The following is a 57671-nucleotide window of genomic DNA, read 5'->3' as shown; positions in this document are numbered from 1 at the left end:
TACTTGCAATACTGAAAGAGAATAACGATATTGTTCCTAATGCTGCAAATAAGGTGATAATGCTTGACGGAATAAATGGAACAAGCCGAAATGATAGAACGAGTAAAAATGCCTCTTTACCTTGTACATAAAGAAGGCGTTCTACTTTTGGATAATTGTTTAATTTGTTATGAGTCAATTTTTGAAAACCTAGTCGATAGAAATAAAATGAGACAATTGCTCCCAATGCTTCGCCTGCGATTGAAATAATTGTTCCATCTGTTAAACCGAAAAGTTGTATGTTGATGGCTGTTAAAAATATGCTTGGAATAAATCCTGCCAAGCTGATGATGATATTGAATAGAATACTGAGTGGAATTGCAATCGTGTGATGCTCTGTGAGTAAATTGTGAATCATTTCTTGCATATAGTTATAGTCCTTTGTCTTTTTTAGCATTACACCATATTTGGTCAATATAGGCAAGTGTGGATTTAAATTAAAAAATATAAATTTTCACAGTTAAAAACTTGCAACATTATACCCCTTACGGGTATAATGTATATAAAAGAGGGGGTATACAGATGAACCATTGTTCAAATCAAGAAAAGATGGTTCCGCGAACGGACGAAGAGATCGAGAAGGTTGTAAAACGCTTAAAAAGGATTGAAGGTCAAGTGCGCGGTATACAAAAAATGATTAAAGAAAATCGTTATTGTGTAGATGTATTGATTCAAATTTCTGCGGTGCAAGCAGCGTTAAATAAAGTCGGTTTTTCATTGTTAGAGCGACATACAAATCATTGTGTCGCTAAAGCGATTCAAGAAGGTAATGGAGATGAGTCTATTCAAGAGTTAATGAAAGTCATCAAACAGTTCTCAAAATAGAAAGGAGACGAACTGTATGGGTCAGACAAAACAGATCACGGTTGGTATTGATGGGATGACATGTTCAGCTTGTTCAGCCAGAATTGAGAAGGTGTTAAATAAGTTAGAAGGTGTAGAAGCAAATGTAAATTTAGCTATGGAACAAGCAACGGTTCAATACGATGTGGACGCGCAATCTGCAGAGTCAATCACAAATCGTATTGAGAAACTTGGTTATGAAGTTCGGACGAAAAAGGTAAGTCTAGATATTGATGGAATGACGTGTGCCGCATGTTCAAATCGGATTGAAAAAGTAATTGGGAAAATGGAGGGAATCGAGAGTATTACTGTTAATCTGGCGATGAACACTGCAACAATCGTATATAAAGATGGCCCTATTACTATAGAATCTATTTTAGAAAAAATAACGAAACTCGGTTACAAAGGAAAGCTCCAAGAAGAGACTGAACCAAATAAAAAAGCAGACAAATTAAAAGGGAAACGAAAACAGCTATTTCTTTCTATTCTGTTATCATTACCGCTTCTCTATACAATGGTAGCGCATATGCCATTTGAAACGGGGCTATGGATGCCGCATTTTTTAATGAATCCGTGGGTGCAATTATTGTTTGCAACACCAGTACAATTTTATATCGGTTCACAATTTTATATTGGCGCATACCGTTCTTTACGAAATAAAAGTGCGAATATGGATGTGCTTGTTGTACTTGGTACATCAGCCGCGTATTTTTATAGCTTATATGAAGGTTTGAAAACATTACAAAATCCATCGTATTCACCGCAGCTGTATTTTGAAACGAGTGCAGTGCTCATCACATTAATTCTTGTTGGAAAATATTTCGAATCTGTTGCGAAAGGAAGAACAACAGAAGCGATTTCAAAATTAGTAAGTCTACAAGCAAAAGAGGCATTGGTCATTCGTGATGGACGTGACATGTTAATTCCAATCGAAAGTGTTGTTATTGGTGATACCATTGTTGTAAAACCAGGTGAAAAGATACCTGTAGATGGTATTGTTTTATCAGGTATTTCGTCAGTTGATGAGGCAATGATTACCGGTGAATCAATCCCCATGGATAAACAGGTCGGTGATGCTTTAATAGGTGCAACAATTAATAAAAACGGTACGTTAACAATGCGTGCTGAAAAAATTGGAAAAGATACAGCCCTTGCAAATATTATTAAAATTGTGGAAGAAGCGCAAGGGTCTAAAGCACCAATTCAGCGCATGGCAGATACAATTTCTGGTATATTTGTTCCAATCGTTGTTGTTGTTGCAGCAGTTGCCTTTTTAATTTGGTACTTTGCCATTACTCCGCAAAATTTACCGCAATCTCTTGAAGTAGCTATAGCAGTATTAGTAATTGCCTGCCCTTGTGCACTGGGACTGGCAACACCAACTTCTATTATGGTTGGAACAGGGAAAGGTGCAGAGAAAGGAATTCTTTTTAAAGGTGGAGAGTATTTAGAAGCAACGCATAAAATTAATGCTGTTTTATTAGATAAAACGGGTACGGTTACAAAAGGGAAACCAGAAGTAACAGACGTAATGATCCTGCAAGATGACATGCTTTTATTTGCGGCTTCCGCAGAAAACGTTTCTGAACATCCGCTAGCCTCTGCAATTGTAGAATATGGAAAACAAAATCAAGTTTCTTTACTACCTGTAGAAACGTTTCGTGCAGTACCTGGGCATGGAATTGAATCGATTATAGAAGAGAAATCAGTTATCATTGGGACTCGAAAATTAATGAGTGAACACAGCGTCAATATAGCGGAATATGAGAATGTAATGAGTGAGCATGAAGCAAACGGAAAAACGGTTATGCTTGTAGCAATTGCGGGTCAGTTTGCAGGAATGATTTCTGTTGCCGACACGATAAAAGAAAGTTCAAAAGAAGCTATTCATACGATGCAATCTGCGGGAATTGATGTTTATATGGTAACAGGAGACAATAAACGAACTGCTGAAGCAATTGCAAAACAGGTTGGTATCAATCATGTATATGCAGAAATATTGCCAGAGCAAAAGGCAAATATTGTAGAACAATTACAGCAAAAAGGAAAGCAAGTAGCAATGGTTGGTGATGGTATTAATGATGCTCCAGCACTAGCGAAAGCGGATATAGGGATGGCGATTGGAACAGGTGCAGATGTAGCAATTGAAGCAGCTGATGTTACATTGGTTGGAGGAGATTTAGGGCATATTCCACAAGCAATTGATTTAAGCCAAAAAACGATGAAAAATATTCGTCAAAATTTATTTTGGGCATTATTTTATAATGCGATTGGTATCCCCATTGCGGCAAGTGGCTTGTTAGAACCTTGGGTAGCTGGAGCAGCGATGGCATTTAGTTCTGTTTCGGTTGTAACGAACGCTTTGCGTTTGAAGCGTGTTAAAATATAAAGTGAAGCCAATGTTTTTACGAGCAATACACCTTATTATAGGTTATGCTGCTCATAAATAATAAATAAAAGATTTATAATTAAGGAGGAATTGGAAATGACTGTAACATTGAATGTACAAGGAATGACATGTAATCATTGTAAAATGGCTGTGACAAATGCATTGCAAGAACTAAACGGAGTAAATGGCGTAGCAGTTGAATTGCAAGCGGGCACAGTAGCTGTTGAATATGATGAAGCAAAAGTGAATATAGAGCAGTTAAAAGATGCTATTGAAGAGCAAGGATACGATATTGTATAAAGTGGAACTGTTATCAATCAGGCAAATGTTCATGTAGAAAAAATAAGACAAAGCGTGTAGGGTTTTAGAATTCTACACGCTTTTTTTATATGTGAAATTGACTTTTTGTGAAGTTACGATAATAATCATGAAAGAGGTGATATGATGAAACGATTATGGGGTACTTTCTTGAGTAGCTTGTTTGCAATGGTTCTTATATTAAGCGGTTGTGCGGGACAAGAGCAAAACAAAGCGAACCCGAAAGAAAATAATTCAACATCAGTAGAAAAAATTAAAGATACGATTTTAGATGAAATGGAAGGGCCGCCGAAAAATGGCCATACGATAGAACGACATGTTGGGAAAACAGAAGATGAGCTAAAGAAGCGGTTGCAGACAGATAAAGTATCAGCTGCAAGTACATATTATGATAAAGAGATAGCAACAAAAGCTGTAAAAGATAGCTTAAAGCAACATGAGCAGGAAATTGAGAAATGGTTAAAGAACTCCAAAGAAAATCGTCTTGTATTAAATACGAAGCATTCATTTCCTGTTGGAAAAACGGTATTAAAGCGAGATATGAGTGTAAAAGATAAGCTTATGAATACAGTTACCGTTTTGGCGAGAGATAAATCAGGGGCATTAGGATTTAAAATCATTACTTCCTATCCATCAGATAAGTAAGAAAGGGGGGGAAGCATGTATCCGACACTTCAATATTTCTTAAGAGCATATTGCACGTTAAGTGTGTATGAGGATGAAATAATAAATGTAATGACTGAGTTTCTAGAACAAGAGGATCAGGAAACAATTGAAAAATTAAAAAGCGAGTTATTACATATAAAGCAGACAGAGGCATGGGAAGAAGGTTGTTTAATAGTAGCTAAACAAGGAAGCCGTATATGGTCTTTAGAAGAGACGAGGGAACATATGGGGACATTTGTACGTTTATTGCAAAATAAAAAGGCGTGAATCATCACGCCTTTTTGTATACGCTTTTTGAAATTTGGCCATTTGAGATGACTTGACCGTTTTGTGTTACTTTTTTATATGTGACAGCCGTAATTTTATTTTCAGTCTCGCCAATTACTTTTGATGAAACTTCTACGTTCTTGCCAGTAGGTGTACCGAAAATACGTGTAGTTATGCTGCTACCATTGGAAAACGCTTGAATGTAAATATATTTGCCAGTATTATTTTTGAATTTTAAATCTGGGCCATAATCTGCTACAGCAGCATCTTGACCAAGTGGCAAGTAATGAACAGGCATAGAGTGGTTACTACGAGCAACAACTCCTAAATCAGCACGTAATGCTGCCCCATATAGGGTACTACTCACTTGGCAAACCCCACCACCGGCGCTCTGGACAACTTTTCCTTGTAGGAATACAGCAGCAGATTTATAGCCATGCGCAGCATCTGTAATACCAACGCGTTCATTGAAACTAAATGTTTCATCAGGTGCTACAATTGCTCCGCTTAAAGTATTAGCAGATTTGTTTACATTAAAGGATTGGCTCCCGTTTCGACCAGCCATAGGAGTAGAATATTCAGCAATCACTTGTGTAATCCCCATATTTTGCATATCTTCTGTAGAGCGTTCGGGCTTTATGGAGGCAATTGGGAGCTGAATATCTTGTGTACCAGCAGTAATTGCTTTTGCTGTTAATTCTTTTAATTTATCTTTATCAACTTTTTCGCCATTTTGACTTTGACTAATATTTACTGTTGTTCCGGAAACACTTAATTCAGCATTTACAGGTTCCTCTAAGGTTTCATTATATTTTTCTTTTATAAAGGCTTCATAAGTAGTTGTATTTAACTGTGGCGTTAGTTTATATTCACGTTTTAACTCGCCATTTTCAGCTTGTTTTCGCATTTTATAGCGATTTATCACATTTCCTTTTTGCTCTTTAAAGATTTTTTCGACAATTTCCGTTTCTTTATATTCAACACCTAAGTCTTTCCACGTATAAGCTTGTGTATTGCCTTGGAATGTATAGTTAAGAGATTTTTTGTTTGATTCATCAATTTTTTGTTGAATAATTTCTTGAACATCTTTTTTACTTTTACCATCAAGAGAAGTGCCTTCAAATGTAGTATGTGGTAATACATTTATATCAAGCTGTTTATTCAATTTAGACACGTATTGATAACCACCAATCCCACCTGCACATAGTAATATTCCACCAGTGACAGCAGAACCAATCAGTAAGTTACGTAGCTTCATTTACTTCCCCCCAAAAAATTAATATATAAGGTCATATGTATTCATTTTTAATGTATGAATGATAAAAATAGTATTATGTATGTACTAGTATACTATTATTTTAATTGCGGGTGTAATATTTTTATAAAAAACGTTACAATTTTGTAACATTTGTCTCTTTTTGTCATTATTTGCGAAAGAAAATGAAAGTATTTTGTTGAAAATTATAATAAAAAGGCTGCTGGGAAAGTCCTAGCAGCCTTTTTATTATAATTTTTTATGTTCAGTTTTATTCGTAACATCGAGATGTTGTTTCAATGTTTTAGATATGTCCTGTACACTCTTTTCGTCAGGAATGTAGTAGTAGATGCCACCTATATATTTATCTTCACCTTTTACTTGGAGTTTATCCATCTTTAGATTTGAGCCCATTGTGCTCTTTGTAATTGTCATCATGTCATCAAATGTTAAGTTTGTTTTTAAATCATGATCAACAGCATCTAATAAGCTGCTAATTTTATTAATGGAATTTATGGATAGCGCTTTTTGAGCAATGGCTTCCAAAACAAGTTGCTGACGCTGACCACGCATATAATCGCTGTCGATATGACGAGTTCTAGCTAAAGCAAGTGCTTCTTCACCATTTAAATGCTGACGCCCTTTTTTTAGATGGATTGCACCTGGTTCGTCCTTACTATTTTGTTCTGTAAATTCAACAGGAACATCAACATCGATGCCACCAAGGGAATCTACAATTTTTATAAAGGATTTAAAGTTAAATTTAACATAATAGTCAACAGGAACATTTAAAAAGTTCTCGACTGTATCAATTGTACTATCTACGCCTCCAAATACGTGAGCATGCGTAATCTTATCTTGTTTATCGCGTGATTTAATATATACACGAGAGTCACGTGGTATACTAACAAGTTTTACTGATTTATCATTTTTATTAATTGTTGCAAGTAATAATGCATCGGTACGCGTTGCTTTGCCGTAAGATTTTTCACGGAGGTCACTTTCATCAACACCCATAATAAGGACAGAAACATTGTCCGTCATCGGCTTAACAGCTTTTTCTCGTTTATCCGATTTATCTCCTCTATCTAATTTAGAATATGCATTATTTACAATTGATTTTGCTTTACTGTATATATGGAAGGAATAGCTTCCGCCACCAATTGTTACAATAAGTAATGGAATGAGAATAAACCATAGTAGGCGTCTTTTTTTAAATCGCCTCTTTGAGGTTCTATTCGTGTTTTCTACATCAGATTTCATTATTTAGTTCTCCTTTAAATCATTCAATTTGCATATTATCTTATAATGCATAGACGAGACACATAAAAGACATTGTACGCTAAATAGATGTTGTTGTACATGTATAAAAAAATAGATGTCTCGAGTATTTATGAGACATCTATTCGTATTGTATACAAAAAGTATGAATAAGAAAAGGATTAAATTTTACCTTCTTATAGCATAATGCTTACAATAATTGCAGATAAAATGCTGACGAGTGTCGCACCGTACAACAGTTTTAAACCGAAGCGAGCAACGACATTTCCTTGTTCTTCATTTAATCCTTTAACGGCACCAGAAATAATTCCTATAGAAGAGAAGTTTGCAAAGGATACAAGAAAAACTGAAATAATGCCTACTGTACGAGGAGTGAGGCTGTTTGCAAGCTTACTGAGATCCATCATGGCTACAAATTCATTCGTTACAAGCTTTGTAGCCATAATACTTCCTGCTGCGACAATTTCGTTACTTGGCACACCAATAAGAAAAGCGATAGGAGAGAAAACATAACCAAGTAATTGCTGAAATGTAATTCCAAAAATAATATGGAATAAATCATTGATACAGCTAATTAAGGCAACAAATCCAATCAGCATAGCACCGACAACAATAGCAACACGAAATCCATCTAGAATGTATTCTCCAAGCATCTCAAAAAAAGTTTGCTTTTCACCCTTAATTTCTAAAATATCTTCTTCTTCTTTAACATCATATGGATTAATAATAAGTACGATAATAAAGCCGCTAAATAAATTTAAGACAAGAGCAGTTACTACATATTTTGGTTCAATCATTGTCATATAAGCACCGACGATTGACATCGATACGGTCGACATGGCGGAGGCGCATAGTGTATAGAGACGATGTTTTGGAATTTGCGCAAGCTGTTTTTTTACGGTAATGAATACTTCTGATTGGCCTACAATGGCAGAAGCGACAGCATTATAAGATTCAAGCTTTCCGAGTCCATTTATTTTACTAAGGAAAAAACCGATCCAACGAATACAGAATGGTAATATTTTAAAATGTTGTAAAATACCAATTAAGACGGAGATGAAGACAATTGGTAAGAGTACATTTAAGAAGAAGGGCATTTCACCTTTATTCGTAATACCACCAAATACAAAGTTTACCCCAGATGCAGCATAGGCCAATAATTTCGTAAATACATTAGAAATCATGGTTACAAGTATGAGGCCGACTTCTGTATTTAATAGTAAAAAGGTTAAAATTAACTGTATAATAAGCATAATGAAAATCGGTTTGAATTTGATATGCTTTTTATTGTTACTTGCAATGAAGGCAAGAAAGAAAACAACGGCAAGACCGAGAAAAAAAGTAACAAATTTCATAATAAGCCTCCTTATGATATGTTCTGTTATATAGGTTTTTCATTTCAAGGGAGAATATGCATGTTAGGTAAAGAGAGGAATGAAGTAGAGTATGAATATATCTAGAGTGCATCATATTGCAATCATTTGTTCTGATTACGAAATATCTAAAAATTTTTATGTTAATATATTGGGATTTAATGTGTTGAATGAAGTTTACAGAGAAGAAAGGGATTCGTATAAATTAGATTTATGTGTAGGAGGACAGTATCAAATTGAGTTATTTTCATTTCCAAATCCTCCAAAGCGGCAAAGTTTTCCTGAAGCAGCTGGTCTTAGACATTTAGCATTTGCAGTTACAGATATACATGAAGCAGTGGGGCATCTAAAGCGATGTGGAATAGAGACAGAGCCAATACGTGTTGATGAAATAACAGGGAAACAGTTTGTGTTTTTTCAAGATCCTGATTGTTTACCATTGGAGTTATATGAGGACTAAAATTGGGGAAATTTATATAGGTTTGCTTTTTGACAAATGAAGAGAATAAGAACAAAGTGAAACTTCCATTCGTTTTTCATTCAATCAACTTCTTTGATTGGGAGAAAACTTCTTTTAAAAAGGAGGTGTAACTTTAGCTAAGAAAAGCTAAAGGTGTTCTTTGGAAATTGCTAAATTAATCATGGTTGTTATTCTTATTGCATTAACTGGTTTTTTTGTGGCAGTTGAATTTGCGATTATAAAAGTGCGTAGTAGTCGCATTGATCAGCTTGTAGGAGAAAAAAAACGTGGCGCACTAGCAGCTAAGAAAGTGATTTCAAATTTAGACGAATATTTATCCGCATGTCAGCTCGGAATTACAATTACAGCTCTAGGACTAGGTTGGTTAGGCGAACCAACGATAAAGCATGTATTAGAGCCGTTATTTTTTAAAATTGAATTTTCACCTGCAATTGCGAGTACTGTTTCTTTTATTATTGCATTTGTCGTTATTACATTTTTACATGTTGTGATTGGAGAGCTAGCACCAAAAACCTTTGCCATTCAAAAAGCGGAGCAAGTAAGTTTGTTGCTATCTCAGCCGCTCATTTATTTTTACCGGATTATGTATCCGTTTATTTGGGCTCTAAATGGCTCAGCTCGCCTCGTGACTGGCATATTTGGATTATCCCCTGCTTCTGAGCATGAAGTTGCACATTCAGAGGAGGAATTAAGACTTATTTTATCGGAGAGCTATAAAAGCGGAGAAATTAATCAGGCGGAATTTAAATATGTAAATAATATTTTTGAATTTGATAATCGGTTAGCAAAAGAAATTATGGTTCCACGCACTGAAATAGTTGGTTTATATGAAGATGAACCGTTTGAAACACATATTAAAGTGATTGGACAAGAAAAGTATACAAGGTATCCTGTATTTGGAGAGGATAAAGATGAGATTATTGGGATGGTTAATGTAAAAGACTTATTTATTCGCTATATGGATGGTGGACAAAACGAAGAATGTTCTATTATTCCGTATACGAGACCTGTTATTGAAGTTTTGGAAAATATCCCAATCCATGACTTGTTACTGCAAATGCAGAAAAGAAGAATTCCCCTTGCCGTTTTATATGATGAATATGGGGGGACGGCGGGAATTGTAACACTTGAAGATATTTTAGAGGAAATAGTTGGTGAAATTCGGGATGAATATGATGAAGATGAACATCCACCCATTGAACATATAAGCGAAACGTATAAAATTATCGATGGAAAAGTACTCATTAGTGAAGTGAATGATTTGCTCGGTTTACATTTGTTTGCTGACGATGTAGATACGATTGGTGGTTGGATTATGATGCAAAAACAGACAATTATTGAAGGTGATGTCATTGAAACGAATGGCTGGATTTTCAAAGTTCTTGAAAAAGATGTGCATCAAATTAAACGAGTAGAAATAAAAAAAGTTGAAGCGGAAGATACAGCAATTGCGTAATCTTTATAAATTAGAAGTATGAGTGCGTCATCGATTCTGCAGAAAAACAATATTGTTTGCGCTTTCAAAAAAGGTGCTATATATTGAAGGAAGATATAGAAATATATCTCTTACAAAAATCATATTTTTATAGAAATCGTTTTTAGGTCATCGATTAGAATGAAAAGTATAGGTGATGAAAAATGGTAGCAACGAAAGGGATACGTATTGAAAAAGATTTTTTAGGAGAAAAGGAAGTACCAAATGCAGCTTACTATGGTGTTCAAACATTACGAGCAGTAGAAAATTTTCCGATTACAGGATATCGTATTCATACGTCATTAATTAAAGCAATGGCAATGGTTAAAAAAGCTGCAGCACGTGCAAATATGGAAACAGGTTATTTGCACGCAAATATTGGGGAAGAAATTGCAAAATCGGCTCAGGAAATTATTGATGGGAAGTTTCATGAGCAGTTCATTGTAGACCCAATTCAGGGCGGGGCAGGGACTTCTATTAATATGAATACAAATGAGGTTATTGCAAACCGTGCACTTGAGAGAATGGGGCATGAAAAAGGAAACTATGCAATCATTAGCCCGAATACACATGTGAACATGGCGCAATCAACAAATGATGCGTTCCCAACAGGAATTCATATTGCGGCGCTTATGATGCTAGAAGAACTTCTTATTACAATGGATGCACTTCATCGTGCATTTACCGATAAAGCAAAAGAATTTGATCATGTGATAAAAATGGGGCGTACACATCTGCAAGATGCAGTTCCAATTCGTCTTGGGCAAGAATTTGAAGCATATAGCCGAGTGCTTGGGCGTGATATAAAACGCATTAAGCAGTCTCGTCAACATTTGTATGAAGTGAATATGGGCGCAACGGCTGTTGGGACCGGATTAAATGCAAATCCAATTTATATTGAGCAAGTTGTAAAGCATTTACGCAGTATTAGCGGATTTCCACTAGTTGGTGCAGAACATTTAGTGGATGCAACGCAAAACACAGATGCGTATACAGAAGTATCAGCAGCACTAAAAGTATGTATGATAAATATGTCTAAAATTGCAAATGACTTGCGCATTATGGCATCTGGCCCACGTGTCGGATTGGCTGAAATTCAATTACCAGCTCGTCAACCAGGATCATCTATTATGCCAGGAAAAGTAAATCCAGTTATGGCAGAAGTAATTAATCAAGTGGCCTTCCAGGTTATTGGAAATGACCATACAATATGTTTAGCATCAGAAGCAGGACAATTAGAACTAAATGTAATGGAGCCGGTGTTAGTATTTAATTTAATTCAATCCATTAGTATTATGAATAATGCATTCCGCGTATTTCGTGAGTATTGTATTAAAGGTATTACTGCAAATGAAGAATTGTTAAAACAATATGTTGAGAAAAGCGTTGGGATTATTACAGCGGTGAATCCTCATATTGGATATGAGACGGCATCTCGCATTGCTCGCGAAGCGATTGAAACAGGTAAATCTGTTCGTGAGCTTTGCTTAGAGCATGGTGTGTTAACAGAAGAGGAACTTGATATTATTTTGGATCCATATGAAATGACACATCCCGAAATTGCTGGTGCGTCGCTATTGAAGAATAAAAAATCCTGATACTATATGTATTAGGATTTTTTTTATACCAAAGTATAAGAATGAGTGAATGGTTAGAAAGAAAAAGATAAAAAAACGATCCCACGTGAGGGATCGTTTTCATCTTTTAAAAGATATTAAATATAGAGTTAAGTTGAAGTAAACTAATTATGACTAAGAAAATCAAACTATATTTCATTGCTGTTTTAAATAGGACAGATTCTTTACCAACTAGTCCAACTGCCGCACAAGCAACTGCTACAGATTGTGGTGATACCATTTTTGCCATTGTCCCACCGACTACGTTTAAAGCAACAAGTGTAGAAGGTACGATATCTAATTGTGCTGCAGTTACTGCTTGAAGTGGTGCAAATAATGAACCACTTGATACTACAGAACCAGTTAAGAATACGCCAATCCAACCTAAGATTGGAGATAAGATTGGGAAGGCCTTACCAGTAGATGATAAAGCTAGTCCAAGAGTAGAAGACATACCAGAGTAGTTTGTTACATATGCTAATGCAATTACACTACAAATTGTGTAAATTGGAGCTTTCAACTCTTTTAATGTTTCAATAGTTAGTTCTTTAACCAATTGGCCTTTTGCGCGATATACAAGTAAAGATACGATAATTGCTAGTACAATTGCAGTAGTTGTAGATGAAAATACATCTAGCTTGAAGATTGCTGCAAATGGTGTATCCGCATTTACAATTGGTGTTGTTTTAATAACGTGATTGTGTAAACCAGGAATCTGGATATTAAATACTAAGTTTGCTAACGCACCGTTTGGAGCGAATAAACTTTTGATTGCTTTTAAATTGAAAATTGTTACGAATGCAGTTAAGAATGCAAATGGTGACCAAGCGTATAAAATTTGTTTCATTGTGTAGCTATGTTTTTCTACTTGTTCTTCAGTTTGAGCTGAAGATTTTGGTTGCCATACACGCAGGAATAATGCAAGTGCAACCATGCTGACAACTGCAGCGAAAATATCAGTTAATTCTGCGCCAAGGTAGTATGTTACAACGAATTGAGTAATAGCGAAAGAACCACCACTTACAAGGATACCTTGCCAAGTTTCTTTAATTCCTTTAAAGCCATCTACCATTGCAACAAGTAAGAATGGTAATACAAAGCTAATGAAAGGTAATAATGTTACAGTTTGACGACCGACAGTTAAGGCATCTATTTGTGTTAATTGAGCAGGTACTGTAACTGGAATACCCATTGCTCCCATTGCGCCACCAGCAATATTTGCAACTAAACAAATACCTGCTGCTTTTAATGGGTTAAATCCCATACCTACAAGTAATGCTGCTGTAATTGCAACTGGTACACCAAATCCAGCTGCACCTTCTAAGAAAGCACCGAAAGAATAAGCGATTAATAACACTTGAAGGCGACGGTCATTTGTAATACTTGAAATACTGTCGCGAATGACATTAAATTGTTCAGTTTTTACTGTTAATTTGTAAAGGAAAATAGCTGCAATAACAATTGTACAAATTGGATAAAATCCAGCTGCTACACCAAATGCAGCTGATGATACAGCCATAGTTGCAGGCATTTTGTAAACGAATATGGAAAGAATGATTGCTAAAATTACGCTATAAAGTCCTGATAAATATCCTTTGATCTTAAATACTGTTAAACAAAGAACAAAGAATAAGATTGGAAGAGCAGCGACAAGTGCTGATAACCAAATGTTGTTCAACGGGTCATAAATTTGTGTCCAAGTATTCATAATAATGACAACTCCTATCTATAATATGTGAAGATATTCACATTATTTGTGAAACAATTCACAATCAACTTACATTGCCTAGTATATTCCTCTTCAACACTATTGTCAACGTAAAAAAGTATAATTATTCCATGATAGTGTTAACTGTAAAAATTCCGTTACATTTTGTTCATAAACTAGACAAAAAGAGGAATCGTGTATATTAAAGTACACGATTCCTAATTTATCCCGCATTAACGGGCAGTAAGATCCACACTTCAAGATTTAGAGGGAAATGAGGAATATAGGTGGTGGGGATGAAGAAAAACCCACTGATGGACTCTCCATATACTCAACCATATTTTCATATGTCATTGGTCCTACATGTTTAAAATGAATAATTCTTTTGTCATCAAGAATAAAGGAGGAAGTTTTGGATAATTGTATAGTCAAGTGCAATATTAATTAAGACTATTATTAACCGCTTTTTAATTGTGGATCCTCCTCTTTACCAAAATTTCACTCTTTTCATCGTAACAAAGCAATTTTTATAGGTCGAATAACTAAAAAGATTACATTCACATATCATTTAAGAACAATATTTTACAATATTATTACGGTAAATATTGTGAGTGAAAAAATATAACAAAAAGGTTGAGAAAACAGCATTTAGAAGCAAAGTATTCCGATCTGTATTTTTTGCTTTTTCACTAAGTCGTGTAGTATAATATTCAAAATCAGCAGGGGTTTCTGCCCTTAATTGTATGTTGATAAAAGGAGGAAATAATTTTTTTATTTTAGGTTGATAAAGTTGTGTCGTAACAGGAAATATAAAAACAAATATATAAAAATAAATAAAGAGAAAATAAAAATGAAAAAATGAGGGGAACTTTATGAATCAAAATCAATTTGATTGTCGTATTTCAGAAGAGGATGTACAAATGCTACGAGCGTTAGCTCACCCGCTCCGTCTTCGCCTTGTAATGGAGCTTATGGGGCGTGGAACTTGTAACGTAACACAATTGCAGGAAGTATTAGAAATTCCGCAATCTACTGTTTCACAGCATTTAACGAAATTAAAGCAGAATAAAGTTGTTCGTTTTGAAAGACGCGGCTTAGAAGTATATTATCAAGTGCATAATGAGAAAGTAAGTGAAGTTGTAAAGACATTATTTTCATAAAATTGAATATTATAGAAAAAAGACGTGCGGAAATGCACGTCTTTTTTCTATAAAAATAGGCGTGAAAACCCCACTTTAAGATCTGAAGGAGATAAGTGACAGGAGTTTTCACGGAATATATTTCAAAGAGAAATGAGAAGATAAATAAGAGTGTAATAAGTAAAAGGAGGAATGAAGGATGGATGTAAAGCGCGTAAAACAAATTTTATCATCTTCGAGTAGAATCGATGTAACTTATCATGGTGTACCGGTTTGGATTGAAAGTTGTGATGAGGGACGTGGGGTTGCAAATATACATGATGTGAAAGCACCAAATGAAACAGTACAAGTAGATGTTACAGCGCTAGAAGAGCAATAAAAAAAGCGGAGAATTTTCTCCGCTTTTTTTTATTCCATCATATGTGCAATTTTTTTAGAGAACATAAGAAGTACTAACCCAAGTACGATTACGATAATACCAATGCTTGCGAATACTTCTAGATATCCTAAAGATTGTGTGAAGGCAGCTAGTGCGCCAGCTAGATAGTTCGCCATACCAGAACCAGCTAACCATACTCCCATTAATAGGGATGCTAATTTTACAGGAGCAATTGCACTTACCATTGATAGACCGATTGGTGATAAGAATAGTTCACCAATTGTATGGAACAGGTATGTGAATACGATGAATAATAAGTTTGCTTTAGTAGCAATATGTGCTTCATCGCTTCCAGTTTTCAGAACAGCTAATGTTAAAACAAGGTAACCAATGCCTAGTAAAATCATACCAAGTGCCATTTTTGTTGGAACTTTTAAGTCACCATTTTTTGTTTTAGATAGTTTCATCCATAACATAGATACGAATGGTGCTAATAGTACGATAAATGCTGGGTTAACAGATTGGAACCAAGATGTTGGAACTTCCCATCCGAAAATTGTACGATCAACAAATGTGTTTGTATATAGTGTTAAAGAGCTACCAGCTTGTTCAAAACCTGCCCAGAAGAAAACTACGAAGCAAGTTAAAATAACGATTGCCCAAGTACGGTTCTTTTCTTGTTTTGTTAAAGGTTTTTTCTCAATTACTTTTGCGTTTTTGTCTTGTGACTTTTTACCTACAACTGTTGTTCCTGCATTACCAAGGTAACGAGGAGCTAATAGGTTAAAGAAAATCTGTCCAACAATCATACCGATACAAGCTGCAAGGAACCCGTATTTATAACCCATAACCATAACGCCATTAGCACTTGTTTTAAAGAAATCTTCTGCAAGGAATCCGCAAATTAGTGGTGCAAAGAAAGCCCCTACGTTGATACCCATGTAAAAGATTGTAAAAGCACTGTCACGGCGTGAATCATTTTCACCGTATAGTTCACCTAAAAGTGTAGAAATATTTGGTTTGAAGAATCCATTACCGATGACTAATAATCCTAGTCCTAAAAAGAGACCGGTTTTTGTATTCATTGAAAATAGTACAAAGTTACCAATTGCCATAATAATACCACCAAGGGTAATTGCATGACGTCTTGTAATAAAGTGGTCAGTTAACCACCCACCTGCAATTGGTGTGAAATATACTAATGCTGTAAAAATTCCGTATAATTGTACTGCAAAAGCCTTGTCGAATCCAAGACCGCCGCTTACAACAGTTGTTGTTAAATAAAGAACTAAAAGGCCACGCATTCCGTAGTAGCTAAATCTTTCCCACATTTCTGTTAAGAACAACAAATATAATCCAGGTGGATGTTTTTTTGGTGATTGTTGTTCTTCAGCTTTTTTTAATTTTAAAGCTGCATCCATTTTTGCTTCCCCCTAATCCTGTATAACGGATATTTATGTAATCATTTTAATTTACAAAATATTTAGAAGTCAATAGAATTATATGGAAATAGAAAGAAAATTTCTTAAACAATCTATTGAATCTCTATCCGTTATCGTATTTTTCCCTGAAAACGAGATAATAAGCGTTTTCAAATGTAGTATTTGAATTCTAAAAGAAAATAAAATAAAGATTAATCAGAAAATTTAGATTAAAACAATTCTTCTGATATAGAGAAAATATATTTTATTTGTTATTACAATATAACATATTGAGAATAAAAATACAAAATGAAATAATGTGACACTTTTATGAAATAAAAAACAGTTCCCAAAAAGGGGAACTGTTTTGAATAAAGAGTTTACTTTACAAATCGTTTTTCAATGTCATCTAGCATTAAGTTTGCAGCCATTACACCGCCAGCTGTATTCCAAATCACATCGTCAACTTTGTATACTTTACCGTTTTTGGAAGCATTTAAGTTTTTGAATAGAGGATCGTTGATATATTCTTTTTCTAATTCAGAACCTTTTTTCTCATTACCTTTATCATATGTGAAGTAGAAGATGATATCGCCATCCATTGCAGGAATGCGCTCTTTAGATACGTTACGTTCTGCAAAGTCATTTTTGTTTTGATCACCAGGACGTTTGAAGCCAAGCTCTTTTAAAATAACACCAGAGAATGTATCGCCATGATAAATACGAACATCACCAGGCATAAAGCGTACCATAGAAATTTCTTGATTTACTTTATCCCCAAGTTTGCCTTTTAAGTCTTTGATACGTTTGTCGTAATCAGCTAATACCTTTTGACCTTCTTTATCTTTATTTACTGCTTTTACATAAAGTTTAAAGTTATCTTTCCATTCACCGCGTAGTGTTTCTGAGAAAACAGTAGGAGCAATGCCTTTTAATTGCTCGTATATCTTTTCGTGACGCAGTTTGTTACCAATGATTAAGTCGGGTTTTAAAGAAGCAATTGCTTCTACATTGGGTTGAAGCTCGGTACCGACAGTTTTTACATTTTTTAGTTTATCCTTCGTATGTGGATACCATGGGTTACCGGTAGGTGATTCAGCCGCACCGACTGGTGTTACACCAAGGGTAAGTAAAGCTTCTGTTCCTTCATTTGTTAAAACAACGACACGCTTTGGGTTAGCAGGAACTTCTGTTTTACCCATTGCATGTTCTACAGTAATCATTTCTTTCTTTTCTTCTTTTTTAGGCTCAGCCTTGTTATCAGATTTCCCACATGCCCCTAAAAGAAGTGAAAATGATAGTACGAATGCAAATAACGCAAACGATTTTTGCTTGACGAAATTCATTATGTATCCCCCTACATATTGAGAATAGTTTTCATTATCAAAATCGATATTACGATTTTATAAATATATTGTCAATAGTAATAATTTACAATCATTATCACTACAACTGAAAATAATTATTACTATCATTGACAATGCGAATTAAGTTACAATACACTAACAACGTATCATTATACATTGAAGGAGAAACGCTGCATGTTATTAAAAACAAATCAAGCAAAATGGGTTGGATTATTTGTTGGAATCATTGCAGTTATTGCTTGTATTTGGGGGAGTATTATTTTTGGATATACAAATACAAGTGGGAAGTTAGCACTCGATGCTTTTTTCCATTTTAATGGTTCGAATGAACATATTATTATTCAAAACGTGCGTCTTCCAAGGGCGTTAATTGCTGCTAGTGTTGGTGCTAGTTTAGCTATCGCTGGTTGCTTAATGCAAACTTTAACTAAGAATCCACTTGCTGCTCCAGATTTTATTGGATTAAACTCAGGTGCTGCCTTTTTCATTGTTGTAGCAATTGTTGTTTTTTCGATAACATCTTTGTCAGCGTTTACGTGGATTGCCTTTTTAGGTACAGCGGTTGCTGCGGCACTCGTATTTGCATCTAGTTCTTTAGGAAAAGAAGGGACAACTCCACTTAAGTTAACATTAGCAGGGGTAGCGATAAGTGCCTTATTTTCTTCTTTAACGCAAGGATTACTTGTATTAAATGAGAAAGCGTTAGAAGAAGTATTATTTTGGCTTGCTGGTTCCGTACAAGGTAGAAAGTTAGAAATATTGCAATCTGTATTCCCTTATTTATTAATAGGGTGGATAGCATCTCTTATGATGGCAGGAAAAGTAAATACATTAATGATGGGAGAAGATGTTGCGAAAGGGTTGGGGCAACGAACTGTTTGGATGAAATCATTGGTACTACTCATTATTGTTTTACTGTCTGGCGGCTCAGTTGCTGTTGCAGGTCCAATTGGCTTTATTGGAATTATTACCCCTCATTTTGCAAGAGCTCTTGTCGGTGTAGATCATCGTTGGAGAGTTCCATATAGTGGGTTGTTAGGTGCCATTTTGTTATTACTTGCAGATATTGCTGCAAGATATGTCATTATGCCACAAGAAGTTCCAGTAGGGGTTATGACAGCATTTATTGGTGCACCATTCTTTATTTATATTGCACGTAAGAGAGGGCTTAGCAAATGAAGAAGTATATTCCGTTTCGTATAGGAAAAGACGGCCTCTCGTTTTTAATGTATAAACGAGCTTTTCTCGTCTTGTCAGGTTTATTAATTGTTTTAATCGCATTATTTTTTGCAAGCGCGGGTATGGGGGAGATGAAAATAGCCCCATATGATGTATGGCAAGCAATTACCGGAAACGGTGATGCAATGTCTAATATGGTCGTAAATAAGTTCCGTATGCCGCGTATTTTAATTGCAATTCTTGTAGGAATAGCTCTTGCTGTAGCTGGTTGTATTTTACAAGGGCTCGTTCGAAACCCACTTGCGTCCCCTGATATTATTGGGATTACGGGGGGGGCAAGTGTAGCAGTTGTACTATTTCTTGCTTTATTTAGTGATAAAAATAATGCATTAACAGTAAGCATTCATTATATGCCGCTAGCGGCCTTTATTGGTGCGACCATTGTTGCACTTTTTGTATATTTATTTGCATGGAGAAATGATGGATTATCGGCGATTAGTCTTGTTTTAATTGGTGTTGGATTTTGGGCACTAACGAAGGCTGCGACAACATTGTTTATGCTGTTAGCACCAATCTATCAAGCGAGCCAAGCAAATGTGTGGATTACTGGTACTGTTTACGGATCTTCTTGGCAAAATGTAGGAGTGTTAGCACCTTGGGTTCTTATTTTAACAGTGATTGCATTTGTAGCTGCAAGACATTTAAATGCACAAGAACTTGGTGATGATATCGCTACCGGACTTGGTATTCGCTTAACGAAATCACGATTTTTCTTATTGCTCCTTAGTACAGCGTTAATTGGAGGAGCGGTTGCTTTTGCTGGTGGAATTGGCTTTGTCGGTTTAATGGCACCGCATATTTCAAGAAGATTAGTTGGTTCTTTATATGGGGCGTTACTTCCAGTAGCTGCTATTGTTGGTGCGATTTTAGTACTTGCTGCCGATTTAATTGGCCGCACAGTCTTTGCCCCGCTTGAAGTTCCAGCAGGTGTATTTACATCAGCAATCGGTGCTCCGTATTTTATTTATTTACTTTATAAAAGTCGAAATTCATAAAGGTAAAAAGTACATAGGTGGTTTTTTCTATCTATTTAAAAACGGAGTAAAGGGAGATGAACATGCAAAAAGCATTAGAGACGAAATCGTTAACATTGTCTTATGGTGAAACAAGTATTATTAATGAATTAAATTTAGAGATTCCAAAAGGGGAAATTACGATTTTTATCGGTTCTAACGGCTGCGGAAAATCAACTTTATTACGCTCGCTTGCTCGTTTATTAAAACCGACATCGGGTGATATTTTACTAGAAGACAAAGCAATTCAAAATATGCAAACGAAACAAATTGCCCGGCAAATGGCAATTTTACCGCAGGGCCCTCAAGCTCCAGAAGGCCTAACTGTGCTTCAGCTTGTAAAACAAGGGCGTTATCCATATCAAACTTGGCTCAAGCAATGGTCAGAAAAAGATGAGGAAATGGTACAAAAAGCACTTGCAGCAACAGGTATGACTGAGTTTGCTGAGCGTGACGTTCACGCACTTTCAGGTGGACAACGTCAGCGTGCTTGGATTGCGATGACGCTTGCGCAAGATACGGATATTATTTTGTTAGATGAGCCAACAACATATTTAGATATGACACATCAAATTGAAGTACTTGATTTGTTATTTGAATTAAATGAAATAGAACAAAGAACAATCGTTATGGTACTACATGATTTAAACTTAGCTTGCCGCTATGCAGACAATATTGTAGCCATTCAAGATAAACAAATTTATGCACAAGGTAAGCCAGAAGAAATTATTGACTGTAAGCTAGTTCGTGATGTGTTTCGGATGGATTGTCAAATCACAACCGATCCTTTATTTGGAACGCCGCTTTGTATTCCGCAGGGAAGAGGAAGATGCTTACTTCCGCAAGCAAAGCAGGCAGTAAAATAAAAAAAGCGATGAAATTTCATCGCTTTTTTTATTTATCCCGCTATTTGCGGGCAGTAAGATCTCCATCTTAAAATTTAGCAAGAGCAAAGAGTTTAGGTAGGGAACGAGCTGCCTATAAAAGCCCGATTGGTGAGGGTTAATAATCAGTAAGGGATGAAGCTCCCTCACTGATTTAAGTTTCACTTTATTTTTTGCAAGAAAATAAAAGAAAGAGGGGAATACGCAATCGGCGTGTATATTCTTCTTCGCTTTGAAAATGTTTTCGTTTGGGTGTTGCTTCTCGTAAGCCTGTAATTGTAAATCCAGCTTGTTGTAAGAGGGTGAAGTATTGTTCGATGGTACGATGGTATTTGATTACCTCTTGGTTAATCCACGGTTCTGTACGTTTCCCGATTTTAAAATAATCATCAATAAGCCAGCTTGTTCGTATCCCACTCCTTTGTAAGCTCTCAAAGGAGGAAGTAATAACGGGATGTTGCACACTAAAGGTGAAAATCCCATCTGTTTTTAAAGTTTGATAGACGTTTTGAAAAATAATATTAAGATGTTCAATATAGTGTAGGGCGAGTCTAGATGTAACGAGATCAAAAGTAGAAGGAGGGTATGTATAGTCTTTGAGGTTCATGAAATGAACAGTTCCATTTACGTTTTCTAGTTGTTTTCCAGCTTCTGTATACATAAGATGAGAGCTTTCAATACCAGTGTAAGAAAGACATCCTTTTTGCAATAATTCCACACCAAATTTAGCATCACCGCATCCTAAGTCAAGAATGCTCCTCCCTTTCATATCCCCGATGAGCTGTAATAAAGCTGGCTTTTCAATTGCTTCATTTGGATTATCATTTCGATATCTACGCTTCATGTACTGTTCAAAAAAAGAATCGTTATTATATACTTCAGATTCTGTAAATACCATTTTCGCAGCTCCTAAAAACATTTTTTTCATTCTATCAAACAATTGAAGTAAATCATAGATTTCTTGTATTTAATCCTATATAATTAAAAGTTGTAAGCGTTTTCTTTAAGCTATTTTTCTATAATAAATTTCGAAAACGTGTTAAGCTAGTAGAGGGATTATTAGCATTATTAAGATAATAATCCGCTTACATGAACGATAGGGAGGCTTCACGATGTCTAGTAAAACACTCGCAAACTTTTTAGAAGAAAATTTAGAGGATTTAAAAGCAAAGGGGCTTTATAACGTAATTGATCCGCTAGAAAGTCCAAATGGACCAATCATTACAATTGGCGGGAAAGAATATATTAACTTATCTTCAAATAACTATCTTGGTTTAGCAACAGACAATCGTCTGCAAGAAGCAGCAATTGGTGCAATTCATAAATATGGTGTTGGTGCAGGGGCGGTACGTACAATTAATGGTACTCTTGATTTGCATATCAAATTAGAAGAAACAATTGCAAAGTTTAAACATACAGAAGCAGCGATTGCATATCAATCAGGATTTAACTGTAATATGGCAGCGATTTCAGCTGTTATGGATAAAAATGATGCGATTCTTTCTGATGAATTAAACCACGCGTCTATTATTGACGGTAGCCGCTTATCGAAAGCAAAAATTATCGTTTATAAACATTCTGATATGGAAGATTTACGCAAAAAAGCAATCGAAGCGAAAGAATCCGGTCTTTATAATAAATTAATGGTTATTACAGATGGCGTTTTCTCAATGGATGGTGATGTTGCGAAACTACCAGAAATCGTTGAGATTGCAGAAGAGTTAGATTTAATGACATATGTAGATGATGCACATGGTTCAGGCGTACTTGGACAAGGTGCAGGGACTGTAAAACATTTTGGCCTTTCTGATAAAGTAGATTTCCAAATTGGTACATTATCAAAAGCAATTGGGGTAATTGGAGGATATGTAGCAGGGAAGCAAAACTTAATTGATTGGTTAAAAGTTCGTTCACGTCCATTCTTGTTCTCAACAGCTTTAACACCAGCGGATGCGGCGGCTTGTATGAGGTCTATTGAAATTTTAATGGAAAGTACAGAACTACATGACCGTTTATGGGAAAATGGCCGTTATTTAAAACAAGGTTTAAAAGAGCTAGGCTTTAACATTGGAGAAAGTGAAACACCAATTACACCTTGTATTATTGGCGATGAAGTATTAACACAAGAGTTTAGTAAACGTTTAAATGAAGAAGGCGTATACGCAAAATCAATTGTGTTCCCAACTGTAGCAAAAGGAACAGGTCGTGTTCGTAACATGCCAACAGCGGCTCATACGAAAGAGATGCTTGATGAAGCAATTCGTAAGTATGAAAAAGTGGGAAAAGAAATGGGAATCATTTAACACAATTACATCTTTTGAAAGCTTGCAAATGAGGAGTGGGGAAAATGAAAAAAATTCTAGTAACCGGTTCTTTAGGGCAAATTGGTTCTGAACTTGTAATGAAACTTCGCGATGTATACGGTGCATCAAACGTTATTGCGACAGATATTCGTGAAACAGATAGTGATGTTGTAAAATCTGGTCCATTTGAAACATTAGATGTAACTGATGGTCAGAAACTACATGATATTGCGAAACGGAATGAAGTGGATACAATTATTCATTTAGCAGCTTTACTTTCAGCAACTGCAGAAAAAAATCCGTTATTTGCGTGGAATTTAAATATGGGTGGGCTCGTAAATGCATTAGAAGCAGCACGTGAGTTAAACTGTAAATTTTTCACGCCAAGTTCAATCGGTGCGTTTGGTCCAACAACGCCAAAAGATAATACACCGCAAGATACAATCCAGCGTCCTACTACAATGTATGGGGTAAACAAAGTAGCAGGAGAATTGTTATGTGATTACTATTATCAAAAATTTGGTGTTGATACGCGCGGCGTACGTTTCCCAGGTTTAATTTCTTATGTGGCTCCTCCAGGAGGCGGTACGACGGACTATGCAGTTGAAATTTATTATGAAGCAATTAAAAAAGGTGCTTACACCTCTTACATTGCGGAAGGCACATACATGGATATGATGTATATGCCAGATGCACTGCAAGCAATTGTTTCATTAATGGAAGCAGATCCAAGTAAGTTGATACATCGTAACGCTTTTAATATTACCGCAATGAGCTTCGAGCCAGAACAAATTGCAGCAGCAATTCGCAAGCATATTCCGACGTTTACAATGGATTATGCTGTGGATCCAGCTCGTCAAACCATTGCTAACAGCTGGCCAAACTCAATTGATGCAACAGCAGCGAAAGAAGAGTGGGGCTTTAAAGCGGAGTATGATTTAGATAAAATGACAGCTGATATGCTTGCTAAATTAAAAAAAAAATTAGCAGCTGAGTTAGTACTTAGCTAATGAAAAAAGAGCCGATTCAATTTTTTGAATCGGCTCTTTTTGTCAGCATACCTAAACGTAGTCTAGGGAAGAAATAAGTTTTTTCGTTATATAGACTTTACCTTATTCGTATCTAGACTTCCTGGTTCGGTGCTAGATTCAGGGTATTGTTGTTCCGTTTCTTCATATTGTTTCTCATATTCGTAGCTAAATGCTTTATGCGCTTTTTGATCTTTCTCCCAAGGAGTCGATTTTCCTAACTTTCTGTTAGTGGAAGAACCGTAAGGGCCCTCAGGAAACTCTTCGGGAATGACATATTGATGTCTTGCTTCAGCAGCTGTAAAATCCGTATATTGTTCATCCTTTTTTGGGGACAAATGAAACATCCTTTCAAATATATTTGATAGTAGACTTCTTCTTTAATATACCCAAAAAGATTTCTATGAATTTTTCATTTCCTTTTATCAGCGCTTTTTTAAATATATCGACCGTTAGATAAATTTCAACTAAAAAACAGGAGCTAAAATCAGCTCCTGTTTCCTATTCAATCGTCTTCAGTAATAATTTTTTCAATAACGGTTTAATCTTTAAGCGTAAATCTTCAGCATGATTCGCCACTAAGAAGTGATGGTTATAAATATTTTTCATTAATTGATATGTTGCTTCTTTTGCTTCGCCTTCTTCGATGAAAATCCCGATGACTTCCATACCGCTTTTACGAGCAAGTTTAACCGCTTCGTGTGTATCTAAAATACCGTCTTGCTGATAGTCTAATGCAGATGGTTCACCGTCTGTAAAGACGAGCAGGAATTTGTGTTTCTCTTGCCTTTTTGCAAGCTTTTCAGAAACGATGCGGATAATGTAACCATCCCGATTGTCTTCCTCTTCACGAAGCTGCATAATTTCTGGACCAACGTTTGGTAACGTTGAATTTTTGTATGTTACAACTTCATGAATTACGTTTGGCTTATCTTCTGGTGTTGCACTAGAAGCATCTTCCCAAAAACCACTAATCGCATGAGGGATTTTTAACGATTTTAATGCTTCATGGAACAGAACAACACTCTTCTTTGTTTCTTCCATTTTATTATACATAGAGCCAGAGCAGTCCACTAATAACTGAAAGGCAACATCAAGCTCTTGTGATTCTTGTCCTTTTTTATAAAACATACGTGGTTGCTTTTCTGTATAAATACGTAGAAATTTTTTACGAAGTCTTCCGTAGTATTTATCGCTATTCGCGTTTGTTTTGTTTTCAATCGTTTTTTCAATAATTTTCTTTAATTCTTTTACGTCTTTATTAATGACTGACTTGATGGCTTGATAGTCTTTCTTATCGTCAGGGGTTGGCTTACGAGCTTCTTTAAATGTATGTGACGCACCAACGTTATATTTACCGTATATGCCCTCATTTTGACTAGAAGCATGGGAAGCTCTCGCATCTTCAGTATCAGCGCCATCAAAATTCGACTGTGTACTTTTTTGCGAAGTACCTTGTACTGAACCGAGTGCCTGATCACCATCTTCAGACTCACGAGCCGTATCGCCCATCATATTTGTTTTCGTACCACTTTCTAATTCAAAACGTAAGAAGTTTTCATTTTCATTATTTTTATTTTCACGATGCCATGTAGAGAAGCTTTCATTAATTTTGCTCTTATTATCGTCATCATCTACGATTTGGACATCATCATTTGCTAAATCTTCTACGCGCCCATCTTTTTCTTCTGCAATAACAGATAAATAGAGTGGCGCATGTCCAAAGTAGTTATTAATCATATCATTTTCAAGAAAACCTTCTAAGCGATAACGGATTTTTTCAACAATATACATTGTATCTTCCGTATTACGAGCCTGGAATGCTTCATGTAAAATAGCTTCAAATTGCTCAAAATATTCGTTGTTAAACATTTCATATTTATCGCTTGTTAGTGAAAGATAGCATAGACAAAATAGACGATCTCCATGATAGTTACGAACACGATTTATTTCATTTTGTGAGCCAAAATAATTTCGGTACATTTCCTTGCGTCGTCTAAAGATATGTTTCGTTCCAGGACGTAGGCTTTTTACAATTTCTTCAACTCGTAAATCTTCTAACAGAACAAATAATTGTGTTAAAAACTTTTTAAGAGGGGACTCTTGTAATTCGATCGCATAAGAGCGAATTAACTTCATGTCTGAGTAATGTTTATTGCCAAGTGCTTTTAAAAACACTTCGCTTTTTAATCCGATTACTGTATCTTCTTCTTTGCGATCATCCCAAAAGTGACTGATGACAACCTTTTTTTCAACTTCGTCGTAATAAGCTTTATAGCCATACTCTAAGTAAGCATCATCTTCTTTTAGAAGAGCATACATTAAATTTTCCATTTGAAGAAACAGCGACGCATCAATTTTTTTGTCACTAAAAATTTGTCTCATGAATTATCCCTCAAAGAAATAGCTTTCGGCTAATTCACGGACAGTCATTTGTTCTGTTTCATCATTTAATTTCGCGATGATGCTTCGCTCAATCGCACGCATAACAGGGATATATACGCCTAAATCACATGCATCGATAATACCACGAATACTTGCTGCTTCTTCACTTACACGTCCATCACGGGCAAGTGGCATGAGGTCACTTGCGAATGCCACAAATTTTTCAATTGTTGCAATGTCTTTCAATTTTGATTCAGATAATAATAGTTGTTTTAATGTATCGCCTTGAATATAAGGAACTTCAATGATAACAAAACGGTTTTTTAATGCTTCATTTAATTCACTTGTTCCAACATAACCTTCGTTGATTGCAGCAATTACACGATATTCTTCATCACCATATACAACTTGCTGTGTAAATGGATTTGTAATCATTTTACGGTAATCCAATGCACCGTGAAGAAGTGGAAGTGTTTCAGGTTTTGCCATATTAATTTCATCGATATATAGGAAATGCCCATTTTTCATTGCTTTCATAAGAGGACCGTCAACGAAGGAAACTTCAGATGCCCCGTCTTTTGTTTTTAATGTATTGTATCCTAAAATACCTTCCACATCTAAATCAACCGAACAGTTAATACTGTGCATTGGTTTTTGGAATAAGGAAGATAGAGTTTCTGCAAGGACTGTTTTTCCGCTTCCGGTTGGTCCCTTCAGTAGAATATTTTTACCAAGCAGAAGTGCTGTAATTGCATCCTCAATAATGCTATTATCCGATGCTTTGTACATTTTTGTACCGATTAAATGTCCATTTTCACCAGCTGCTTGTTTGTTTTTTTCGTGAATTGTTGCCAGTTGCTGCTTTAAATCAGCATGTATATGAAATTGTTCTAACATGTATTTCCCACCTAACATTATTTTCATAAAGTAAACAATACATCTTATGATAACTTGTTTTAATATGGTATGCAAAGAAAAGGAGAGGGAGAAGAATGTACCATAATAAAAGAAAAAAGTAACCAAAATGACTTTGATTACTTTTTTGTAATTATAATAAAGGGGAAATTAGACGCATTAGAGATTCTAGTATTCGTTTTTTAATACTTCTTTTTTGGAATGATTTCCATCTAATTTCAGTTGAATGGTTAAAATCTTCTTCAAAATCATGTTTAATATCAAGAACTGTCTTGGATTCATAAAGTACGCTAATGATTTCATAATTTAGTTCAAAGCTGCGGACATCCATATTTGCCGTGCCAATTGTTGCAATTGTATTATCAACAAGTACAATTTTAGCGTGCATAAAACCATCTTTATAGCTGTAAATTGAAGCTCCTGCTTTTAGGAGTGGTGTAAAGTATGATTGAGATGCTTGATCACTAATGATGCTATCGCTCTTACCTGGATATAGAATGCGGACATCTATTCCAGCCAGTGCACTTAAACGAAGTAATGTTAATGTTTCTTGATCCGGAATGAAGTAGGGTGTCGCAATCCAAATTGATTTCTTAGCAGAAGCTATAACAGCAAGTAAAGTATTGCGAATGCTTGTATCATCTGAACTTGGTCCACTTGCTACAATTTGAACAGCACCTTCTGCATGAGAATTTTCTTTACCTGGAAAGTATTTTGTATTCATAAATTGATCCCAAGAATAAGTATTTAAACCACTAGAGGCATAGAGCCAATCCTCAAGAAATATTGCTTGTAATTTGTATAATGCTTTCCCTTCTATTCGTAAGTGACTGTCACGCCAAATTGGGAATTTTTTAGAACGACCAAGATACTCATCACCAACGTTGAGCCCTCCGGTAAAACCAATTTCTCCGTCGATAATGATGATTTTACGATGGTTACGATAATTGACTGTTTCAAGTAGCCACGCTGAAAATATAGGATCGAATTCCACAATTTCAATTCCTGCATCTTTCATAGGCTGTAAGAAGCGTTTTCGCAACGTATTGCTTCCGAGTCCATCATAAAGGAACCGTACAATTACACCGGAATTTGCTTTTTTTATTAAAGCGTCTCGAATTTGTGTACCAATTTCATCTGCTCGATAAATGTAGTATTGAATATGTATATGGTGTTTTGCATGTTCAATCGCTTGTAAAATTTCTGGAAATGTTTGTTCACCGTTAGTTAAAAGTTTTGTGGTTGTTGCATCGGCGACAGGGCCACCTCCAAACTTTTGTACCACTTTTGTTAAATGCATAGAGTGTTCACTTAATGAAGAAATAGATGATACATCTAGCTGCCTTCCTTCTAAAATTTCACGGAATAATTTTCGCTGCTCTTCTGAACGATGAAGATGTTTTTTTCTTCTCCAGCGACTTCGGCCAAAAATAGAGTATAAAAGTACACCGACAACAGGAAGAAGAGCCAATACTAAAAACCATGCTAATGTGCTTTGTGGGGAACGGTTTTCAATAAAAATAACGAAAGAAATTCCTACAATTGTGATAGACCATAAAGCACCAACGAAGGTGTATAGTGAAATAATGGACGTATCTAAAAGGAAAAGTACGATAGATACAAGTGTAAATACAAATAATAATTGAACGATAGGATTTTTCATCTGTATAAATCTCACCTATTCTTTCTTAAATATAGGATTCTTATATGGAAGCTGTAATCTAACATTTCTATTATAAAACGTTTTATTTTTTTGTACCAATCTAGACATTTTTCCCATGCCTTCCGCATTTGTCCTACATAAGGTATATTGTTCCATTTTTTATATAAAAAGGAGTGTGAATGATATGAACGGAGTAAGTCGTCCGTTTGGTGGGTTTGGTCATGCCGGCGGATTTGGTCATGGTGGATTTTCCGGAGGCATTGGACGTCCACCGTTTTTTGGTGGTGGTTTTTTTCCAGGATTTGTAGCTGGTGCGTTACTTAGCCCTGCTTTTGGTTATGGTGGATATGGTTATCCATATTACTCAGATTATCCATACTATACGGATTATCAGGACTATCCTTATTATTCATACAGCACATATTGATGAACACGGAAGAACAAGTACTCATGTTTTCCGCATTTGTTCTGCGTATAGTAGTAAATAATCAGTATAAAAGGGGATGAAGATAAAATGCATGACATAAGAAATCATGGAGGATATCATCACAATCATCATAGCGGTCATCATCATGGTGGCGGATGAATCGGTTTTTTCTTTTTAAAGAAAACGTCTCTTTTTTTGTAGAACGTATGTTTGTTTTGATGTATAATGACCTTATCAAATAAAATGAGGTGAGAACAGGTGAAGAAAGCGTATTTTTCGAAACGGATTTATAAGATAGATGTACCGCATGAAATGGTAGATGCATTGGCAGAGACAATCGAAACATGTAATCAGGCGAAGCGCTTTGCGTTTCAAATGATTGTTCGGGAAAAACGTTGGAACCGTAAGATATATACAGACAGTCTTCATCTCGTTCTCAAGCGGAAATATCAATTGAATGATTATTATGCAAACAGTGCGGCGCAAGAAGCGAAGGCGTTGTTTACAGGTTTAATAGAGTTACAAAAACGATATGAGAAACAAATACAAGAGAAAATTAAGAAGCTTAAGAAAAAGTTGAAACAAGAACGGACAAAACTGACAGATCTTCGTAAAATCAAACAAAGTTGTGTGAAAGGAAAGCTGACGTTTCCGAAAAACACTTGCTTGGCGAAGCACAACACTCTCATCTCCTTATCTCGTAAAAAAGACACATTGATTTGGCTGAATGAATATCTGTTTGAGCACCAATACTTGGATGTTCAAATGAAAAGGATTCAGGCGAAAATCGGCCTTTTAACCCACAGGCAATACCGCTTAAATCAGAAACTTACATCATATAAAACGCATATTCTAAGCGCAGTATTTGGAAGCAAAAAACTATTTCGCTCTCAATTTACCACCCGCGAGTTTGTACGTAACCATGACAAATGGAAAACATTCTTTTCCCGTGCTCGAAATAAACAACTCATTCTATCTGGCTGTAAAGATGCCAAACATGGGAATTTTGTGTTTCAGTATGTGCCTGAGACAAAGGGATTATGGATGACGACAAGTTCCGGAAAAACACTGATGTTTCCAGCTGTTACGTTCCCGTATGGACAAGAAGTCATTGAGAAAGTAATCACAATCCAATTACAGTGTAAGAATAAGAAAAAGCATGGCAAACCGATTGCATGATAAAAAAGAGCACTTTGTCCCAGATTTTTACGCTTATTACCAGAGCAGATAACAAGTCTAGGAACTGGATGCATGACAAAGTGTTCTATCCTCGATATAAGAACAAAGTAGTTGTACCTATTTTGTTTGCCTTTCGTCGGAAGATAGAATGGGTCGTCTTACATTACATACAGACACTACCGAACTCTATATTGTTGTATCCTCTTTGTTGAACGAGAGGAACTGTTTTTGTGAGGACAGAGACAGGAGAATCCCCCACCTCAAGCTCTTGTAGAGGTAGGTGGTGGTAGTTCAATTTGGCGTACATTACCTACTCCAATGAACTCTAAGAAAAAAGTGCTTCATGTCCGCTCTATGTGGAATGCATATACAATACATTTCAAAAATAAACAATTAGTAGCGACCATTTTACTTGGGTTTACGTTAATGGGAGGACTTTCTTTGGTTCTATTAACTCGAAAAGAGTATCATATGGAGCAACATAAAAGTAATTAATAAGTATTCAAGAAATAAAAGAAGCTGTGAGCGAACAATCCAGTGTATTTGGAGGGTTCTCACAGCTTCTTTTGTATTCGTATTAGCTTGCTTTGTTATTTGGTTGTTCTGAAACGGGAGTAGACGAATTTTTCATCAAAATTGGATAAAGAATAAGCCCTAATACAAATAATCCAATTCCTAAGAAAAATGTTTTCAAATCAGCTGTTCCAGTTTTAATAACCCAAATGGAATATAGAAATGCAAGTAAGGTAATGATTCCATCTTTTACTCGAGATCCTGGTGTTATATCATATGTTTCTCCTGTAACAACTAGTTTTAATTGATACAAGGTAGAAACAAGGTATGGAATTAAATAGGCTAAAGTTGCAACAACTATGGCAAAATTATATGCTTCTGAAACAGTGCCAGAGATTGTTGAAAATAAGAAAATTTGAGTCATAATATTTGTAACAAGCAATGATTTTGAAGGGCTTCCTTTTTTATTTGTTCTTCCAAAAAACTTAGGGAAAAGTCCATTCTTCGCTGCTTGATAAGGTACTTCTGAACTAACAACAATCCACCCTACAGTAGATCCGAATAATGATACAAGTGCAAGTAGTGCCATAATGTAAGCACCTTTATTACCAATTGCTAGGTTTAATGCATCCACCAATGGTTTTTGTGATTCTTTTAAAGCATCTTGCGGAAGAGCACCCATTGTGAGTAGGGTAATTGCCATGTAAATAAGAAGTGCAATAATTAATCCAAAGATCGTTGCTTTTTTCACATCACGCTGTGATTTTGCGCGATTAGACAGCATAACTGCTGACTCAATTCCTATAAATGCCCAAAGAGTTGCAATAGCAGCAGCATTTATTTGTCCGCCTAATGGAATCGATTGTCCAGCCTCATTCATAAATGTTTGGCCATCACCAAAATTAGAGGCGTTAAAAATAAATAATGTAATGACGATGAACATTGTAAATCCGATAATCTTTGCAATCGTTGCAAGGAGATTCATGTTGCCCGCTCTATCGATGTTTTGAGAAAGGATACATTGAATTCCCCATAGCATGATGCTACATACAGCAAATGTTAAACCTTTTCCAAGTTCTAATGAAAACCCGTTTAGTGAAAAAAGAACTTGCTTACTTTGTAAAACTGGGAAGAATGTAGACAAATATCCTGCAAAGGAAATAATAACAGAAGCAGTTGCAGCCCAGTTAGCAGCCCAGTATCCCCATGCCATGCTATATCCAGCAACTTTACCTGCCTTTTGAGAGGTAAACATTGCTTGTGCATAACTTTGTGGGCCAGCTTTTAACTCCGGTTTACGCACTGCAAGGTTTCCGAATACAAGTGCAATCATAAATACACCAAGTCCTGTAATTGTCCATGCAAGCGTCGATCCCATTGGACCTGATACTTGCGCTAAATTTGCTGGGAGCATAAATACGCCACCGCCAACCATATTTCCCACAACAAATGCTGTTAAAATCCATAAACCCCATTTTTTCGTTTCCATGTTTGTCTATCTCCTTTGTAGTAGTTTTGCTTATTCATCATCTTTTTACTAACGTTTTTTGAAAATAAAAAAGAGCCATGTAGATAAAAAATACCTACATGGCTCTTTGCCAAAGCGTAGGTACAATGGGAATAACCCTTGTACCTACGCGTGAATTTTTCCGCTAGGTTTCAAGGGTTTACGTATGATGATGATGTTTTTGTGCAAATGTAACTACAGTTGTATTATTTGTAAGCATAGTTCTTTGCTCCCTTTCTCCTCTGATTTTGAAGTTAGTATACTACATGTTTTTTAGAATGAAAAGAAAAATATGAAAAAATTTATAAAAATGCGGATTGATGACTAAATATTTATATATACTTTCTTGTATTGGAAAATAAGTGAGAGATTGGAATGATTTTCTGTCATGCTATAATACAAGTAGAAATAGAAGGTGACAAGGGGTTATTCAAAATGATGAGTAAGTATGAACAGATCTATACGGAGATAAGTGATTCGATTGATAATCGTAAATTAAAAGAGGGATGTAAAATCCCATCTGAAACAGAATTGATGAAGCAGTATGAAGCAAGTAGAGGGACGGTAAGGAAAGCAGTCGATTTATTACAGGAACGTGGATATGTACAGAAAATACATGGCAAAGGCGTTTTTGTTTTAAAGCGAAAAAATATTGAATTTAACTTTGGTGGTATTGTGAGTTTTCAAGAGGAAAATGAACGTTTAGGGCGCCAATGTATAACAAGTGTTGTAGAGATGGAACAATTGTTAGTACCGAAAGAAATGGCTAAATTATTAAATGTAAAGACGAAAACGAAGGTAGATCATATTAAACGTGTTCGAAATATTGATGGGGAAAACGTGATTCTAGATGTAAACTATTTCGTATCTGAACATATTCCGGGATTAACGAAAGAAATTGCTGAGAAATCGATTTATAAATACATTGAGAAGGAATTAGGATTACATATTAGTTATGCACAGCGTGTTATTGAAGTGCAACCTTGTACAGATGATGATCGGAATTATTTAGATTTGAATGGAACAGATTATGTTGTTGTTGTAAAAAACTTTACGCATCTTTATGATGGTAGTCAATTTGAATATACAGAATCACGTCACCGTTTAGATATTTTTCATTTTTCTGATGTGGCGCGGAGAAAATAAAGAGATGAAACAGTGCAGTGTTTCATCTCTTTATTTTGTATATTTTGAGAACAAATGAAAAAAATCTCACCAACTCGTATATACGAGTGTTGACTAACTCATATATACGAGTTAATATGTATTTGTAAACGGTATCAAAAAAAGAAAAGAGGGACGGAATATGGGGAAGGATTATCGTAAGACAGCAGAAGAAGTGCTGCAATATATTGGTGGGAAAGAAAATATTGAACAAGCAGCGCACTGTGTAACAAGACTACGCATCGCTTTGAAGGATGAAAGTAAAATAGATAGCGAAAAACTGCAATCGATTTCTTTAGTAAAAGGTGCGTTTCATAACGCTGGGGTATTTCAAATCGTTATTGGTCCAGGAGATGTAGATCGCGTATACGCTGAATTGATAACGCTTGCAGATATGAAAGAATCCACGGTAGCAGATGTAAAAGATTCAGGGAATCAAAAATTAAATCCGCTTCAAAAGTTTGTAAAAGTATTTTCTGACGTATTTATGCCGATTTTACCGGCGATTATAACAGCTGGTTTATTAATGGGAATTAATAACTTATTAGGTGCAAAGGATTTATTTTTTGATGGCAAAAATTTATTAGAAGTATACCCAAACTTAGGGGGACTGTGGGATTTAATTAATATGATGGCCAATACGGCATTCGTATTCTTACCAGCACTTGTTGGCTGGTCAGCAACGAAACGTTTTGGCGGCAGTCCGATACTTGGTATCGTAATGGGACTTATGTTAGTACATCCTGATTTATTAAATGCATGGAATTATGGAAAAGCAGCTGCAGGGCTAGAGGGACAAAAAATTGAGTACTTCAATATTTTAGGATTGTTCCAAATTGAAAAAGTAGGTTATCAAGGACAAATTTTACCGATTTTAGTAGCGGCATTTGTCTTAAGTAAAGTTGAGATTTTCCTGAAAAAACGTGTGCCAAATGCGATTCAATTATTAGTTGTTCCGATTACAACAATTGTTGTAACTGGTGTATTAGCGTTAGGAGTCATTGGTCCAGTTACACGTCATATCGGCGATTTATTAACAGCTGGTTTAGTTGGTGTATATGAAACAGTTCCTGCTTTGGGGGCAGTATTATTTGGCGCATTGTATGCACCGTTAGTCATTACAGGTATGCATCATATGTTTATTGCGATTGATTTACAGTTAATTTCGCAAAATGGTGGTACATTTATTTGGCCAATGATTGCACTTTCTAACATTGCGCAAGGTAGTGCAGCGCTTGCAATGTTTTGGATTTCCAAAAATCAAAATGATAAAAGTATGGCGTCTACATCAGCGATTTCGGCGTACTTCGGTATTACGGAGCCAGCGATGTTTGGCGTAAACTTACGAAATAAATTTCCGTTTTATGCAGCTATTACGGGATCGGCAATTGCAGCAGTATTTATCACGTTAAATGGTGTATTAGCACCAGCGATTGGAATTGGTGGGTTACCAGCATTTATTTCTATCATTCCGAAATCGATTCTAATGTTCGTTGTTGGGATGATAATCGCAGTAGTGGTACCATTTGTTTTAACATGGTTATTTGCAAAACGAGTAAAACAGAAGTAGGAGGCAGTTTAGTATGAAAGATTGGCATAAAAGCGTTGTCTATCAAATTTATCCGAAAAGCTTTAATAGTTACTACAACACAGAGACCGGTGACATAAAAGGGGTCACAGAGAAACTAGATTATTTAAAAGAACTCGGAGTGGATTACATTTGGTTAACACCGGTATACCAATCACCGCAAAATGATAATGGCTATGATGTAAGTGATTATTATTCTATTGATCCGTCTTATGGAACGATGGAGGAATTTGAAGAGCTACTAGCAGAAGCGAAAAAACGTGAGATTGATATTATGCTTGATATCGTTGTAAATCATAGCTCAACGGAGCATAAATGGTTCAAAGAAGCGAGTGAAGATAAAAATAGCCCGTACCGTGATTTTTATATATGGCGTGATGAAAAGAATAATTGGCAATCTAAATTTGGCGGTTCGGCTTGGGAATATGATGAAGAGACAGGGCAATATTATTTACATCTATTTGATAAAACACAAGCTGATTTAAATTGGGAAAATGAAAAACTTCGAGAAGAAGTATACGACATGATGCGTTTTTGGCTTGAAAAAGGTGTTAGAGGATTCAGGCTGGATGTCATTAACTTAATTTCAAAAGAACAGCATTTTTTAGATGATGAAGGAACATCGGCTACAAGCGACGGACGTAAATATTATACAGATGGACCGCGTGTTCATGAATATTTACAAGAGATGAATCGTGAAGTGTTTGAAGGAAAAGATGTGATTACAGTCGGAGAGATGTCGTCTACGACAATTGAGAATTGTGTCAAGTATTCGAATCCAGAGCGGAAGGAATTAAGTATGACATTTAGCTTTCACCATTTAAAAGTAGATTATCCAAATGGTGACAAGTGGACGAAAGCGGATTTTGATTTTGTGAAATTAAAAGAAATCATGTCGAAGTGGCAAACCGAGATGCAAGAGGGTGGCGGCTGGAATGCATTATTTTGGTGTAATCATGATCAACCACGTATTGTTTCTCGCTTTGGTGATGATAAACGGCACCGAAATGAATCTGCAAAAATGTTAGCAACAGCGATGCATATGTTACAGGGGACACCTTATATTTATCAAGGTGAAGAAATTGGGATGACGAATCCGGACTTTGATGATATTAGTAAGTATCGTGACGTAGAATCTTTAAATATTTATAAGATGAAGAAGGCGCAAGGGATGTCAGGTGAAGAAATTATAGGTATCCTGAAACAAAAATCTCGTGATAATTCGCGCACGCCTATGCAGTGGAATGGAGAAGTGAATGGTGGTTTTACAACAAGTACACCTTGGATTTCAGTTGCGGAGAATGCAAAAGAAATAAATGTGGAAAAAGCGCTACAGGATAAAGAGTCTGTGTTCTATCATTATAAAAAGCTAATTGAACTTAGAAAAACATATGACGTTCTTACAGAAGGTAAATATGCAGTTTTAGATATAGAGCATCCAAATATTTGGGCGTATACACGCACGCTAGATAATGAAGTATTGTTGGTTGTAAATAATTTTTATGGGGAAACAATCACATATTCCGTACCAGATGAGGTTCAGTTAACTGGAATGAAGCAAGAAGTATTATTATCAAATTATGAGGATTCTGGTGAAGATATTAGAAAGCTTATCCTTAGACCGTATGAATCCATTGTGTATCGACTTACTAAATGATTGAAAAAAGAGGTTGTATGTTTATAACATACAACCTCTTTTTGATTTAAAACACCACTATATATTTTTTGTACTATAAAGGTTACGTCCAATGGTATGTACAATTACATCATTTGATGAATAGGGAATTTATGGAATGTGATTTATACTAGTATTGTGTCTTGCCTTTTTAGGCCTAGTACACAGCCGGTGATTGGCTAGTGGAAGTTCTTCCATTTTACCAGTTCCGTTTTTTTGTTGGATAATAGAGGAAATATATTTTCTACAAGAAAGAAGGGACCGTTTTGAAAGATGTAAATTCTATTTCTAGGTAGAGGCAGAGTTTTTTAATTATATTCATAGAAGTATTTTCCATATTTATGGTAAATTAAATATAGAGATACATAAAGGAGGGGCTACATATGGAAATAGCTGTAGAACGAGTTTTTACCAATAAAATTTTAGAAGAAGCTGCAAGAAGATTTAATGTTACAGTTGAAGAAAATCCGCTAGGTGATTTTGAAAATTATATTTTTCATGCAAAGGATGAAAGCGGAGTATCTTACGTATTAAGATTAACGCACTCTTCACATCGATCTGAAAAGCAAGTAGAAGCAGAATTAGATTTTTTACGGTATCTTGCAGAGAACGGAGCTAAGGTTGCAGCGCCATATTATTCAAAATCTAAAAAACTTGTAGAAGTAATACAAGCAGTAGATGGAACATTTTTTTATGTTTCTCTTTTTACCTATGCAACGGGTGAAAGAGTAAAGGGCGAAACATCTATTTATTGGGGCGATCCCCTTTTTGAAGCATGGGGAAAAGCAATTGGTCAACTTCATCGTCTTACAATTGATTATCCAAAAACGAAATATCGAGATACGTGGGAAGTAGAAGAAAAAGCAATTATTGATGAGTTAGATGACGAAAAGGTGCAAAATATAGCTTATATATTAATGGAAGAGATAAAGGCCCTTCCAATGGAAAAAAGAACGTTTGGTCTTATGCATGGTGATATTCATCAAGGGAATTTTCATTATGATGGGAAAGAGCTAACGATTTTTGATTTTGATGACGCGACTTATAATTACTTTATTCATGATTTGGCGATGGTTATCTATTATTCCGTTCTTTCAACCGCATGGACTGAACAAGAGAAAACATTGTTTGCACGTAAACAACTGCAAGTATTACGAAAAGGATACGAGTTAGAACATCAATTAGAGGAAAGTTGGTATGAATCGCTACCACTATTTTTACGACTTCGTGATATTGGTTTGTATGGTACGATTCAGAAAAAATTCAAAGGAAAAGAAATGCCAGTACATTTTCAAAAACTAGCAGATGCCATTTATGTAAGAATTATAAAGCAGGAAGCAATTGTGAATATATAATACACATGCAACGTAACAAAGTATATAGATCGAATATATACTTTGTTTTTTTATACAAAAATATGTTTGTTTTATCAAAATAATATTGTCATAGACTTTAGATACCTTTATAATTTTTGTATATTCTGAATATTCTTTATAAAGTGAAAAGGAGGGGGAATGGATTGGAAGCTTTCGTTACTTGGCTAAATAATATTGTATGGAGTCCCGCACTTGTTTATTTATGTTTAGGAGTAGGTTTATATTTTTCAATTCGAACGAGATTTTTACAAGTTAGGCATGCAGGTGAAATGGTGAGACTTACATTTCAAGGAGAAAAATCAGAAGCAGGTGTTTCTTCTTTCCAAGCGTTAGCACTTTCTTTATCTGGGCGCGTTGGAACAGGGAATATTGCTGGTGTAGCAACAGCGGTTGCATTTGGTGGTCCGGGAGCTGTCTTTTGGATGTGGGCTGTAGCATTTTTAGGGGCAGGATCTGCTTATGTGGAATCGACACTTGCTCAAATATACAAGACGAAGCATCAAGGTCAATTCCGCGGTGGCCCGGCTTACTATATTGAAAAGGGATTAGGGGTTAAGTGGTATGCACTCGTGTTTGTCGCTGCAACCATTCTTGCAACAGGAATGTTACTCCCAGGTGTGCAAGCGAATAGTATTGCCTTGAGTTTGGAAACAGCTTTTGGTATTAATACATCTGTATCAGGAGCAGTATTAGTTGTTGTATTAGCACTTATTATTTTTGGTGGGGTTAAGCGTATCGTTAACGTAGCACAGGTTGTTGTGCCATTTATGGCGGTTGGATATATACTTGTTGCTTGCGTAATTGTGTTTATGAATATTGAAAAGTTGCCTGAAGCATTTATGTTAATTATAAAAAGTGCATTTGCATTAGAGGCTGCTTTTGGAGGGATTATCGGTTTAGCAATTTCTTGGGGAGTAAAACGTGGTATTTATTCGAATGAAGCAGGTCAAGGAACTGGGCCACATGCTGCTGCTGCTGCTGAAGTATCTCATCCAGCAAAGCAAGGCCTTGTGCAAGCATTTTCCGTTTACATTGATACATTATTTGTTTGTTCAGCAACAGCATTTATGATGATTATTACAGGCATGTATAACGTATTTGATGCAAGCGGAAAAAATTTCATTGTAAATAAATTGAATGGTGCAGAACCAGGACCAGGGTACACACAGGCAGCAGTTGAATCTGTATTTCCTGGATTTGGAAACGGTTTCGTTGCAATTTCCCTATTATTCTTTGCTTTTACAACGATTATGGCGTATTACTACATTGCAGAAACGAATATTACTTATTTAAATCGTGATAAAGATCGTCCATGGATGTCACTTGTTTTAAAAATTGTTTTCTTAGGCGTTGTATTTTACGGCTGTGTCAAAACAGCAGCAACTGCTTGGGCTCTTGGTGATATCGGTGTAGGGATTATGGCATGGGTCAATATCATTGCAATCTTACTTTTACAAAAACCGGCACTGCTAGCACTGAAAGACTATGAAAAGCAGAAAAAAGAAGGGAAAGATCCTGTATTTGATCCAAAGGAGCTAGGAATCAAAAATGCTGATTTTTGGGAGCATGAATACGGAAAAGATAAGAAAGAAGAAGTGTCATAATAAGGTACTTGTAGAACAATAACGGGCAGTATATCTGCTCGTTATTGTTCAAATAATGGGAATTTATGTCTGCATGGCCGAATAAAATTTGAAGCAGAGAAATTTCACTTTATAAATAATCGCCCCAATTTAAAATACGATAGAAATAGAGAAGAAAGGAGGAAGCGAATTGATTGCCTTTCGTAATGTAAATAAGTTTTATGGTAGCTTTCAAGTCTTAAAAAATATTAATTTACAAGTTCAAAAAGGTGAAGTAGTTGTAATTGTTGGACCATCAGGGTCTGGAAAAAGTACATTGCTCCGCTGCATTAACCAATTGGAAACAATTACAGAAGGAGAATTAGTCGTACAAGATGTGGAAGTACATAATCCGAAAACAGATATGAATCAATTACGCCGAAATATTGGAATGGTATTTCAGCATTTTTATTTATATCCACACAAAACAGTGCTCCAAAATATTACACTTGCACCGATAAAAGTAAATAATATCTCAAAAGAAGAAGCGGAAAAAACAGCAATGTATTATTTGCAAAAAGTAGGGATTCCAGAGAAAGCGAATGTGTATCCGCAGCAATTATCAGGGGGACAACAGCAACGGGTAGCAATCGCAAGGGGATTAGCAATGAAACCAGAAATTATGTTATTCGATGAGCCAACTTCTGCACTTGATCCAGAAATGATTGGTGAAGTGCTCGATGTTATGAAAACCTTAGCAAAGGAAGGGATGACGATGGTTGTCGTGACCCATGAAATGGGATTTGCACGTGAAGTAGCAGATCGTATTATATTCATGGATGAAGGACAAATCATTGAAGATACAAAGCCAGTGAACTTCTTTGCAAACCCAGAGCAAGAAAGAGCACGATTATTTTTAAGTCGAGTGTTAAACCATTAGAGGAGGGGTTTTATGTTTAAGATGAAGAAACTGTTCGTTTTAATTGTATTTTCATGTTTATTTACTCTGATCGTAGCAGGTTGCGGGAAGGAAACGTCCAAAGAAGTTTCTAAAGAAACTTCGGGCGGAAAAGTGGTAGATCAAATTAAAAAGCGTGGGAAATTAGTAGTCGGAGTTAAGAATGATACAAACTTATTTGGATTGAAAGACCCTGCAACAGGGAAGGTAGAAGGGTTTGATGTTGATATAGCCAAAGCGCTTGCGAAAAAAATTCTAGGAGACGAGAGTAAAGTAGAATTCAAAGAAGTGACGTCTAAAACACGTATTCCAATGTTGAAAAACGGCGATATTGATACGATTATCGCAACGATGACAATTACAGAAGAGCGTAAAAAAGAAGTTGATTTTTCAGATGTATATTTTAAAGCAGGACAGTCGTTACTTGTGAAAAAAGAGAGCAAAATCAAGAGTATTGATGATGTGAAAAGCGGTGTGACAGTATTGGCGGTAAAAGGATCAACTTCTACCCAAAATATTCGTAAAAAATCACCAGAAGCAAAGGTGCTAGAATTTGAAAATTATAGTGAAGCATTTACAGCATTAAAAGCAGGGAAAGGTGATGTCCTTACAACAGATAATGCGATTTTATACGGTATGGCAAAACAAGATGCAAATTATCAAGTTGTTGGAAAAATTTTCACGGATGAACCGTATGGAATTGCTGTTCAAAAAGGAGCAACAGATTTAACAAAGGTAATTAATGATTTGTTAAAAGAGATGAAAGCAAATGGAGAATACGATAAATTATATGAAAAATGGATTGGTGAAAAGCCAGAGAAGTAAAGTATAGAAAGAGTAAGAGGATGAGAGATACTCATCCTCTTCTTGTAAAGAAAGAGGGGGAGCATTTGCCTGATTTTTCTATTCTTACAAACAATCTTGATTTGTATTTAGAAGGATTTAAATATACAGTGATGTCCAGCATTGTTGCACTGATTGGGAGTTTCATTCTTGGTACGATTATGGCAGTGATGCGAATTGCACCCATTCGAGTTTTGAATTGGTTTGGCGCAGCTTATGTAGAATTCATTCGAAATATTCCACTTGTTTTAATTGCGTTTGTATTTTATTTTGCTTTTCCGGTAATGGGTGTTACATTAAATGGTTTTATTGCTGGTACGGCTGCACTTACAATCTATACAGCCGCATTTATTGCAGAAGCAATTCGAGCTGGAATCTTGTCAGTTCCGAAAGGACAGATGGAAGCAGCACGTTCTTCTGGCTTAACGTACGTGCAAGCGATGTATTATATCGTTTTACCACAAGCTATTAAAATAGTAATTCCGCCATTAGGTAATCAATTTCTCAATTTAGTAAAGAACTCATCTATCCTTGGCATTATTGCTGGAGCAGATTTGATGTATCAAGGAGATTTAATTTCAACAAGAACATTTGTTACATTTGATGTGTATATATTTGTTGGTATGTTTTATTTATTATTGACTGTACCGCTTAGTATGCTTGTGCGTTATTTTGAGAAACGCTTAGCGAAAGGAGCGGTGTAAATGGATTTTCGAGGTGCTTATACAGGCGATCATGTTTTATTTTTATTAAAAGGGCTACTTGTTACATTAGAAATAGCTGTTGTAGCGATTTTACTTAGTTTTATTATTGGTAGTATAGTGGGGACTTTACGATATGCAAAAATACCAGTCGTATCACAGTTACTAGCTTTTATCGTTGAAATTATTCGAAATTTACCACTGCTTTTAATCATCTTCTTTACATATTTTGCACTCCCAGAAGCTGGGCTAAAATTAGAGATTACAACGGCAGCAATTGTTGCTTTAACGATATTTGAAGCAGCGATGATATCAGAAATTGTTCGCAGTGGTTTATTATCGATTGAAAAAGGACAAATTGAAGCAGCGCGCGCGTCTGGATTATCATATATCCAAACACTTTGGCATATTATTTTACCGCAAGCATTGAGACGAATGGTACCACCGCTCGTCAGTCAATTTATCTCGTTATTAAAAGATACGTCACTAGCGGTTGTTATCTCCTTGCCAGAACTCATGCATAATGCCCAAATTATTAATGGACAAAACGTAAACTATATGATTCCTACATTACTACTTGTTGCTTGTATGTATTTTGTTGTCAACTACAGTTTATCACTTGTGTCTAGGAAATTAGAAAGTCGTTAACTCTTACATGAAATGAGATGTGAGAGTTTTTTTATGTTTTTTACATAGTTTAAAAGTTGGGATTTGGAAGATATTTAGTTTTTTAGTAGTGTAATTGTAAGATAGATGAAAAAACATTATATTTTATCAGAAAAGTTTTAATTTTATATAGAAATTGTAACCGCTTTCGTGTATATTTTTATTATCAGAAAATTTTAAAAAGAGATAGAGGGTACTTGTAGGGGAGGATTACGATGCAGCAAACAACGAATGAGAAATTACATCGTACGATGAAGAGTAGACATTTATTTATGATTGCACTTGGAGGTGTAATTGGAACAGGTTTTTTTCTTGGATCAGGATATACCATTAACCAAGCAGGACCAGGAGGCGCGATCCTTTCTTATTTAGTCGGTGGATTTATTATGTATTTAACAATGCTTTGTCTTGGTGAGCTAACGGTAGCGATGCCGGTTTCTGGTTCTTTCCAAAAATATGCGACGAAGTTTATCGGTCCAGGAACAGGATTTATGATTGGATGGCTTTATTGGCTTGGATGGGCAGTTACAGTTGGTTTAGAGTTAACGTCTATCGGCTTAATGATGAAAAGATGGTTTCCAACTGTAGATGTTTGGGTATGGTGTCTTGTATTTGGAGTTATTTTATATATGTCAAATGCTATCTCAGCAAAGAGTTATGCTGAATTAGAATTTTGGTTCTCAAGTATTAAAGTAATTACAATTATTGCATTTGTTGTTCTTGGTGGTAGTGCGTTATTTGGTTTTTTACCGTATGACGGAAAAGAAGCAGCGCCTCTTTTTTCTAACTTTGTGAGCGATGGTGGATTGTTCCCGAATGGACTGGCTGCTGTGCTTCTTACAATGATTACAGTTAATTTTTCCTTCCAAGGAACAGAGTTAATTGGGATTGCAGCAGGAGAGAGTCAAGAACCGGAAAAAACAATCCCACGTGCAATTCGTAATACAGTATGGCGCATTATGTTGTTCTTTATTTTAACAATGACGATTTTAGTAGGTTTAATTTCATGGAAAGATGCAGGGGTTATTGAAAGCCCATTCGTTGTTGTATTTGATAAGATCGGTATTCCATATGCAGCAGATATTATGAACTTCGTTATTATCACTGCTTTATTATCTGTAGCAAATTCAGGATTATATGCGGCGACGCGTATACTATGGTCACTTGCAAATGAAGGAATGGCACCAACTTCCTTCAAAAAGGTAAATAAACGCGGTATTCCGATTACGGCATTAGTAGTTACAATCGCAGTAGCGGCATTATCTTTACTAACAAGCTTTTTGGCAGAGGATACAGTATATATTTACTTATTATCTGTTGCTGGTTTATCTGCAGTTGCAAGTTGGATTATCATTGCTTTATCACAACTTCGATTTAGAAGTCAGTATGTAAAGCAAGGCGGAAAAGTAGAAGATTTAAAATATAGAACACCGTTATATCCAATTGTTCCTATTTTAGCGTTAATTACAAATAGCATTGTTGTTATTAGTTTAGCATTCATTCCAGAACAGCGTATGGCGCTATATTGCGGCATTCCATTTATCATTTTCTGTTACGTGTATTATTATATAAATAAGAAACGGAAGCAAATTACGAAAGTGGAGATGGGAACAACGTATGAAACTAACAATCAAGCATGATGATATTGAGACAGAACTTTCACATGGTCAATTGTCTATTGGAAAAGAAAGTGGATATACACCGTTAGAGTTATTCGTTTCCTCTATTGCAGGGTGCAGTGCAATTGTATTTCGGACAATTTTAGAAAAGAAGCGTATTACATACGATACGTTTACAATTGAAACTGAAATTGGAAGAAACGAAGTTTTACCAAGGCCGGTAGAAAGTCTTCATTTACACTATAAAATAAAAGCAGAACGAATTACACAGATACAGTTAGAAAAAGTGTTAGAGCTTGCGGTGAAGAATTGTACGATTGCTCAATCTGTGAAGGATAGTATAAAAATTACGGAAACAATTGAGTTAATTGGTGAATAAACTTTTGTAGAGCAAATAATGTGCGAAAAAGCTTAAGAGAAATTCTCTTAAGCTTTTTTACATACTGATTGGCAATGACATAGTAAAGCAAGAACCTTGATTTACTTCACTTGTAACAGTAATTTCTCCGCCATGTAGTTCGACTATTTCTTTTACAATGGCAAGTCCTAATCCAGTTCCACCAGTTGAACGAGATCTTGCTTTATCGACGCGATAAAATCGTTCGAAAATGTGTGGGATATCTTCTTCTGGAATTCCTTCTCCTGTATCTTGGATGGCAATTTCAAGTTGTGTATTATGCTCTGTAACGGAAATGGTAATTCGAGAATGTTCAGGTGAGTGTACATACGCATTATTTAATATATTGATGATAACTTGTTCAAACCTTTGTTCATCAAGAGCTATAGAAAGTGAAGAAGGACATGTTGAAGAAACAATGATATGTTTTGCTTCATACACTATATTCACTTTTGTAACAATGCGAGAAAGAAAGGTTTGCAAGTGTACTTCCTTTGCTTGAATAGAAAAATTATGTTTTTCCATTTGAGCAAGCAAGAATAAGTCTTGTACTAAATTTGTAATATAATCAGCTTCATCTTTTATAATTGATAAATATTTTTGGCGCTGCTTAGGAGATGTACGGTTTTTCATGGCGATATCTGCATATCCCCTCACATAAGTTAGCGGTGTTCTTAGTTCATGAGCGACACTTGCTAGAAATTCACTGCGTTCTTTTTTCATATAATGTAAATCATTCGCGAGCGTTTGGATAGACCCTGCAAGTTCACCAATTTCATCATTTCGAGTACTAGTTAGAGATACGGATAAATCACCATGACTCATTTTTTCAGTAGCATGCTTCATACGGAGAAGTGGTTTTGTTAACAGACGCGATAGAAGAAATATCGTAATGACTGTTAAAATAAATGTAACAACACCAGCAACAAGAAATTGTTTTGTAAGACCTGCAATCATTTCTTTAATGGAGCTTGTGCCAAGAAACATATAAACATAACCTTGCGTTTTTCCTTCTATTATTATTGGACTAACTGTGCATATATAATTAGAAGTTTTCCAGTGGTTCTCCACGATCGTTCCGTTATGGTTCGTATTTGCTATCATTCCAATAATGTGCCTCTTTATAGTGGAATCTATATCATTAGATTTTGCTAATATTTTTTTCTGAGCGTTTGTAATAATAACTTTTGTTTCAGCTTCTGACTCCATTAAAGCGACATGAGAGATTGTTTGGAAATCAAAATATTTCTCAAGTACATCTCGGTGGCTATTTCCACGTTTTAATAATGCTGTCATTTCCTCATTTACCCTCGTATTGACAAGGCTATAATAGAGTAAAACAAATAGGACGGTTTCGATTAAAAGCGTAACAATTAAAAAGTAAAATCCGAGTTGAACAGAAATTCGTTTCATCGCGTAACTCCTTGATTTTCAGCGTCAATCCACCGGTAGCCAACTCCATACACAGTTTTTAAATGTTCGTCAATTGGAAAATTGTTCTTTCGCAATTTATCACGTAAGTTACGAATATGAGAATCCACTGTGCGATCCTCTGTATTTGTATCTAGTCCCCAAATCCGCTCAATAAGCTGATCGCGACTTAATACGTAGTTCACGTGACGTAGAAATAAACCAAGTAAAGAAAATTCAATTGGTGTAAGAAGGAGTTCTTGTTCATAAACGGAGATAAAGTGTTTCGCTTCATCCCACAAAATTCCTTTATATCGTAGTTGCTCATGTTGATTACTGCGCCGTAATACTGCTTCAATACGTGCTAATAGTTCACCTTCATGAAAAGGTTTTGTTATATAATCATCAGACCCGATTTTTAATCCTTGAATAACATCAATCGTCTGATCGCGTGCGGTTACCATAATAATAGGAACGTTACTAAACGAACGAATTCTGTTACATGTTTCCCAACCATCCATTTTCGGCATCATAATATCGAGAAGAACAAACTTAAAACTTTGGTTTTCTATATAAGAAATAGCTTCTTGTCCAGAAGTCGCACAAACGCAGTTATATCCTCTAGGAGTAAAATAAAGCGTTAATAATTCGAGCATACGTGGTTCATCATCTACAAGTAGTATATCCATCATATAATATCCTCCGTATTTGTATTCACTACTAAAAGTGTAATGCAAAATCTTGAAGAAATGGTGCAGATTATCATGCATCTGCATAATTTCTTCAGAATTGCTTGTTATTGTATAGTTGAAATTTACATTTTAGGTAAAGATTATAGGCTCAAACATGATGGGGATGGAGGCGATATAGTGAAAAAAGCAACTCGAGTTTTGAGTATGACAATAGTTGCTGTACTTGGACTTGCAGCGTGTGGACAAGCAAATACAGAGCATGAAAATCATGAATCTACAAAAGAGAAGAAAAATGAGCAGCAAAAAGATATGAAGGTGCATCATGCAGCGATGCCACCGAAAGAAATGAATACTGGAGCATCTAGAGATTTATTAACAACAAGTTTAAAAAATGTAACACGATTAAACACAAATGATCCTGTTCAAATGGCAGTATTAACATCACAAACAATATGGCCAGCGACTCACAAAGAGAACCAACCAGGAGCGGTGATTTTAGTACCAGCTAATCAGTGGCAACTTGGAATTGCTAGTGCGGATCTCATTCATCATCCAAACAATGGACCTATTTTATTTATGAATAAAGAAAGTATTCCAGAGGCGACGTTAAAAGAAATCAAGCGGTTAAACCCACTTGGAACAAAAGATGGAACACAAATTATGGTGATGGGAGATGTAGAATCTTCCATATTAAATCAACTGAAAGAATATAAAATAAAGCAAATAAAAGAAACGGATTCAGCAAATTTTGCGAAAGATGTTGATAAAGAATATGCAGACATAACAGGGAAGTACCCAGAAAGTGTCATTATCGGTTCGTCTGAAGAAGAAGGACGCTTATATACAACACCTGCTGTGAATTGGATTGCTCATATGCCTGAACCTCTTTTATATGTAGCAAAAGATAAAGTACCTGAGGCTACAATAGAAGCGTTGAAAGCAAGAAAAGGGAAAGCAAATATATATCTTTTAGGACCTGAAAAAATTATTTCAAAAGAGGTAGAAAAACAGTTAAGTAAGCATGGGAAAGTAACGCGCATTAGCGGAGAAAATCCAACAGAAAACTCAATCGCTTTTGCAAAGTTTAAAGATAAGAAAACACAATTTGGATGGGGATTCACAAAACCAGGGCACGGCGTATCATTTGTTTCAACAGAAACTCCCGATTTAGCAATTGCTGGAGCGCCGTTTTCACATATGGGGAAACATGCACCTGTTCTATTATTAGATAAAGGGAAGGTTTCACAGCCAGTATATGATTTATTAGCTACGATTCAACCAAAATTTAAAGATGATCCAACGCTCGGGCCATATAACCACGGTTTTCTATTAGGTAATACAGAGAATATTTTGTTTGAAACGCAAGGAATACTTGACGAGAAGTTAGAGATTGTTCAAGAAAATGGTGGGGGACACGGTGGACATTAAGAGAAAAGACGTTGCATGATGCAGCGTCTTTTCATTTGGGAAAGTTTTTTATAGCAAAAAATCTGACATTCGTTATATAATAGCACTCGTGCAATCGGCCCGATTTTCTTACGGAGAAAATCAAAAAATAAGAAAAGTAGAGGAGTGTTATCTTGTTACACATAATCTAGCTCTTGGTGTTATGATTGGTACAGTAATAAGTGCAGTTTTATTCGCAGCAAATATGGCAAAGATTCACGTGAAACATTCTTATGTTGGTGAGAAAAAGATATACGCTGTTCACGGATAACTCTTCTTTGCATCGACTACAGAATTTATAAATGTATTTCAGTTTAAAGAAGATGTGACAGAAGTAGAAATTGATTTTACACACGCCCATGTATGGGATGATTCAGCTGTGGCTGCGGTTGATAAAGTTGTAGTGAAGTATGAGAGAAATGGTGTGAAAGTAAACATAACGGGATTAAATGAGCGTAGTTCAGAGCTTGTTACAAAATTGGCGAAACAAGCTGTTCGTTAAATAGGAAGAACCTTTTCGAAGGACCGAAAAGGTTCTTTTTGTATTATAATACGAGTATGATGATGAAAGGGGTTTCAGAAGATGTACAAGCAAATTATATTAGCATGTGATGGTTCAGAACACGCAATACGTGCAGCAAAACATGCCGTACATATTTCTACATTGAGTAAGGAAGTAACCGTTGAAGTTGTATACGTAGTAGATAGTAGAACAGCAAAATCAGATATTATACAGGGACAAACAAATATAGAAACAATTTCAGCTAGTCGAAAAGATAGATTAAAAGAAATTGAGATTTTATTACAGCAAGAAGGAGTTTCTTATAAAATTACGATTTTACATGGTGATCCAGGAAATACACTTGTGCAATATGTAAATACAGGAGACATTGATCTTGTAATAGTGGGGAGTAGGGGATTGAATACATTGCAAGAAATGGTACTTGGTAGTGTAAGTCATAAAATAGCAAAACGAGTGAAATGTCCGGTGATGATCGTGAAGTAACAGGCAGCAGAAATGTTGTCTGTTTTTTTGAGATAAATCTTACAAAATTGTAAGACTGTTGTTAGGGAAATCGATGTTTTGAAATTTCCTCCATTGATATGATGTAATCATCAAAGGGAGAGAATGGGGGATGTAAGAAATGAAAGCATTTCAAAGTTTAACATATAGTCAAGGAGTGAGTCTTATTTGTTTAGGGGGATTTACTACTTCGGTGACATTGGCTATTGCTATGAAAATGTTTCAGCAGATGTTTTTATAAAAGTAATGTTGTAAATAGAAGGGAAATGATTGTTATAGGCTGCAAGACAATATCACTAGACATAAATAAAAAATAACTCTTAGCATATATCTGAATGCTAAGAGCTATTTTATTTCTTTACTTCAGCTTTTGTTCCCCACTGATTAAAGCTTTTCACTTTATCTTATAGAAGTTTTTAAGAAAACCCTCCGTTTAAGCTTGTTGTGATTTTGAAGATCCTGTGTTTAAAGTTAGAGCAAGGAATACAATCGCAAGTACACAAGATGTAAGTAATAGAATGAAACCGCCGTTCCATCCGAAAGCATCTACAATAAAGCCCATTGCAGCACTAGCAAATGCAGCACCGCCCAGGTAACCGAAGAAACCTGTTAAACCAGCAGCTGTTCCAGCAGCTTTCTTTGGTGCTAAGTCAAGGGCATGTAATCCAATGAGCATAACTGGTCCATAAATTAAGAAGCCAATTGCCACTAGTGCGATGCTATCGATGATTGGATGACCAGCTGGATTTAACCAATAAACAAGAACAGCAATGAATACACCAACCATGAATAAAATACCAGCAGGGGCACGGCGCCCTTTAAATAATTTATCGCTCATCCATCCGCAAAGGAGTGTGCCCGGAATACCAGCAAATTCGTATAATGCGTATGCTGTACGAGAACTATTATGAGTAAAGTTTTTTTCTTCTACTAAATAAGTAGGTGCCCAGTCTACAACACCGTAGCGTACGAAGTATACGAATACGTTAGCTATAGCGATGTACCATAAAAATTTGTTGTTTAGTACATAAGTAAATAAAATTTCCTTTACCGAAAGTTCGCGTTCACGATCTTTTACTCTTTCATCTGAAGGATATTCACCCGTATATTCTTCAATAGGTGGTAATCCACAAGATTGCGGTGTATCGCGCATTACAATTAATACATAGATCCCAACTAAAATTGCAAAAATACCTGGGAAGTAGAAAATGCTTTGCCAGCTACCAGCAAATAAGAATAGTCCTAATGTTACGAGTGGTCCCATAAGTCCGCCACCAACATTGTGGGCAACGTTCCAAATGGACATTTTTGTACCGCGTTCACTAATAGAGAACCAATGAACCATTGTGCGGCCACATGGAGGCCAGCCCATACCTTGTACCCAACCATTTAAAAATTGAAGAACAAACATAAGCAAAATACTTGTTGTAATAAAAGAGAATGAACCAAAGATAATATTAATGATACCGGATAAAAATAGTCCTGCCGCTAAGAAGTAGCGGGGGTTACAACGGTCGGAGACAATCCCCATAATAAATTTACTTAAGCCATATGCAATGGATACAGCAGAAAGGATAACTCCAAGTTCACTTTTGCTAAATCCTTGTTCAACAAGATAAGGCATAGCCAGTGAAAAGTTTTTGCGAACAAGGTAGTAACCTGCATAGCCAATGAAAATGCCTAAAAATACTTGTAAGCGCAGTTTGCGGTATTCGCTATCAATGCGATCAGCAGGTAAGCGCTCTGTATGCGGCGCAGGTTTAAACAACTGAGTTAAAAACATAACCTAAAAATCCTCCTCTATTATTGAAAACGTTTTATGACATAGTCTTTATACTCTCATTCCCCATGACTGTCAATATTAACTTGGTCAAAAATTATACAACTTTGCGACAAAAATGTAAACGTTTTTACAAAATAAAATTATTGACGAAATTAATTATAGGGTTTAATATTTAAATACGTTAAATATTTTATTGTTTAAATAAGAGGTGGATAACATGCCAAATGATATGACTCATATTGATAGAATTCAGGCTTTAGCATTCTCTATAGGAAAGAAAATGCAAACGGAGTTACTAGAACAAATGCAAGCATCAGGACTTACACCACCGCAATTTTATATTTTAAAAATTTTAGACCATTACGGTGCATCAAGAGCAACGAAATTGGCGAAGAAAATGTATGTGAAACCAAGCGCAATTACAGTGATGATCGATCGGTTAATCGATCAAGAATTGGTACTGCGCTACCATGACAAAGAGGATCGCCGTGTTGTTGTAATTGAGCTGACGAAGAAGGGGAAAGATGTAGTAGAAGAGGCAATGACTGCTCGTAATAAGCATATTGCAAAATACTTCTCACAGTTAGAATTACAAGAGAGAGAAGATTTACTACGCTTATTTGAAAAGTTAGAGGTAATTATTTGCGGGGAATCTGAGAAGAAAGAGACAAACTAAAAGGAATTGAGGAGATTACATGGAGCAACAAGAAAATCAGAATAGAAAGCTGTTGTTAATCGGTCTAGTTATTGCCATGTTATTTGCTGCATTAGATGGAACAATCGTTGGTACAGCAATGCCGCGAATTGTTGGCGATCTAGGCGGATTAAGTTTAATGACATGGTTAACAACGGCATATATGTTAACATCAACAACAGTTGTACCAATTGCAGGTAAGTTAGCGGATTTATTAGGACGTCGTAACGTATATATTACAGGATTAATCATTTTTATGGTTGGTTCAGCACTTTGCGGTATGGCGAATGGTATGACTGAGTTAATTATTTTCCGTGGTATTCAAGGGCTTGGTGGCGGTATTATGATGCCAATGGCGATGATTATTATCGGGGATATGTTTACAGGGAAAGAACGTGCGAAATGGCAAGGAATCTTTGGAGCGTTATATGGTCTTGCTTCCGTAATTGGACCGCAAGTGGGCGGTTGGATTGTTGATGCTGTCAACTGGAGATGGGTATTCTATATCAACTTGCCAGTCGGTATTTTGGCGACAATCTTTATTGCAATGGGATTAAAAGGACATAAACAAACAGGTCCAATTAAAATTGATATCGCTGGTATTTTCACGATGATTCTTGGTGTTGTGACTTTATTACTTGCACTAACGTTTGGCGGGAAAGACTATGCTTGGGATTCTTGGCAAATCATTGGATTATTTGCACTTGCTATCATTGGTATAGTAAGCTTCATCATTGTTGAAACGAAGGCGGAAGAACCAATTTTACCAATGCATTTCTTTAAAAACCGTACATTTACACTATTAAATGCAATTGGTTTCTTTATGAGTATTGGAATGTTTGGTGCAATTATGTTCGTTCCATTCTTTATGCAAGGAATTGTTGGCGTAAGTGCGGCTGAATCTGGAACGATAATGACACCAATGATGATTACGATGATTGTGATGAGTATTATTGGTGGTCAGCTTGTATTAAAGGTAGGCGTAAAACCACAAATTATTACAGGCATGCTCATTATGGCTGGCGGTTTTTGGTTATTAACAACAATGGATATGCATACAACTAAACTTATTGCAACATCATATATGATGATTATCGGTTTAGGAATGGGTCTTGTAATGCCGACATTAACATTAGCATTACAAGAAAGTTTCCCGAAAAAGGATCTTGGAGTTGTAACATCTTCAAGTCAGTTCTTCCGTCAAATCGGTGGGACGTTCGGAATTACGATTTTAGGTTCTATTATGAATAATACGTCGGGTACAACATTGACAAATAAATTAGTTCCTGTACTAGATACATTCCCAGCAGAAGCGGGACAAATGGTAACGAAGTTTAAAGATATGATTCATACAGATCCACAAAGTTTATATTCTATGCTATTTAGCCCAGAAGCATTAAAACAAATGCCAGAAGCATTCTCAAATAGCATTGTACCAATTTTGAAAACATCTTTAGTGGATTCACTTCATAGTGTATTCCTAACAGGATTAGTCTTTATCGTAGTTGGTGCCGTATTTACAATCTTCTTACAAAAAATTAAGCTTTCTAATCGTAAAAAAGGTGCAGAAGAACCTGCTACTGAAGTAGAAGAGAAAGATACAAACGTATCTTACTCATAATAAGAAAAAAGCATCGCCTTATGGTGGTGCTTTTTTAGTGTATAACATATAATCTTTTTTAGTTATAAATGATTGACGTATTTTTGTAAATGAGTTATATTATTTTCTGTAAACGGTTACATGAAATGGAGAGGGAAGAGAATGAGTACGATTAAAGATGTTGCGAAATTAGCAGGAGTATCTGTTGCGACCGTTTCCAGGGTGTTAAATAAGAACGGATATGTTCACGAAGATACATTAAAAAAAGTGGAACGAGCAATTGAACTGTTGGATTATAAGCCTAGTACAGTAGCACGTTCTTTATATAATAAAAAATCTCGCTTAATTGGTTTGGTTGTTCCAAATATCGTGAATCCATTCTTTCCAGAAGTTGCACGTGCCGTAGAGGATGTAGCACATAAGCAAGGATACACAGTTGTACTTTGTAATTCTGATGAAAGTTTAGAGAAAGAGAAACAATATATTGATGTGCTCAGACAAAATAATGTTGATGGGTTTATTGTGGCAACGAACCCACAAAATAGTATGAATTACATGAACTTGTCTGTGCCAGTTGTGGCAATTGACCGCATGTTTAATGAGCGTATTCCGACGGTATATGCAGATAACTATGCGGGAAGTCAAGAAGCAACAAAGTTACTGTTAGAAAAAGGGTGTCAACATATTGCGCATATTCGTGGACCGCGCGATGTGAGTACAGCAAATGAGCGTTTTGAAGGTTTTGTAGATGTTATTACACAATATGGGCTTTCTTATATGATTGCAGAAAGTACGTTTGATCCGGCAGATAGCGAACGTGTGGCAATGGAATTGTTAGAAGAGTATCCGCATATCGATGGCATTGTAGCTGGAAATGATTTGATTGCCATTGGGGTAGTGAAAGCGGCATTACAAAAAGGAATTTCCATTCCTAATGATTTACAAATTATTGGATTTGATGGTATTTCTTTAACAGAAATGATGTATCCATCTCTTACAACAGTTGCACAACCTATTTATGAAATGGGACGAATTGCAACAGAATTATTGCTAGAGCAAATGGAAGGAAATCAATTAGAAACCGAACATTATCGTTTACCGATTGAAATTATAGAACGAAATACAACGAAGTAAGGAGATGAGATATATGCCAAACATTGCAGTAGTCGGCAGTATTTCAATGGATTTAGTCGCTGTTTCAAAAAAGCGACCAAAAGCAGGAGAAACAGTGATTGGAGAAGCGTTTCATACAGTGCCTGGAGGAAAAGGAGCAAACCAAGCTGTTGCCGCAGCTAGATTAGGTGCAAATGTGGCAATGGTAGGTGCTGTAGGAAATGATGATTATGGTAAGCTAGTTAGAAAAAATTTAGAGAATGAACGTATTTTTATCGACTATGTGGTACCGGTTACAGATGAAACGACAGGAATTGCGCATATTGTTTTGGCCGAGGAAGATAACAGTATTGTTGTTGTGCAAGGAGCAAACCGTCTCGTGAATCAGCAAATTGCCGATCGCGCAAAAGATCTTCTTGTAAAAGCTGATATGGTTGTCCTTCAGCTGGAAATTCCGCTAGAAACAGTGGAATACGTTCTTGATATTTGTGAAGAACACAAAATTCCGGTTATGTTAAATCCAGCTCCGGCACAAGTATTGCCAGTAGATATTTTAGAAAAGGCGACGTATATTACACCGAATGAGCATGAATGCCGCATTGTATTAGATGATTTTACGTCACCAATTGAAGAGTTACTTGCGAAATATCCAAATAAGTTACTGATGACAGAAGGTGGGAAAGGTGTTCGTTTCCATAATGGTACAGAGATTGTTCATGTACCAAGTATTGATGTTGAAGTAGTGGATACAACAGGAGCAGGTGATACTTTTAACGGTGCATTAGCGGTTGCACTTTCCGAAGGTGAGACATTACAAAAAGCAATCAGCTTTGCAAACATTGCCGGCGGTCTTTCTGTAACAAAGCTAGGGGCACAAGGTGGTATGCCAACAAGAGAAAAGGTAAGAGAAGTGCAGGTGATTGTTGGATGAAGAAGCATGGTGTATTAAATAGTGAAATTGCTGCGGTACTTGCTTCCCTTGGACATACGGATACAATTGTGATTGCTGATTGTGGTTTACCTATTCCAGATGGTGTAAAGCGAATTGATTTAGCGGTAGAACTTGGAAAACCATCGTTTCTAGAGGTGTTACAAGTTGTGATAGACGACATGGCAGTTGAAAAACTAACATTAGCAGAAGAGATTACGATCAATAATGCAGAAGTAAACAGAGAAGTTGAAGCACGTTTAAAAGAAGCTGCTTTTGAATACGTATCGCATGAGCAGTTTAAAGAACGTACAAAACAGGCAAAGGCAGTTATTCGTACGGGAGAAGCAACGCCATATGCGAATGTTATTTTACATGCCGGCGTGATTTTTTAATAAAGGGATGTGATGAGAATGCGTATTGAAATGAAAAATATTTCGAAAGCGTTCAATGGTAATCCTGTTTTAAAAAACGCACAGTTTAGTATTGAAACAGGAGAAGTCCATGCACTGATGGGGGAAAATGGAGCGGGAAAATCAACGCTCATGAAAATTTTAACAGGTGTATATACGAAAGATAGTGGTCAAGTCACGATTGATGGGCAAGAACGGACATTTAAAAACGCAAAAGAAGCTGAGGAATACGGAATTGCTTTTATTCATCAAGAGCTGAACATATTACCGAACTTAACAGTTGCTGAAAATATGTTTCTTGGGAAAGAGTTGATGTACGGCAAAACAGGCATTTTACGTACACGGCAAATGAATGGGTTAGCGCAGCAACAATTAGCAAGTCTTGGGCTTCACGTAAAAGGGGCTATGCTTGCTGGGGAATTATCAGTTGGACAGCAGCAAATTATTGAAATTGGTAAGGCCTTAATGACAAATGCAAGCGTTATTATTATGGACGAGCCGACAGCAGCCTTAACGGACCGCGAAATTGAAACACTCTTTACGGTTATTAATAAATTACGTAAAGAAGGCGTATCGTTCGTCTACATTTCACATCGCATGGAAGAAATCTTTTCTATTTGTGATGCTATTACGATTTTACGTGATGGGGAATATGTTGGAACGAGGTTAATTCCAGAAACATCATTTGATGAAGTAGTGAGTATGATGGTTGGTCGCAGCATCGGTGAGCGCTATCCGGAGCGCGATGCGAAGATCGGTGAAGTTATTTTTGAAATGCGTAACGCAACGAAAAAAGGGAAGTTTGAAAATATTTCGTTTCAAGTGAGAAAAGGTGAAATTCTCGGTGTCGCTGGATTAATGGGAGCTGGCCGCACTGATATTATGAAGACGATATTTGGACATGAACCGTTAGATTCGGGCCAAATATTTATGAATGGGCAAGAAGT

52 protein-coding genes and 2 pseudogenes (2 of these 54 cut by a window edge) are annotated in these 57671 nt (G+C 36.0%); 38 read left to right on the top strand and 16 right to left on the bottom strand.

Going from position 1 to position 57671, the window contains the following annotated elements; genetic code table 11:
• Positions 1–406, bottom strand: partial view of a TVP38/TMEM64 family protein gene (locus C564_RS0112775; RefSeq protein WP_006093499.1) — the 5' portion only. Its footprint begins 143 nt before the window's first position; only the first 406 of its 549 coding nucleotides appear in the window; its start codon is at positions 404–406; its stop codon lies beyond the left edge, outside the window.
• 155 nt (positions 407–561) lie between these two features.
• Here C564_RS0112775 and C564_RS0112770 point away from each other — a divergent pair, with 155 nt between their 5' ends.
• The 5 genes from C564_RS0112770 to C564_RS0112750 all read left to right on the top strand — a co-directional run bounded on the left by C564_RS0112770 (position 562) and on the right by C564_RS0112750 (position 4522).
• A complete protein-coding gene (locus tag C564_RS0112770; RefSeq protein ID WP_018765582.1) occupies positions 562–864 on the top strand; it encodes a metal-sensing transcriptional repressor in 303 nt (100 codons plus the stop codon).
• 16 nt (positions 865–880) lie between these two features.
• A complete protein-coding gene (locus C564_RS0112765) occupies positions 881–3271 on the top strand; it encodes a heavy metal translocating P-type ATPase (protein ID WP_018765581.1) in 2391 nt (796 codons plus the stop codon).
• A 96-nt stretch (positions 3272–3367) separates the two neighbouring features.
• On the top strand, positions 3368–3571 hold the full coding sequence (copZ, locus tag C564_RS0112760; protein WP_003195128.1) for a copper chaperone CopZ: 204 nt from the start codon (positions 3368–3370) through the stop codon (positions 3569–3571).
• A gap of 144 nt (positions 3572–3715) precedes the next feature.
• Complete coding sequence (locus C564_RS0112755; protein WP_018765580.1) at positions 3716–4234, top strand: RNase A-like domain-containing lipoprotein; 519 nt, start codon at positions 3716–3718, stop codon at positions 4232–4234.
• A gap of 15 nt (positions 4235–4249) precedes the next feature.
• A complete protein-coding gene (locus tag C564_RS0112750) occupies positions 4250–4522 on the top strand; it encodes a hypothetical protein (protein WP_018765579.1) in 273 nt (90 codons plus the stop codon).
• 4 nt (positions 4523–4526) lie between these two features.
• Here C564_RS0112750 and C564_RS0112745 read toward each other — a convergent pair whose 3' ends face one another.
• The 3 genes from C564_RS0112745 to C564_RS0112735 all read right to left on the bottom strand — a co-directional run bounded on the left by C564_RS0112745 (position 4527) and on the right by C564_RS0112735 (position 8413).
• A complete protein-coding gene (locus C564_RS0112745; protein WP_003195123.1) occupies positions 4527–5780 on the bottom strand; it encodes a VanW family protein in 1254 nt (417 codons plus the stop codon).
• Positions 5781–6026: 246 nt separating this feature from the next.
• Positions 6027–7043: an LCP family glycopolymer transferase gene (locus tag C564_RS0112740; protein WP_026008550.1), complete on the bottom strand. Its 1017-nt coding sequence runs from the start codon at positions 7041–7043 to the stop codon at positions 6027–6029.
• Between the two features lie 191 nt (positions 7044–7234).
• Positions 7235–8413, bottom strand: a complete 1179-nt coding sequence (locus C564_RS0112735; RefSeq protein ID WP_003195118.1) for a NupC/NupG family nucleoside CNT transporter — start codon at positions 8411–8413, stop codon at positions 7235–7237.
• Positions 8414–8504: 91 nt separating this feature from the next.
• On the opposite strand from C564_RS0112735, the gene gloA2 reads away from it, so the two are divergent.
• The 3 genes from gloA2 to aspA all read left to right on the top strand — a co-directional run bounded on the left by gloA2 (position 8505) and on the right by aspA (position 11984).
• The gene (gene gloA2 / locus C564_RS0112730) at positions 8505–8891 is read left to right on the top strand and encodes an SMU1112c/YaeR family gloxylase I-like metalloprotein (RefSeq protein ID WP_018765578.1); all 387 of its coding nucleotides are present in this window, start codon (positions 8505–8507) and stop codon (positions 8889–8891) included.
• A gap of 160 nt (positions 8892–9051) precedes the next feature.
• On the top strand, positions 9052–10368 hold the full coding sequence (locus tag C564_RS0112725) for a hemolysin family protein (RefSeq protein ID WP_018765577.1): 1317 nt from the start codon (positions 9052–9054) through the stop codon (positions 10366–10368).
• 182 nt (positions 10369–10550) lie between these two features.
• A complete protein-coding gene (gene aspA, locus C564_RS0112720; protein WP_018765576.1) occupies positions 10551–11984 on the top strand; it encodes an aspartate ammonia-lyase in 1434 nt (477 codons plus the stop codon).
• 106 nt (positions 11985–12090) lie between these two features.
• Here aspA and C564_RS0112715 read toward each other — a convergent pair whose 3' ends face one another.
• Positions 12091–13710, bottom strand: coding sequence for a lactate permease LctP family transporter (locus tag C564_RS0112715; protein WP_003205851.1), 1620 nt, complete (start codon positions 13708–13710; stop codon positions 12091–12093).
• A gap of 872 nt (positions 13711–14582) precedes the next feature.
• Between C564_RS0112715 and C564_RS0112710 the strand changes: the two genes are divergently transcribed.
• Entirely contained in the window at positions 14583–14870 is a 288-nt protein-coding gene (locus C564_RS0112710) for an ArsR/SmtB family transcription factor (protein ID WP_003195107.1), read from the top strand.
• A gap of 178 nt (positions 14871–15048) precedes the next feature.
• Complete coding sequence (locus C564_RS0112705; RefSeq protein WP_018765575.1) at positions 15049–15228, top strand: acid-soluble spore protein H; 180 nt, start codon at positions 15049–15051, stop codon at positions 15226–15228.
• 29 nt (positions 15229–15257) lie between these two features.
• On the opposite strand, the gene C564_RS0112700 is transcribed toward C564_RS0112705, so the two are convergent.
• Together C564_RS0112700 and C564_RS0112695 are read right to left on the bottom strand one after the other, a co-directional pair.
• Positions 15258–16649: a peptide MFS transporter gene (locus C564_RS0112700; protein WP_003195104.1), complete on the bottom strand. Its 1392-nt coding sequence runs from the start codon at positions 16647–16649 to the stop codon at positions 15258–15260.
• A 380-nt stretch (positions 16650–17029) separates the two neighbouring features.
• Positions 17030–17995: an ABC transporter substrate-binding protein gene (locus C564_RS0112695; protein WP_018765574.1), complete on the bottom strand. Its 966-nt coding sequence runs from the start codon at positions 17993–17995 to the stop codon at positions 17030–17032.
• Positions 17996–18190: 195 nt separating this feature from the next.
• Between C564_RS0112695 and C564_RS0112690 the strand changes: the two genes are divergently transcribed.
• The 3 genes from C564_RS0112690 to C564_RS0112680 are packed head-to-tail and all read left to right on the top strand — an operon-like array spanning position 18191 to position 21134.
• Positions 18191–19195, top strand: coding sequence for a FecCD family ABC transporter permease (locus C564_RS0112690; RefSeq protein ID WP_018765573.1), 1005 nt, complete (start codon positions 18191–18193; stop codon positions 19193–19195).
• Positions 19192–20250 carry a FecCD family ABC transporter permease gene (locus C564_RS0112685; RefSeq protein ID WP_018765572.1) on the top strand — a complete coding sequence of 353 codons (1059 nt, stop codon included), beginning with the start codon at positions 19192–19194 and terminating at the stop codon, positions 20248–20250. Before C564_RS0112690 ends, C564_RS0112685 begins: the two co-directional genes overlap by 4 nt.
• Before the next feature lie 56 nt (positions 20251–20306).
• Positions 20307–21134, top strand: a complete 828-nt coding sequence (locus C564_RS0112680; protein WP_026008549.1) for an ABC transporter ATP-binding protein — start codon at positions 20307–20309, stop codon at positions 21132–21134.
• Positions 21135–21318: 184 nt separating this feature from the next.
• Here the strand turns inward: C564_RS0112680 and C564_RS0112675 are convergent, their stop codons facing one another.
• On the bottom strand, positions 21319–22050 hold the full coding sequence (locus C564_RS0112675) for a class I SAM-dependent DNA methyltransferase (protein ID WP_018765570.1): 732 nt from the start codon (positions 22048–22050) through the stop codon (positions 21319–21321).
• Positions 22051–22264: 214 nt separating this feature from the next.
• On the opposite strand from C564_RS0112675, the gene C564_RS0112670 reads away from it, so the two are divergent.
• Together C564_RS0112670 and C564_RS0112665 are read left to right on the top strand one after the other, a co-directional pair.
• Complete coding sequence (locus C564_RS0112670) at positions 22265–23455, top strand: glycine C-acetyltransferase (protein WP_016113089.1); 1191 nt, start codon at positions 22265–22267, stop codon at positions 23453–23455.
• Between the two features lie 44 nt (positions 23456–23499).
• Positions 23500–24465, top strand: coding sequence for an L-threonine 3-dehydrogenase (locus C564_RS0112665; RefSeq protein WP_018765569.1), 966 nt, complete (start codon positions 23500–23502; stop codon positions 24463–24465).
• 86 nt (positions 24466–24551) lie between these two features.
• On the opposite strand, the gene C564_RS0112660 is transcribed toward C564_RS0112665, so the two are convergent.
• From C564_RS0112660 to C564_RS0112645, 4 genes are all read right to left on the bottom strand, one after another.
• Positions 24552–24830, bottom strand: a complete 279-nt coding sequence (locus C564_RS0112660; protein ID WP_003195088.1) for a hypothetical protein — start codon at positions 24828–24830, stop codon at positions 24552–24554.
• Between the two features lie 154 nt (positions 24831–24984).
• On the bottom strand, positions 24985–26868 hold the full coding sequence (locus tag C564_RS0112655) for a vWA domain-containing protein (protein ID WP_003195086.1): 1884 nt from the start codon (positions 26866–26868) through the stop codon (positions 24985–24987).
• A 3-nt stretch (positions 26869–26871) separates the two neighbouring features.
• Positions 26872–27765, bottom strand: a complete 894-nt coding sequence (locus tag C564_RS0112650) for an ATP-binding protein (RefSeq protein ID WP_018765567.1) — start codon at positions 27763–27765, stop codon at positions 26872–26874.
• 151 nt (positions 27766–27916) lie between these two features.
• On the bottom strand, positions 27917–29446 hold the full coding sequence (locus C564_RS0112645; RefSeq protein ID WP_003195082.1) for a cardiolipin synthase: 1530 nt from the start codon (positions 29444–29446) through the stop codon (positions 27917–27919).
• Between the two features lie 184 nt (positions 29447–29630).
• Between C564_RS0112645 and C564_RS0112640 the strand changes: the two genes are divergently transcribed.
• Both C564_RS0112640 and C564_RS32045 read left to right on the top strand, forming a co-directional pair.
• A complete protein-coding gene (locus tag C564_RS0112640; protein WP_018765566.1) occupies positions 29631–29873 on the top strand; it encodes a hypothetical protein in 243 nt (80 codons plus the stop codon).
• Positions 29874–30131: 258 nt separating this feature from the next.
• A pseudogene (locus tag C564_RS32045) lies at positions 30132–31049 on the top strand (IS200/IS605 family accessory protein TnpB-related protein); the annotation flags it as partial.
• Positions 31050–31629: 580 nt separating this feature from the next.
• Here C564_RS32045 and C564_RS0112625 read toward each other — a convergent pair.
• Complete coding sequence (locus tag C564_RS0112625) at positions 31630–33054, bottom strand: amino acid permease (protein ID WP_003195241.1); 1425 nt, start codon at positions 33052–33054, stop codon at positions 31630–31632.
• A gap of 453 nt (positions 33055–33507) precedes the next feature.
• Between C564_RS0112625 and treR the strand changes: the two genes are divergently transcribed.
• The 11 genes from treR to C564_RS0112570 all read left to right on the top strand — a co-directional run bounded on the left by treR (position 33508) and on the right by C564_RS0112570 (position 45603).
• Complete coding sequence (treR, locus tag C564_RS0112620) at positions 33508–34218, top strand: trehalose operon repressor (RefSeq protein ID WP_006093523.1); 711 nt, start codon at positions 33508–33510, stop codon at positions 34216–34218.
• Between the two features lie 160 nt (positions 34219–34378).
• Positions 34379–35806, top strand: coding sequence for a PTS system trehalose-specific EIIBC component (gene treP / locus C564_RS0112615; protein ID WP_003195237.1), 1428 nt, complete (start codon positions 34379–34381; stop codon positions 35804–35806).
• A 13-nt stretch (positions 35807–35819) separates the two neighbouring features.
• Positions 35820–37481 carry an alpha,alpha-phosphotrehalase gene (treC, locus tag C564_RS0112610; RefSeq protein ID WP_003195235.1) on the top strand — a complete coding sequence of 554 codons (1662 nt, stop codon included), beginning with the start codon at positions 35820–35822 and terminating at the stop codon, positions 37479–37481.
• 401 nt (positions 37482–37882) lie between these two features.
• On the top strand, positions 37883–38854 hold the full coding sequence (locus tag C564_RS0112605) for a phosphotransferase enzyme family protein (RefSeq protein WP_003205891.1): 972 nt from the start codon (positions 37883–37885) through the stop codon (positions 38852–38854).
• A 164-nt stretch (positions 38855–39018) separates the two neighbouring features.
• Positions 39019–40479 (top strand): alanine/glycine:cation symporter family protein, encoded by a 1461-nt coding sequence (locus C564_RS0112600; protein WP_018765564.1) that lies wholly within the window; start codon positions 39019–39021, stop codon positions 40477–40479.
• 169 nt (positions 40480–40648) lie between these two features.
• Positions 40649–41377 (top strand): amino acid ABC transporter ATP-binding protein, encoded by a 729-nt coding sequence (locus tag C564_RS0112595; protein WP_003195229.1) that lies wholly within the window; start codon positions 40649–40651, stop codon positions 41375–41377.
• 12 nt (positions 41378–41389) lie between these two features.
• Positions 41390–42220, top strand: coding sequence for a glutamate ABC transporter substrate-binding protein (locus C564_RS0112590; RefSeq protein ID WP_018765563.1), 831 nt, complete (start codon positions 41390–41392; stop codon positions 42218–42220).
• A gap of 65 nt (positions 42221–42285) precedes the next feature.
• Positions 42286–42942 (top strand): amino acid ABC transporter permease, encoded by a 657-nt coding sequence (locus C564_RS0112585; RefSeq protein ID WP_026008548.1) that lies wholly within the window; start codon positions 42286–42288, stop codon positions 42940–42942.
• Complete coding sequence (locus tag C564_RS0112580; protein WP_003195223.1) at positions 42943–43587, top strand: amino acid ABC transporter permease; 645 nt, start codon at positions 42943–42945, stop codon at positions 43585–43587.
• Between the two features lie 233 nt (positions 43588–43820).
• Complete coding sequence (locus tag C564_RS0112575; protein WP_003195221.1) at positions 43821–45245, top strand: amino acid permease; 1425 nt, start codon at positions 43821–43823, stop codon at positions 45243–45245.
• Complete coding sequence (locus tag C564_RS0112570) at positions 45223–45603, top strand: OsmC family protein (RefSeq protein WP_018765562.1); 381 nt, start codon at positions 45223–45225, stop codon at positions 45601–45603. Before C564_RS0112575 ends, C564_RS0112570 begins: the two co-directional genes overlap by 23 nt.
• A gap of 57 nt (positions 45604–45660) precedes the next feature.
• Here the strand turns inward: C564_RS0112570 and C564_RS0112565 are convergent, their stop codons facing one another.
• Together C564_RS0112565 and C564_RS0112560 are read right to left on the bottom strand one after the other, a co-directional pair.
• A complete protein-coding gene (locus C564_RS0112565) occupies positions 45661–47034 on the bottom strand; it encodes a sensor histidine kinase (RefSeq protein WP_018765561.1) in 1374 nt (457 codons plus the stop codon).
• Positions 47031–47723 (bottom strand): response regulator transcription factor, encoded by a 693-nt coding sequence (locus C564_RS0112560; protein WP_018765560.1) that lies wholly within the window; start codon positions 47721–47723, stop codon positions 47031–47033. The genes C564_RS0112565 and C564_RS0112560 overlap by 4 nt, the downstream gene beginning before the upstream one ends.
• Positions 47724–47900: 177 nt before the next feature.
• Between C564_RS0112560 and C564_RS0112555 the strand changes: the two genes are divergently transcribed.
• The 4 genes and pseudogenes from C564_RS0112555 to C564_RS34705 all read left to right on the top strand — a co-directional run bounded on the left by C564_RS0112555 (position 47901) and on the right by C564_RS34705 (position 50434).
• Positions 47901–49151: a hypothetical protein gene (locus C564_RS0112555; RefSeq protein WP_018765559.1), complete on the top strand. Its 1251-nt coding sequence runs from the start codon at positions 47901–47903 to the stop codon at positions 49149–49151.
• A gap of 151 nt (positions 49152–49302) precedes the next feature.
• Positions 49303–49671: pseudogene (locus C564_RS33475) on the top strand (STAS domain-containing protein); the annotation flags it as partial.
• A gap of 81 nt (positions 49672–49752) precedes the next feature.
• Complete coding sequence (locus C564_RS0112545; RefSeq protein ID WP_003195208.1) at positions 49753–50175, top strand: universal stress protein; 423 nt, start codon at positions 49753–49755, stop codon at positions 50173–50175.
• Between the two features lie 139 nt (positions 50176–50314).
• Positions 50315–50434 carry a DUF4027 family protein gene (locus C564_RS34705; protein ID WP_003195205.1) on the top strand — a complete coding sequence of 40 codons (120 nt, stop codon included), beginning with the start codon at positions 50315–50317 and terminating at the stop codon, positions 50432–50434.
• Between the two features lie 192 nt (positions 50435–50626).
• On the opposite strand, the gene glpT is transcribed toward C564_RS34705, so the two are convergent.
• Positions 50627–51976 carry a glycerol-3-phosphate transporter gene (gene glpT, locus C564_RS0112535; protein WP_018765557.1) on the bottom strand — a complete coding sequence of 450 codons (1350 nt, stop codon included), beginning with the start codon at positions 51974–51976 and terminating at the stop codon, positions 50627–50629.
• A gap of 217 nt (positions 51977–52193) precedes the next feature.
• Here glpT and C564_RS0112530 point away from each other — a divergent pair, with 217 nt between their 5' ends.
• The 6 genes from C564_RS0112530 to C564_RS0112505 all read left to right on the top strand — a co-directional run.
• Entirely contained in the window at positions 52194–52652 is a 459-nt protein-coding gene (locus C564_RS0112530; RefSeq protein WP_003195202.1) for a MarR family winged helix-turn-helix transcriptional regulator, read from the top strand.
• A 19-nt stretch (positions 52653–52671) separates the two neighbouring features.
• A complete protein-coding gene (locus tag C564_RS0112525) occupies positions 52672–54291 on the top strand; it encodes an MDR family MFS transporter (protein WP_006093539.1) in 1620 nt (539 codons plus the stop codon).
• A gap of 141 nt (positions 54292–54432) precedes the next feature.
• Positions 54433–55404, top strand: a complete 972-nt coding sequence (locus tag C564_RS0112520; protein WP_018765556.1) for a LacI family DNA-binding transcriptional regulator — start codon at positions 54433–54435, stop codon at positions 55402–55404.
• A 13-nt stretch (positions 55405–55417) separates the two neighbouring features.
• Complete coding sequence (gene rbsK, locus C564_RS0112515; protein WP_018765555.1) at positions 55418–56314, top strand: ribokinase; 897 nt, start codon at positions 55418–55420, stop codon at positions 56312–56314.
• Positions 56311–56706: a D-ribose pyranase gene (rbsD, locus tag C564_RS0112510; RefSeq protein ID WP_018765554.1), complete on the top strand. Its 396-nt coding sequence runs from the start codon at positions 56311–56313 to the stop codon at positions 56704–56706. Before rbsK ends, rbsD begins: the two co-directional genes overlap by 4 nt.
• 18 nt (positions 56707–56724) lie before the next feature.
• On the top strand, positions 56725–57671 hold the 5' portion of the coding sequence (locus tag C564_RS0112505) for a sugar ABC transporter ATP-binding protein (RefSeq protein WP_018765553.1). The gene runs 538 nt beyond the window's last position; only the first 947 of its 1485 coding nucleotides appear in the window; it begins with the start codon at positions 56725–56727; its stop codon lies off the right edge, out of view.

The sequence above is a fragment of the Bacillus sp. 105MF genome, assembly GCF_000374885.1.
In the GTDB taxonomy this organism is placed as follows: domain Bacteria; phylum Bacillota; class Bacilli; order Bacillales; family Bacillaceae_G; genus Bacillus_A; species Bacillus_A pseudomycoides.
Note: the sequence above shows the minus strand (reverse complement) of the source record. Positions and strands in the feature narration are given on the sequence as shown.

What these genes read in the sequence shown, in the direction of transcription:
- C564_RS0112750 (WP_018765579.1), top strand. Translation starts at nt 4,250, where the DNA reads ATGTATCCGACACTTCAATATTTCTTAAGAGCATATTGCACGTTAAGT.
- aspA (WP_018765576.1), top strand. Translation starts at nt 10,551, where the DNA reads ATGGTAGCAACGAAAGGGATACGTATTGAAAAAGATTTTTTAGGAGAA.
- C564_RS0112770 (WP_018765582.1), top strand. Translation starts at nt 562, where the DNA reads ATGAACCATTGTTCAAATCAAGAAAAGATGGTTCCGCGAACGGACGAA.
- C564_RS0112570 (WP_018765562.1), top strand. Translation starts at nt 45,223, where the DNA reads ATGAAACTAACAATCAAGCATGATGATATTGAGACAGAACTTTCACAT.
- C564_RS0112575 (WP_003195221.1), top strand. Translation starts at nt 43,821, where the DNA reads ATGCAGCAAACAACGAATGAGAAATTACATCGTACGATGAAGAGTAGA.
- C564_RS0112640 (WP_018765566.1), top strand. Translation starts at nt 29,631, where the DNA reads ATGAACGGAGTAAGTCGTCCGTTTGGTGGGTTTGGTCATGCCGGCGGA.
- treC (WP_003195235.1), top strand. Translation starts at nt 35,820, where the DNA reads ATGAAAGATTGGCATAAAAGCGTTGTCTATCAAATTTATCCGAAAAGC.
- C564_RS0112735 (WP_003195118.1), bottom strand. Translation starts at nt 8,413, where the DNA reads ATGAAATTTGTTACTTTTTTTCTCGGTCTTGCCGTTGTTTTCTTTCTT.
- C564_RS0112695 (WP_018765574.1), bottom strand. Translation starts at nt 17,995, where the DNA reads ATGAATTTCGTCAAGCAAAAATCGTTTGCGTTATTTGCATTCGTACTA.
- gloA2 (WP_018765578.1), top strand. Translation starts at nt 8,505, where the DNA reads ATGAATATATCTAGAGTGCATCATATTGCAATCATTTGTTCTGATTAC.
- C564_RS0112545 (WP_003195208.1), top strand. Translation starts at nt 49,753, where the DNA reads ATGTACAAGCAAATTATATTAGCATGTGATGGTTCAGAACACGCAATA.
- C564_RS0112660 (WP_003195088.1), bottom strand. Translation starts at nt 24,830, where the DNA reads ATGTTTCATTTGTCCCCAAAAAAGGATGAACAATATACGGATTTTACA.
- C564_RS0112685 (WP_018765572.1), top strand. Translation starts at nt 19,192, where the DNA reads ATGAAGAAGTATATTCCGTTTCGTATAGGAAAAGACGGCCTCTCGTTT.
- C564_RS0112705 (WP_018765575.1), top strand. Translation starts at nt 15,049, where the DNA reads ATGGATGTAAAGCGCGTAAAACAAATTTTATCATCTTCGAGTAGAATC.
- C564_RS0112700 (WP_003195104.1), bottom strand. Translation starts at nt 16,649, where the DNA reads ATGGATGCAGCTTTAAAATTAAAAAAAGCTGAAGAACAACAATCACCA.
- treR (WP_006093523.1), top strand. Translation starts at nt 33,508, where the DNA reads ATGATGAGTAAGTATGAACAGATCTATACGGAGATAAGTGATTCGATT.
- C564_RS0112710 (WP_003195107.1), top strand. Translation starts at nt 14,583, where the DNA reads ATGAATCAAAATCAATTTGATTGTCGTATTTCAGAAGAGGATGTACAA.
- C564_RS0112530 (WP_003195202.1), top strand. Translation starts at nt 52,194, where the DNA reads ATGCCAAATGATATGACTCATATTGATAGAATTCAGGCTTTAGCATTC.
- C564_RS0112745 (WP_003195123.1), bottom strand. Translation starts at nt 5,780, where the DNA reads ATGAAGCTACGTAACTTACTGATTGGTTCTGCTGTCACTGGTGGAATA.
- C564_RS0112560 (WP_018765560.1), bottom strand. Translation starts at nt 47,723, where the DNA reads ATGATGGATATACTACTTGTAGATGATGAACCACGTATGCTCGAATTA.
- C564_RS0112650 (WP_018765567.1), bottom strand. Translation starts at nt 27,765, where the DNA reads ATGTTAGAACAATTTCATATACATGCTGATTTAAAGCAGCAACTGGCA.
- C564_RS0112590 (WP_018765563.1), top strand. Translation starts at nt 41,390, where the DNA reads ATGTTTAAGATGAAGAAACTGTTCGTTTTAATTGTATTTTCATGTTTA.
- rbsK (WP_018765555.1), top strand. Translation starts at nt 55,418, where the DNA reads ATGCCAAACATTGCAGTAGTCGGCAGTATTTCAATGGATTTAGTCGCT.
- C564_RS0112675 (WP_018765570.1), bottom strand. Translation starts at nt 22,050, where the DNA reads ATGGTATTTACAGAATCTGAAGTATATAATAACGATTCTTTTTTTGAA.
- C564_RS0112520 (WP_018765556.1), top strand. Translation starts at nt 54,433, where the DNA reads ATGAGTACGATTAAAGATGTTGCGAAATTAGCAGGAGTATCTGTTGCG.
- C564_RS0112755 (WP_018765580.1), top strand. Translation starts at nt 3,716, where the DNA reads ATGAAACGATTATGGGGTACTTTCTTGAGTAGCTTGTTTGCAATGGTT.
- C564_RS0112665 (WP_018765569.1), top strand. Translation starts at nt 23,500, where the DNA reads ATGAAAAAAATTCTAGTAACCGGTTCTTTAGGGCAAATTGGTTCTGAA.
- C564_RS0112765 (WP_018765581.1), top strand. Translation starts at nt 881, where the DNA reads ATGGGTCAGACAAAACAGATCACGGTTGGTATTGATGGGATGACATGT.
- C564_RS0112655 (WP_003195086.1), bottom strand. Translation starts at nt 26,868, where the DNA reads ATGAGACAAATTTTTAGTGACAAAAAAATTGATGCGTCGCTGTTTCTT.
- C564_RS0112565 (WP_018765561.1), bottom strand. Translation starts at nt 47,034, where the DNA reads ATGAAACGAATTTCTGTTCAACTCGGATTTTACTTTTTAATTGTTACG.
- treP (WP_003195237.1), top strand. Translation starts at nt 34,379, where the DNA reads ATGGGGAAGGATTATCGTAAGACAGCAGAAGAAGTGCTGCAATATATT.
- glpT (WP_018765557.1), bottom strand. Translation starts at nt 51,976, where the DNA reads ATGTTTTTAACTCAGTTGTTTAAACCTGCGCCGCATACAGAGCGCTTA.
- rbsD (WP_018765554.1), top strand. Translation starts at nt 56,311, where the DNA reads ATGAAGAAGCATGGTGTATTAAATAGTGAAATTGCTGCGGTACTTGCT.
- C564_RS0112715 (WP_003205851.1), bottom strand. Translation starts at nt 13,710, where the DNA reads ATGAATACTTGGACACAAATTTATGACCCGTTGAACAACATTTGGTTA.
- C564_RS0112645 (WP_003195082.1), bottom strand. Translation starts at nt 29,446, where the DNA reads ATGAAAAATCCTATCGTTCAATTATTATTTGTATTTACACTTGTATCT.
- C564_RS0112680 (WP_026008549.1), top strand. Translation starts at nt 20,307, where the DNA reads ATGAACATGCAAAAAGCATTAGAGACGAAATCGTTAACATTGTCTTAT.
- C564_RS0112670 (WP_016113089.1), top strand. Translation starts at nt 22,265, where the DNA reads ATGTCTAGTAAAACACTCGCAAACTTTTTAGAAGAAAATTTAGAGGAT.
- C564_RS0112625 (WP_003195241.1), bottom strand. Translation starts at nt 33,054, where the DNA reads ATGGAAACGAAAAAATGGGGTTTATGGATTTTAACAGCATTTGTTGTG.
- C564_RS34705 (WP_003195205.1), top strand. Translation starts at nt 50,315, where the DNA reads ATGAAAGCATTTCAAAGTTTAACATATAGTCAAGGAGTGAGTCTTATT.
- C564_RS0112525 (WP_006093539.1), top strand. Translation starts at nt 52,672, where the DNA reads ATGGAGCAACAAGAAAATCAGAATAGAAAGCTGTTGTTAATCGGTCTA.
- C564_RS0112605 (WP_003205891.1), top strand. Translation starts at nt 37,883, where the DNA reads ATGGAAATAGCTGTAGAACGAGTTTTTACCAATAAAATTTTAGAAGAA.
- copZ (WP_003195128.1), top strand. Translation starts at nt 3,368, where the DNA reads ATGACTGTAACATTGAATGTACAAGGAATGACATGTAATCATTGTAAA.
- C564_RS0112690 (WP_018765573.1), top strand. Translation starts at nt 18,191, where the DNA reads ATGTTATTAAAAACAAATCAAGCAAAATGGGTTGGATTATTTGTTGGA.
- C564_RS0112580 (WP_003195223.1), top strand. Translation starts at nt 42,943, where the DNA reads ATGGATTTTCGAGGTGCTTATACAGGCGATCATGTTTTATTTTTATTA.